This is a genomic window from Pseudomonas sp. LF020 (assembly GCF_053456425.1).
In genome coordinates this window covers 1-57,671 of record NZ_JBRFIX010000016.1, presented here as the reverse complement: position 1 = coordinate 57,671, position 57,671 = coordinate 1, and the positions used below count along the sequence as shown (strand labels likewise).

Here is a 57,671-nt window from a genome sequence, read left to right as displayed (position 1 = left end):
GCAGTGGCTGGCAGATTCTGCACGCGGTGCGCAGTGCCGACCTCGACACGCCGGTACTGTTTCTCACCGCCAAGGATGCCGTGGAAGACCGGGTGCACGGTCTCGAACTCGGCGCCGACGACTATCTGGTCAAACCGTTCGCCTTCTCCGAGTTGCTGGCCCGGGTGCGCAGCCTGTTGCGCCGTGGCAGCGCCCTGCCCCAGGAAACCAGCCTGCAACTGGCCGACCTGCGTCTGGACCTGATTCGCCGTCGGGTCGAACGCAGTGGCCAGCGCATCGACCTCACCGCCAAGGAATTCGCCCTGCTGGAAATGCTCCTGCGCCGCCAGGGTGAAGTGTTGCCCAAATCGTTGATTGCCTCGCAGGTCTGGGACATGAATTTCGACAGTGACACCAACGTGATCGAAGTGGCGATCCGGCGTCTGCGCCTGAAGATCGACGATGACTTCCCCGACAAACTGATTCACACCGTGCGCGGCATGGGTTACGTGCTTGAAGAGCGCCCTGCCTGATGCGTCGTCTGTCGCTGAGCTCTCGTCTGGCGCTGCTGTTCGCCGCCTGCACCGCTGTGGTCTCGCTGTTCGCCGGGGTGCTGTTCAGCCGCGCCAGCGAGGCGCACTTCATTGAGCTCGATCAGCAATTGCTCGACGGCAAGTTGATCGGTTTGCGCCGGGCCTTGCAGGATGTGCAACCCGCTCAGCGAGAGGCGCGGCTGGCGGATGAGCTGAGCCGTCAGGCCGACCTGGCACTGCGCATTACTGGCAGTGACGGCCAGCGCTGGTACGACAGCTCGATCAATTTGCCGCAGGACTTGCCGCAACAGCCGGGCCTGTCGACCATCAGCCATGACGGCGCCGACTACCGCGTGCTCAACGCCCCGCTCGATCCAGACCAATCCGATTCGCCGCAACTGACACTGCTGCTGGACATCACCCACCACCAGCACTTCCTGCAACGCATGCAGCATCTTATCTGGCTGACCGTCGGCCTGTCAGCGCTGGCCACCGCGCTGCTCGGCGCCTGGGCCGCACGCAGCGGTTTGCGGCCGCTACGGCGAATGAGTGCAGTCGCCCGTGGGATTTCCGCGCATTCGCTCAACGCCCGACTGCCGCAAGCGCAAATGCCGCCAGAACTTGCGGAAATGGCCCACAGCTTCAACGCCATGCTCGGACGCCTCGACGACTCGTTTCAACGGCTGTCGGCGTTCTCGGCCGACATCGCCCATGAACTGCGCACACCGCTGTCGAACCTGCTGACCCATACCCAAGTCACCCTCACCCGCCCACGCCCGATCGAGGATTACCGCGAAGCCCTGCACAGCAACCTCGAAGAACTGCAATGGATGGCACAACTGGTCAACGACATGCTTTATCTGGCCAAGGCTGACCATGGGTTGCTGATGCCCAAGCGTGAGACGCTGGAGCTGGCGGACGAGAGCGATGTGTTGCTGGAGTTTTTCGCGCCACTGGCCGAGGACGCCGGGGTGACGCTGAGCCGCGAAGGTCATGCGCGCATAGAGGGCGACCGCAGCATGCTGCGCCGGGCCTTGTCGAATCTGCTGGATAACGCGCTGCGCTTTACCCCGGCGTCAGGCAGCGTGCGCGTGTCAATCGTCGATCAGCCCCAAGCAGTGCAGGTGTCGGTGGAAAACAGTGGCGAAGGCATTTCGGCTGAACTGTTGCCACGGCTGTTTGACCGGTTCTATCGGGCGGATCCGGCGCGGCAGGAAGGCAGCAGTGAGCATGCGGGGTTGGGGCTGGCGATTACGCAATCGATCGTGCGGGCGCATGGCGGGCAGATTCATTGCGAATCGGCTGCGGGGTGGACGCGGTTTGTGATCGAGTTGCCCAAGGGGGGTTGAGGCCAGCAGGTCCGGCCCCTTCGCGAGCAAGCTCGCTCCCACAGTGTTTTGCGTCGTTCACATAATGGTGACTCAACTCAGTACCTGTGGGAGCGGGCTTGCCCGCGATGGCGATTTCAGAGCTTACGAATATCTCAACGCGTGAGCCGGCTCGATCTTCGCCGCCCGCAACGCCGGATACACCGTCGCCAGGAAGCTCAGAATAAAGCCCGCCGAGCAGATCAACAGCACATCCCCGCCCTGCAATTCCGAAGGCAGGTTGCTGACGAAATAAACGTCAGAGCTGAAGATATGCTGCCCGGTAACGCGCTCAACCCAGCCGACCATTTCACTGACGTTCAGCGCCGCGATCACGCCGAGCACGCCGCCAATCAAGGTGCCGACAATGCCGATCACCGTGCCCTGCACCATGAAGATCGCCATGATCTGCCGTGGCGTGGCGCCGATGGTGCGCAGGATCGCGATGTCCGCGCCTTTGTCGTTCACCACCATGATCAGCGTGGCGATGATGTTGAACGCCGCCACGGCAACGATCATCAGCAACAGCAGGCCGATCATGGTTTTTTCCATTTTCATCGCGCTGAACAGGCTGCCCTGGGTGTGGGTCCAGTCGTCAGCCTTGAAGTCGGCACCGAGGCCGGCAGCGATGTCCGCGGAGACTTTCGGCGCGGCGTACAGATCCTTCACCGCCAGGCGCACGCTCTGCACCTGATTCGGCTGCCAGTGCTGCATGGTCGCGGCATCGGCCACGTGGATCAGGCCCATCGAGCCATCCAATTCGGCGCCGACCTTGAACACACCGACCACGTTCAGGCGCTGCATGCGCGGAGTGATGCCACCCGGTGCGGTGCTGACTTCCGGGACGATCAGGGTGATCTTGTCGCCGACGTTGAGACGGAAGCGGCGCGCGGTGATTTCACCGATCACCACGCCGAACTCGCCCGGCTTCAGGTCATCGAGACGCCCCTGCACAATATGCTGGGCAACGATCGACACCTTGCCTTCCTGGGCCGGATCGACGCCGCTGATCTGAATCGGCTGCATCAAACCCTTGTAGGACAGCATGCCTTCCATCTCGGTGAACGGCACGGCGGCGGTCACTTCGGGATTTTTCAGCGCGGCGGCGGCCACCGGCTGCCAGTCATCGATCGGCTTGACGCCAACGATGGTCGCGTGCGGCACCATACCGAGGATGCGCGAGCTCATTTCGCGCTGGAAGCCGTTCATCACCGACAGCACCACGATCATCGCCAGCACGCCGAGGGCGAGCCCGATCATCGAAGTCATCGAGATGAACGAAACAAAGCGATTGCGGCGCTTGGCGCGGGTATAGCGCGTGCCGATAAAGATCGATAACGGTCTGAACATTCGCTGGGGCACCGTATAAAAAATCAAGCTTAAAAAAGCGGCCAATCGCTTGAGAGCGTAGCGAGCGAAGGAAAGACAAGGCAAAAACAGGCGAGGAAGCGGAGTCTACTGGCTGTAAATGAGCATTCCGAGCCTGTTTTTAACGCAGTATTTCCGAGCGCAGTAGCTCTCAAGCGATTGGAGTCAGGCAACCTTCTTGCAATTGCAGGACGCGGTCCATCTGGCGGGCCAGGTTCATGTCGTGAGTCACCACCAGGAACGCCGTGCGCATCGAAGTGCTGAGTTCCAGCATCAAGTCCTGAATGCCTTCGGCGGTGTGCGAATCAAGGTTACCGGTTGGCTCGTCGAGCATCACCAGGCCCGGATTGTTCACCAGCGCCCGGGCGATGGCCACACGTTGGCGTTCGCCGCCGGACAGCTCGGCCGGTTTGTGCTCCAGACGATGGCCCAGACCAACACGCTCCAGCAACGCGGTAGCGCGCTGCCGTGCTTCCGGAATCGCGGTCTTGCCGATCAGCAGCGGCATGCAGACGTTTTCCAGCGCGGTGAATTCCGGCAGCAAGTGATGGAACTGGTACACGAACCCGAGAGCGCGGTTACGCAGCAGGCCACGCTTCTTCTCGCTCAGCGCCGACAGTTCTTCGCCGTCGAGCCAGACGCTGCCCTGGGTTGGGGTGTCGAGGCCGCCCAGCAGGTTGAGCAAGGTACTCTTGCCCGAACCGGACTTGCCGACGATCGCCACTCGCTCGCCCGGGTGCAACTCCAGTTGCAGACCGGCCAGCACTTGCACCGACTCCGGGCCTTCCTCGTAGGATTTGCCCAGGTTACGGCAGCTCAAGATTGCTTTATCACTCATGCCCGACTCACTCATAACGTAGCGCCTCCGCCGGCTGGGTGCGCGCAGCACGCCAGGCGGGATACAGGGTGGCGAGGAAACTCAGGACCAACGCAGCGGCGCAGACCATGACCACGTCCTGGCTCTGCACCTGCGATGGCAGGTAATCGATGAAATACACGTCGGCGTTGAGGAACTTGTGGCCGATCAGCCCTTCGAGGGCGGAAATCGCCGCACTGACGTTGAGCGCAGCGAGAATACCGAGCACCGCACCAATCGCCGTACCGACCACGCCAATCACGGTGCCCTGCACCATGAACGTGCGCATGATCGTCCCCGGTGTGGCGCCGAGGGTGCGCAGAATGGCGATGTCGCTCTTCTTGTCATTCACCACCATCACCAGCGTGGAAATGATGTTGAACGCAGCCACCGCGACGATCAGCAGCAACAGCAGGCCGATCATGGCTTTTTCCATGCGGATCGCCTGATACAGGTTGCCGTGGGTGCGGGTCCAGTCGCGGGCGTAGTAATGGTCTTCGCCCAGCTGCTGGGCGATGGTCCAGGCCACGCGCGGTGCCTGGAACAGATCATCGAACTTCAACCGGATGCCCTGCACCTGATCAGGCTTCCAGCGGTGCATTTTCGCCAGATCCTGCAGGTTGGTGACACCCAGATAGCCGTCCAGCTCACCGGCGCCGACATGGAAGATGCCGACCACGGTAAAGCGCTTCATGCGCGGGAACATCCCGGCCGGGGTCACGCTGACCTCCGGCGCGACGAAGGTGACTTTGTCACCCAGGCCCACGCCGAGCTTGGTCGCGGCCTTGTCGCCGATGACGATGCCGAAGCTGCCCGGCGTCAAATCGTCGAGTTTGCCCTGCTTCATGAAGTTGTCGATGATCGACACATTGCGCTCGAGCGCGGGGTCGATGGCGTTGAGCAACACCTTGGACACCTGACCGTTGTTGGTCAGCAAACCCTGCATCTGGGTGAACGGCGCAACGGCCGTCACCTGCGGATTCTGCTTGACCTTGGTCGCCAGGCTCTGCCAATCGTTGATCGGTTCGCCGGTTTCAAGAGTCGCGTGGGGCACCATGCCCAGCACGCGGGTGCGCATCTCATGATCGAAGCCGTTCATCACCGAGAGCACCACGATCATCACGACCACGCCAAGGGCGAGCCCGATCATCGAAGTCAGGGAAATGAATGACACAAAATGATTGCGACGCTTTGCACGGGTATAACGCGTGCCGATAAATACGAAGAGAGGTCTGAACATGTCGGGGCTTGTTCGGAGGGAAAAGGAACGTCCTTGTGGCGGGGGTCGATAACCAGCTTTACACTCAGACCACCGCCGCTACCATGGGTTCGCCATGTCGACATTAGATGAAGAAGATCGCCGCGAATACTACCGTATCGAGGACATGATCGCACTGGAAATTCGGCCCCTGTCCGCTCCCGAAGCCGCAGGCCAGGAAGTGTTGCAGGATGCTTCTCCACTGTTCAACCTGCTCAGCGAACTGCACCTGAGCGAATTCGAGTCGCAGCACCTGTTGCGCCAGATCAGCGAACGCGACCGGGCCATTGCCGCGTTCCTCAAATCGCAGAACAAACGCATCGACCTGCTCAGCCAGGTGGTCGCCCTGACCGTGCTCGGCCATATCGGCGAGCCACAACCGGTGATCATCTCCGAAGGCGGGATCGACTTTCAGCACCCGACCCCGATTGCCACTGGCGCCCACCTGTCGGTGAAACTGGTGCTGATGCCCCAGGCGCTCGGCCTGCTGCTGCGCGCCCGCGTCACCCATTGCGACCGCAAGGGCGACGGCTACGACGTCGGCACCGAGTTCGAACACTTGACCGACGCCCAGCGCCAGTTGCTCGCCCGCTATATCTTGCAGAAACAGGCCCAGGAACGACGCCTGGCCCGTGAACAGAACGAATCCGGCATTTAAATTAAGGAAGCACCGTGACCCTCATCTACGGCCACCGCGGCGCCAAGGGCGAAGCACCGGAAAATACCCTGACCAGTTTTCAGGAATGTCTCAAGCACGGCGTACGCCGTTGCGAACTGGATCTGCACCTGTCCAAGGACGGCGAGCTGATGGTGATCCACGACCCGACCCTCAAGCGCACCACCGACCGGCGCGGCAAGGTGGTCGAGCACACCGCCGCCGAACTGGTGACCTACGACGCGCGCAAGGGCGGCCCGGGCTGGATCAAGCCGTGCCCGATTCCGACGCTGGAAGAACTGTTCGAGAAATGCGATTTCGAGCACTGGCAGCTCGAAGTCAAAAGTGCCTCGCGCACCCGTGCGGCGACCACCGTGCTGGCGATCCGCGAAATGGCCCAGCGTCATGGCCTGCTGGACAAGGTCACCATTACTTCGAGTTCGCGGGAAGTGCTGAAAGCGGCGCTGGATCTGGTGCCGGACGTGTCGCGTGGACTGGTCGCCGAATACGCCTGGCTCGACCCATTGAAGGTCGCCGCCAGCTATGGCTGCGAGATTCTGGCTTTGAACTGGACGCTTTGTACGCCGGAACGCCTGCAGAAGGCGCAGCGTCAGGGGCTGCATGTGTCGGTGTGGACCGTCAACGAGCCTGCGCTGATGCGCAGACTCGCCGACTTCGGCGTTGACAGCCTGATTACAGACTTTCCCGGTTTGGCCACTGCCACCCTCGAGAATTGCTGAAATCGGTCTCCCCGGCCGGCTCAGGCCACCGGCCGGAGCCCGTCAAAAAAGCCGGTTGAGGCCGTCGTACGCCGCTACCCGATAGGCTTCGGCCATGGTCGGGTAGTTGAACGTGGTGTTGACGAAGTACTTCAGCGTATTCAACTCGCCCGGCTGGCTCATGATCGCCTGACCGATGTGCACGATCTCCGACGCCTGATAACCGAAGCAGTGAACGCCCAGCACTTCCAGGGTTTCACGGTGGAACAGGATCTTCAGCATGCCTTGCGGCTCGCCGGCGATCTGCGCACGCGCCATGCTCTTGAAGAACGCCTTGCCGACTTCGTACGGCACCTTGGCCTGGGTCAGCTCCTGCTCGTTCTTGCCGATCGAGCTGATCTCCGGAATGGTGTAGATGCCGGTCGGCACGTCATTCACAAAGCGCCAGCTACCGTTATCGACAATGCTGCCAGCCGCCGAACGACCCTGGTCGTGGGCGGCACTGGCCAGGCTCGGCCAGCCGATCACGTCACCGGCGCCGTAGATGTTTGGCACACAGGTGCGGTAAGCCTCGTCGACTTCGATCTGGCCACGGCTGTTGACCTTGACCCCGATGTTTTCCAGACCGAGCTGGTCGGTGTTGCCGGTACGGCCGTTGCACCAGAGCAAGGCGTCGGCCTTGATCTTCTTGCCGGATTTGAGGTGCAGGATCACACCGTTATCGACGCCTTCAACGCGATCGTAATCTTCGTTGTGGCGCACGGTGATGTTGTTGTTGCTGAAGTGATAGCTCAACGCCTGGGAGATTTCCGAGTCGAGGAAACTCAGCAACTGACCGCGGTTGTCCACCAGTTCAACCAATACACCCAGACCGCTGAAGATCGAAGCGTATTCACAGCCGATTACACCGGCGCCGTAAACGATCAGTTTGCGCGGGGTGTGACCGAGGCTGAGGATGGTGTCGCTATCGTAGATGCGCGGGTGATTGAAATCGATGTCCGCCGGGCGATACGGGCGCGAACCGGTGGCGATAATGATGTGCTTGGCCACCAGTTTCTCGACCACGCCGTTGGCGCAGACCACTTCGATGGTTTGCTCGTCGGCGAAGCTGCCGGTGCCGAAGAACACGTCGACGCGATTACGGGCGTAGTAGCCGGTGCGCGAAGCGACTTGCTTGGAGATGACTTTCTCGGCGCTCTTCAACACGTCCGGGAAGGAGAACCAGCGCGGCTCGCCGATCGCCCGAAACATCGGGTTGGTGTTGAACTGCATGATCTGCCGCACCGAGTGACGCAGGGCCTTGGACGGGATGGTTCCAAGATGGGTGCAGTTGCCGCCGACCTGGCGACGGCTGTCGACCATCGCCACCTTGCGCCCTGCTTTGGCGGCGTTCATTGCCGCGCCTTCTCCCGCCGGGCCGGAACCCAACACCACCACGTCGTAGTTGTAGACAGCCATGCGTACTCCTCAGAACAGGCCGCGGTGCCAGCAGCACCAGCGGCTAAATCACGCCGAATCGCGGCGCGAAGGAACAATTGGGGGTCAGTAAAGAACCCGGACACAGTCTATAGAAGCGTCAACGCCGCGCACATTAACCCTTGGTCGCGTCGTAGGCTACTTTTGCCTGCACTACAACGCCAGCTTTCGTACTGTTTTCAGTCAATCTTTGCGCCACTGAGGCGCTCGAAAGCCGCACTGGTGCGGATTACAAAACCTGTATCGGCACGAATCACGAAGAATGCACCAATGTCATGTTTTTCGGCATAGTCCCAAGCCCGTTCAGGCCCGAGAATCAGCAACAGCGTCGATAGTCCATCGGCCATCAACGCTGAAGGATGAATCACCGTAACTGACGCCAGGCTGTGTAGGACCGGCGCCCCGCTACGCGCATCGAAGGTGTGGGAATAACGCCGGCCATCCTGCAGGAAATAGTTACGGTAATCACCGGAGGTGGACACGCCGTAGCCATCGACCTGAATGATCCGTTCGGCCACCTGTTGATCGTCACGCGGCTCCTCCAGCGCAATGCGCCATGCCGAGCCGTCGAGCTTCTTGCCTTTGGCCTTCAGTTCACCGGTGGCTTCGGCGAGATAGTCATGGATGCCCATGGTTTCGAGCCGGGCGGCGATGGTGTCGACCGCGTAACCGGCGGCGATGCTGTTGAAGTCAACTTCGACAGCGGAGTCCTTGCACAAGCGGTCGCCGTCGATATGCAAATGGCGGTAGCCGACTCGCTGCAGGGTTTCGGCCAGCGCGGCGGGGTCGGGGACTTTCTCTTCACGCCCTTGCGGGCCGAACCCCCACAGGTTCATCAGCGGTTCGACGGTCAGGTCGTAGGAACCGTCGCTTTGCTCCGACAGCTGTTCGCCGACACGGACCAATTCGAGCACGGCAGCAGGCATGGTCTGGCAGCTGTTCGCTGGCAGAGCATTGAAGCGCTCAATGTCGGAGTCATTGCGATAGGTCGACATCTGCTGATCGACGTCGCTGAGGATTCTTTCAACTTCAAGTTGGACCTGCGCAGCTTCGGGAAGACCGGCGTGGCGCACGTACTTGATCGAATAGGTGCTGCCCATGGTCGGGCCGCCGAAGCTTTCCATGGAGTCGCCGTTGCCGCAGCCGGACAAGCTGCCCGCCAGCAGCAAAAGGCCAATCAGCCTCCCTTTAGACAAATCCCCTACTCCCCACACAAAGCTGAAGATTATGCGCCAGAACCTGCAGGAGCTGCCGAGTGAAACGAGGCTGCGATCTTTGCCTTTGATCTTTGGAAGCAAGATCAAAAGATCGCAGCGTGCCGCAGCTCCTACAGGTTTTCATTCGGTTGATAGCCAGATGCTGGCCCTGGTAATGGCTATATCGTTTAAGCAGCGCCCTAACCAGTTGTTGCCTAACGATCTTTATACACATATGGTTACAAAACTGTTCACGGGTACTGCCTGAGTTTGCCGCGTGACGGCGAGGACGTGTCTAGATCAGGGATTTCCAATAAGACAGCCAACAGAGAGTACGAACCAATGTCCTCCACCACGGGCAAAGGCAAAGCGATTTTTCGCGTTGTCAGCGGCAATTTTCTCGAGATGTTCGACTTTATGGTCTATGGCTTCTACGCCACGGCCATCGCCAAAACCTTCTTCCCGGCCGACAGCGCCTTCGCGTCTCTGATGCTCTCGCTCGCGACCTTCGGCGCCGGCTTCCTGATGCGTCCGCTGGGGGCGATTTTCCTTGGCGCCTACATTGACCGTCACGGTCGTCGCCAGGGCCTGATCATTACCCTTGCGCTGATGGCCGCCGGTACGATCCTGATCGCCTGCGTGCCGGGCTACGCCACCCTGGGTGTCGCCGCGCCGTTGATCGTGCTGTTCGGTCGCTTGCTGCAAGGCTTCTCGGCCGGCGTCGAACTGGGCGGGGTTTCGGTGTATCTGGCGGAAATCGCCACGCCGGGCCGCAAGGGCTTTTTCGTCAGTTGGCAGTCCGCCAGCCAGCAGGCGGCGGTGGTGTTTGCCGGCCTGCTCGGAGTGGGTCTCAACCACTGGCTGAGCCCGGAACAGATGGGTGACTGGGGCTGGCGCGTGCCGTTCCTGATCGGCTGCATGATCGTTCCGGTGATCTTCATCATTCGTCGCTCGCTGGAGGAAACCCCGGAATTCCAGGCGCGCAAACATCGCCCTACCCTGCGCGAAATCGTCCGCTCGATCGGTCAGAACTTTGGCATCGTCATCGCCGGCATGGCGCTGGTGGTGATGACCACGGTGTCGTTCTACCTGATCACTGCCTACACCCCGACCTTCGGCAAGGCTGAACTGCATCTGTCGGATTTCGACGCGCTGCTGGTGACCGTGTGCATCGGTCTGTCGAACTTCTTCTGGCTGCCAGTGATGGGCGCGGTGTCCGACAAGATCGGGCGTAAACCCCTACTGCTGGCGGCGACCATTCTGGCGATCCTGACCGCCTACCCGGCGCTTTCGTGGCTGGTGGCGAACCCGAGTTTCAGCCATTTGCTGATCGTCGAACTGTGGCTGTCGTTCCTGTACGGTTCGTACAACGGCGCGATGGTCGTAGCGCTCACCGAAATCATGCCGGTGGAAGTGCGCACCACCGGGTTCTCGCTGGCCTATAGCCTGGCGACGGCGACCTTTGGCGGTTTTACGCCAGCGGCCTGTACTTACCTGATTCATGTGCTGGATAACAAGGCCGCGCCGGGGATCTGGCTCAGCGGTGCGGCGGTGCTGGGGCTGATTGCAACGTTGGTGCTGTTCCGGGGTAACAAGCATGAACTGCGGACTGCGCAAGCGGCTGTGGCAGGTGGCGCCCGATAGGACGCCATCGCTGGCAAGCCAGCTCCCACAGGGATTTCAGGATGTGACCGCAATCGTGCGACCTCCCCACAACCTGTGGGAGCTGGCTTGCCAGCGATAAGGCCGGTACAGGCAATTGAGATTCAGCAGGCATAAAAAAACGCCCCGACCAAAGTCGGGGCGTTTTCATTTGCAGCCAAGGCTTAGCGCGGGAACGCTGGCGGGTTTACACCGGCCATGTCTTCCATCACGCGAACCACCTGGCAGCTGTAGCCGAACTCGTTGTCGTACCAGACGTACAGAACAACGCGGTTGTCCTGAACGATGGTCGCTTCAGCGTCGACCACACCGGCGTGACGCGAACCCACGAAGTCGGTGGACACCACTTCCTGCGAGTTGACGAAGTCGATTTGCTTGTGCAGATCGGAGTGCAGCGCCATGTAGCGCAGGTACTCGTTCATCTCTTCACGGCTGGCGGCTTTCTCAAGGTTCAGGTTGAGAATGGCCATCGACACGTTTGGCGTCGGAACGCGGATCGCGTTACCGGTCAGCTTGCCGACCAGCTCAGGCAGGGCCTTGGCAGCAGCGGTGGCAGCACCGGTCTCGGTGATCACCATGTTCAGCGCGGCGCTACGGCCACGGCGATCGCCCTTGTGGAAGTTGTCGATCAGGTTCTGGTCGTTGGTGTACGAGTGAACGGTTTCGACGTGACCGTTGATGATCCCGAACTTGTCGTTCACAGCCTTCAGCACCGGCACGATGGCGTTGGTGGTGCAGGAAGCGGCGGACACGATCTTGTCGTCAGCGGTGATTTCGTTGTGGTTGATCCCGTGAACGATGTTCTTCAGCTTGCCTTTGCCAGGCGCGGTCAGAACAACGCGAGCGACACCCGGGCATTGCAGGTGCTGACCCAGGCCATCGGCGTCACGCCATACACCGGTGTTGTCCACCAGCAGCGCGTCTTTGATGCCGTACTGGGTGTAATCCACCTCGGTCGGGTTCTTCGCGTAGATCACCTGGATCAGGTTACCGTTGGCGGTGATGGTGTTGTTTTCTTCGTCGATGACGATGGTGCCGTTGAACGGACCGTGTACCGAATCGCGACGCAGCAGGCTGGCGCGTTTGGTCAGATCGTTTTCGGCGCCTTTGCGCACGACGATGGCACGCAGACGCAGACCGTCGCCACCACCGGTTTTCTCGATCAGGATGCGCGCCAGCAGACGGCCGATACGACCGAAGCCGTACAGCACAACGTCAGTGCCTTTACGGGCCGAAGCGTTTTGCTGACCAACCACGTCAGCCAGTTCTTCACGCACGAACTGCTCGGCGCTGCGGCCATTGCCTTCGCTGCGGAATTTGAACGCCAACTTGCCCAGGTCTACCGAAGCCGCGCCGAGCTTGAGCTCGCTCATGGCTTTCAGCAGAGGGAATGTTTCGTGGACGGAGAGTTCGCTATCGTCGGAGGAACGGTGGCGAGCAAAGCGGTGCGCTTTGAGAATCGCGATGACAGACTGGTTGATCAGGCTGCGGCCATAGATCGAGCTCACCACGTTGTTATTGCGGTAGAGCTGACCGATAAGCGGAATCATCGCTTCTGCGAGTGCTTCACGGTCGATCCATTCACCAAGACACTGGTCGGGCTTCTGAGTCACGGGAACCTTCCACATGTAGGGGCAGAAAAAAGGGGCTACATTATGCCGCCGAGAACCTCTTGTAGCAATGCGCGCTTGTCGCGCAATCGGTAACAAAATTCCGTTCAAAAAAATCACGCCCCGCGCCAGCCCAGTAAAACCGGGGCTTTCAGCGCAGTCAATTTTTCGACGACTGTTAGACGATGTCTGTAACCCTCCGTAACACCAACCAATTTCGGCACTACATAACCCTGAAAAAAGTGCTCGTTTTTATGGTTACCACTACATTTTGCGCAAACAGCGAAGATAGACGCAGTCTGCAACTGACAGCCGGCACCGGACGCCGCTACAATTACCGACTTTGTCGCAAAGCCTGGAGCTCAACCTTCCGTGCCCGTTCTGCGTCTACCGCTTCTCCCTGCCGCGGCAGGTAAACAGCATTGGGGCAACCTGCCCGGTGCTGCCCTCAGCCTCGCGATTGCCGAGGCTGCCAGCGCTGCCAAGCGCTTCACCCTGCTACTGACCGCCGACAGCCAGAGTGCCGAACGGCTGGAACAGGAGCTGAGTTTCTTCGCCCCGGATTTGCCCGTGCTGCATTTTCCCGACTGGGAAACCCTGCCGTACGATTTGTTCTCGCCGCACCAGGACATCATTTCCCAGCGCATCGCCAGTCTTTATAGGCTGCCGGAACTGGCGCACGGCGTGCTGGTGGTGCCAATCACCACCGCCCTGCACCGCCTGGCGCCGACCAAGTTCCTGCTCGGCAGCAGTCTGGTGCTGGATGTCGGACAGAAGCTCGATGTCGAACAGATGCGCTCGCGCTTGGAAGCCAGCGGTTATCGTTACGTCGACACCGTATACGAGCACGGCGAGTTCACCGTGCGCGGCGCACTGATCGACCTGTTCCCGATGGGCAGCAAATTGCCGTATCGCATCGACCTGTTCGACGACGAAATCGAGACCCTGCGCACCTTCGACCCGGAAAACCAGCGCTCCATCGACAAGGTCGAATCGGTCAAGCTGCTGCCGGCCCGCGAGTTCCCGCTGCAGAAAGATGCGGTCACCCGCTTCAAGGCGCGGTTTCGCGAACGCTTCGATGTCGACTTCCGACGCTGCCCGATCTTTCAGGACCTGAGCAGCGGCATCACGCCGGCCGGCATCGAGTACTACCTGCCGCTGTTCTTCGATGAAACCTCGACACTGTTCGATTACTTGCCGCAGGACACCCAGGTGTTCTCGTTGCCTGGTATCGAACAAGCGGCAGAAAATTTCTGGAACGACGTGCGCAATCGCTACGAAGAGCGCCGTGTCGATCCATCGCGTCCTTTATTGCCTCCCGCCGAATTGTTCCTGCCGGTGGAAGATTGCTTCGCCCGCCTCAAGAGCTGGCCTCGGGTAGTCGCCAGTCAGCAGGACGTCGAAGCCGGCGCCGGCCGCGAACGCTTCCCGGCGCAAGCGCTGCCGAATCTGGCAATCGAAGCCAAGGCCACGCAACCGCTGGCAGCGCTTTCGGCATTTCTCGACGAATTCCCCGGGCGCGTGCTGTTCACCGCCGAATCCGCGGGCCGGCGTGAAGTCCTGCTGGAGCTGCTGGAACGTCTGAAGCTGCGGCCGAGAACCGTCGACAGCTGGCCGGACTTTGTCAGCAGCAAGGATCGTCTGGCGATCACCATCGCCCCGCTCGACGAAGGCTTGATGCTCGATGACCCGGCGCTGGCGCTGGTGGCGGAGAGCCCGCTGTTCGGTCAGCGCGTCATGCAGCGCCGGCGCCGGGAAAAACGCGCCGACGCCAACAACGATGCAGTGATCAAAAACCTCACCGAGCTGCGCGAAGGCGCGCCGGTGGTGCACATCGATCACGGGGTCGGACGTTATCTGGGCCTGACGATTCTGGAAATCGATAATCAGGCGGCGGAATTCCTCACCCTGGAATATGCAGAGAACGCCAAGCTCTACGTGCCGGTGGCCAACCTGCACTTGATCGCCCGTTACACCGGCAGCGATGATTCGCTGGCGCCGCTGCACCGCCTCGGCTCCGAGACCTGGCAGAAAGCCAAGCGCAAGGCCGCCGAACAGGTGCGCGATGTCGCCGCTGAATTGCTCGACATCTATGCCCGTCGCGCCGCTCGCGAAGGCTATGCGTTTGCCGACCCGAAAGCCGATTACGCAACCTTCAGCGCCGGTTTCCCGTTCGAAGAAACCCCGGACCAGCAAGCGACCATCGAAGCCGTGCGCGAAGACATGCTCGCGCCGAAGCCGATGGATCGTCTGGTCTGCGGCGACGTCGGTTTCGGCAAGACCGAAGTGGCGATGCGTGCCGCATTCATCGCCGTGCACGGCGGGCGTCAGGTGGCGATTCTGGTGCCGACCACCCTGCTCGCCCAGCAACACTACAACAGCTTCCGCGACCGCTTCGCCGACTGGCCGGTGACCGTGGAAGTGATGAGCCGCTTCAAATCGGCCAAGGAAGTGAATGCGGCGATTGCCGATCTGGCGGAAGGCAAGATCGACATCGTCATCGGTACGCACAAACTGCTGTCCGACGACGTGAAAATCAAAAACCTTGGCCTTGTCATCATCGATGAAGAACACCGTTTTGGTGTGCGGCAAAAAGAACAGCTCAAGGCCCTGCGCAGCGAAGTCGACATTCTCACGCTGACCGCCACGCCGATTCCGCGCACGCTGAACATGGCGGTGTCGGGCATGCGCGATCTGTCGATCATCGCCACGCCTCCGGCTCGACGCCTGTCGGTGCGCACCTTCGTCATGGAGCAGAACAAGAGCACGGTCAAAGAGGCCCTGCTGCGTGAACTGCTGCGTGGCGGTCAGGTGTACTACCTGCACAACGACGTCAAAACCATCGAGAAATGCGCGGCGGATCTCGCCGAACTGGTGCCGGAAGCACGAATCGGCATCGGTCACGGGCAGATGCGCGAGCGCGAACTCGAACAGGTGATGAGCGACTTCTACCACAAGCGCTTCAACGTGCTGATCGCCTCGACCATCATCGAGACCGGCATCGACGTGCCGAGCGCCAACACCATCATCATCGAGCGCGCCGACAAGTTCGGTCTGGCGCAATTGCACCAGTTGCGCGGACGTGTCGGTCGCAGTCACCACCAGGCTTACGCCTACCTGTTGACGCCGCCGCGCCAGCAAATCACTTCCGATGCGGAAAAGCGTCTGGAAGCGATTGCCAACACTCAGGACCTCGGTGCCGGTTTCGTCCTGGCGACCAACGATCTGGAAATCCGTGGCGCCGGCGAACTGCTGGGCGACGGCCAGAGTGGGCAGATTCAGGCCGTAGGCTTCACGCTGTATATGGAAATGCTCGAGCGCGCAGTGAAGTCGATCCGCAAGGGCGAACAACCGAACCTTGACCAACCGCTCGGCGGTGGCCCGGAGGTCAATCTGCGCGTGCCGGCACTGATTCCGGAAGACTATCTGCCGGATGTTCACGCCCGCCTGATTCTGTACAAGCGCATCGCTTCGGCCACCGACGAGGAAGGCCTGAAGGATCTGCAAGTGGAGATGATCGATCGTTTCGGCCTGCTGCCGGAGCCGACCAAGAATCTGGTGCGCATCACTGCACTGAAGTTGCAGGCCGAGCAACTGGGCATCAAGAAAGTCGACGGAGGCCCGCAAGGTGGACGCATCGAGTTCGCCGCGCAGACGCCGGTCGACCCGATGACCCTGATCAAGCTGATCCAGACTCAGCCAAAACGCTACAAATTCGAAGGCGCCACGATGTTCAAGTTCCAGGTGCCGATGGAACGCCCGGAAGAGCGCTTTAATACTGTAGAGGCGCTGTTCGAGCGCCTCCTCCCGAAAACTGTTTGAAGGACGCCGCATGCGCCTGTTTCGCTCACTGACTTTGCTACTCACTTTCGTAGCACCGATGGCGTTTGCCGACGACCTGTATCAGGTCGAAATGATTCTGGTGCGCCAGAACGCCGTGCCGGCGATCGTCAGCCGTGCCGCCCCGGAAGACTGGGCCGCCGGAGCTCAACGCCTGAGTGATGACAGCTTGCGCACACCTGCGCTCGGCGACGTTGCCAGCAAACTCAGCGCCAGCGGTGATTACAGCGTGCTGATGCACAAGGCCTGGCAGCAAACCCTCGGCGAAGCGCCGACCAAGGTCGCCGTCAGTGACGGCAAGGAACAGTTCGGTCAGTTCCCGATCGAGGGCACCCTGGAAATGAAACTCGGGCGCTTCACCGACGTGAACGCCGACTTTTGGGTCAACCAGATCGACGCCAACGGCATGGTCACCGCCAGCGAACGCCTGAAGCAGGACAGCCACACCAAGAATGGCCAGCTCAACTATCTCGACAATGGCCACCTGGCCCTGCTGATCAAAATCACGTCCCTGACGGCGCCCGCCCCTCGGCAAGCCCCTGAAGCGATTCCGGACTGATCGAAGTCCTTATGTCCCCGCCCCTGAGTAAACCGTTGGCACCCTCCTGGGTCAGCCGATTCAAGGAACAGAGCCTGGAGCGTGGCCGCCGCTACGCCCTGGAGAACCGGGTACGCATCGCGCAGGTGGGCGATGCGACCATCACCGCCAGTTGCGAAGGCTCTGGCGGTAATGTCTACCGTCAGACCATTCACTTGCGCGAGTCAGCCAAAGGCACCCTGCTGCTGGTTGACGCTACCTGCACCTGCCCGGTGCGCAACAACTGCAAACACTGCGCTGCAGTACTCCTGCAAGTGCAGGAAACCCTCGAATACCCTGCCGCCGCAAAAGACGCCGAACTGCTGGAAAAACTCCAGGCCGTATTGGAGAACCGCAGCCCCAAGGCGCCGCCGCAAGTGCTGGTGGACAACGTGCAGCCACTACCGCGCTTGTGGCTGGCCAGCGTCGAGTTCAGCGCATTCGAACCACGCAACGGCAAGATGCAGCGCTACATCCAGCATCGCGCGGCGCTGTCGTTCAGCTATCTGGATGAATACGTCAGCGGGCAGAAAAACAGCGACATCCTGATCCGTCAGGAAACCCAGACCCTGCGGATAAAACGCCACCCTGAGGTGGAACAGTCCTACCGCGAACAGTTAAGAATCCTCGGCTTTCGTATCGCCACGCGCCAGAGCAAAGCGCTGCCAGAAAGCGCCGGCGAGCTGTACGAAATGGTCAACGACAGCGCGTGGCTGACGTTCACCCTCAATGAATTGCCGAAGCTGCGTACCCAAGGCTGGGAATTGCAGATCGACGAGGAATTCGGCTTCGACCTGACTGCCGTCGACGACTGGTACGCCACCGTCGAACAGGCGCCGGAGCGCGACTGGTTCGATCTGGAACTGGGGATCATCGTCAATGGCGAACGGCTGAGCCTGCTGCCGATCCTGCTCAACCTGATGCGCTCGCACGCGGAAATCCTCAACCCGGAACGCCTGGCACGGCGACGCGATGACGAGCTGATTCTGGTCAATATTCCACAGCGCAACAGTGAGCACGGGCCGCTGCAAGTGGCGTTGCCCCTTGGCCGGCTGAAACCGGTACTGACGACGCTGGGCGAGTTCTACTTGCAGGAGCCGGGCGAAACCACCCTGCGCCTGAGCAAGGCCGACGCTACGCGGCTCAACTCGCTGGAAGGCCTTCCCTTGTTGTGGGAAGGTGGCGAACAGATCCGCAGTTTCGCTCAACGCCTGCGCGACATCCGCGACTACAGTGCACAGGCGCCGAAGGGCTTGAACGCGACGCTGCGTCCCTATCAGCTCGAAGGCTTGAGCTGGATGCAGTCCCTGCGTCAGCTTGAGGTCGGCGGGATCCTGGCGGACGACATGGGCCTGGGTAAAACCCTACAGACCTTGGCGCATATTCTCAGCGAGAAAAACGCCGGGCGCCTGGATCGGCCATGCATGGTGGTGATGCCTACCAGCCTGATCCCGAACTGGCTCGACGAAGCTGCGCACTTCACGCCGCAACTGAAAGTGGTCGCGCTGTACGGTGCCGGCCGCAAAAAGCATTTCGAGCATCTGGCCGACTTCGACCTGATCCTGACCACGTATGCACTGCTGCCCAAGGACGTCGAACGGCTGGCACAACAGCCCTTGCACGTTCTGGTGCTCGACGAAGCCCAGTACATCAAGAACCCCAACAGCAAGGCCGCACAGGCCGCTCGCGAACTCAACGCGCGCCAGCGTCTGTGTCTGAGCGGTACACCGCTGGAAAACCACCTTGGCGAATTGTGGTCGTTGTTCCACTTTCTGCTGCCGGGCTGGCTGGGCGATGTCAAAAGCTTCAATGCCGACTACCGCGTGCCGATCGAAAAACGCGCCAGCGAGGTCAGGCTGCAGCACCTCAATGGACGGATAAAGCCGTTTCTGCTGCGCCGCACCAAAGAACAAGTGGCCACCGAACTGCCGCCCAAGACCGAGATCATCCACTGGGTCGATCTCAACGAAGCCCAGCGCGACGTGTACGAGACCATGCGCCTGGCGATGGACAAGAAAGTCCGCGACGAAATTACTCGCAAAGGCGTGGCGCGTAGCCAGATCATCATTCTTGAAGCCTTGCTCAAGTTGCGTCAGGTCTGCTGCGACCTGCGCCTGGTCAACGACGCTACCCTGCCCGCCCGCGGCAGCACCTCGGGCAAGCTGGACAGCCTGATGGAAATGCTCGAAGAGTTGTTCGAAGAAGGTCGGCGAATTCTGCTGTTCTCGCAGTTCACCTCGATGCTGTCACTGATCGAGGACGAACTGAAGAAACGCAACGTGGCCTACGCCTTGTTGACTGGCCAGACCCGCGATCGGCGCACGCCAGTGAAGGAATTCCAGAGCGGCAAACGTCAGATTTTTCTGATCAGCCTGAAGGCCGGCGGCGTCGGCTTGAACCTGACCGAAGCGGATACGGTGATCCATTACGATCCGTGGTGGAACCCGGCGACCGAGAACCAGGCAACCGACCGCGCCTATCGAATCGGCCAGGAAAAACCGGTGTTCGTCTACAAGATGATTGCCCGGGGCACGGTGGAAGAGAAGATTCAGCACCTGCAGAAGGAAAAATCCGACCTGGCGGCAGGCGTGCTGGATGGGCGCAAGGCCGGTGACTGGAAACTGCAGAGCGATGATATTGAAGCGCTGTTTGCGCCGTTGCCGGACAAGTTCGACAAGCGTTGAGATGTGTTTTTCAGATAATTGCCATCGCTGGCAAGCCAGCTCCCACGGTGCTTTGCGTCGAGCACTATTTTGTGAACATTACAAAACCTGTGGGAGCTGGCTTGCCAGCGATGGGGCCATCAGATGTCGAACTCTGACCTGGACAGTCAACCCCTGGAAACCGGCAGCGGCGCAAACAGCGCCTCGATGTCACTCTGCTCCAGCTTGAACCCACCTGTCGTACCCCCTTCCAGCACTGCCCCGGCCAGCGCAGCCTTCTCCTGCTGCAGCGCCTGGATTTTTTCCTCCACGGTACCTTTGGCAATCAACTTGTAAACAAACACCGGATTGTTCTGCCCGATACGATAAGCGCGATCAGTTGCCTGATTCTCCACTGCCGGGTTCCACCACGGGTCGAAGTGGATCACCGTGTCCGCAGCCGTCAGGTTCAGACCGGTACCGCCAGCCTTGAGGCTGATGAGGAACAACGGCACCTTGCCGCCCTGGAAATTCTTGACTGGCGTGCGCCGGTCGGTGGTGTCGCCAGTCAGCAACGAATAACCGATAGCGCGCTGCTGCAACTCCTGCTCGATCAGCGCCAGCATCGAGGTGAACTGGGAGAACAGCAGGATGCGCCGACCTTCGCCGAGCAACTCTTCGAGCATCTCCATCAGGCTGATCAGCTTGCCGCTGCCCGAGCGCAATGCCTTCGCCGTGAGAGGCATGTTGATCAAGCGCAGATCGCAGCAGACCTGCCGCAGCTTGAGCAAGGCATCAAGAATGATGATCTGACTGCGCGCCACACCACTGCGGGCAATTTCATCGCGCACTTTTTTGTCCATCGCCACGCGCACCGTTTCATAGACGTCGCGCTGGCCGTCGCTGAGTTCAACCCAATGGATGATTTCGGTTTTCGGCGGCAGCTCAGTGGCGACCTGATCTTTCTTGCGACGCAGCAGAAACGGCTTGATGCGCGCCGTCAGGTGCTGCATGCGCTGGACATTGCCATGCTTCTCGATCGGTGTGCGGTAATCGCGGTTGAAGGATTTGCTGTCGCCCAGCCAGCCAGGCATGAGGAAATGAAACTGCGACCACAGCTCGCCGAGATGGTTTTCCAGTGGCGTGCCGCTCAGACACAAGCGCTGACGGGCCTGCAAGTCACGTGCGGCCTGCGCCGCTTTGCTCAGCGGGTTCTTGATGTTCTGCGCTTCGTCGAGAATCAGTACGCTCCACGACTGCGGCCGCAACGTTTCAAGATCCCTGGGCAGCAAGGCGTAAGTGGTCAGCACCAAGTCGTATTCGGCGAGATTGGCGAAGTCTTTTTGCCGCCCGGTCCCATGCAGCGCCAGGACCTTCAACTGAGGCGTGAAGCGCTGGGCCTCGTCGAGCCAGTTGGGAATCAGACTGGTCGGCATCACCGCCAGTGCCGGGCAATCGAGGCGCCCGCCGTGCTTTTCCGTGAGCAGATGCGCCAGGGTCTGCAGGGTTTTGCCCAAGCCCATGTCATCGCCAAGAATGCCGCCGACCTCCAGCTCCCGCAGAGTCTGCATCCAGCCAAGGCCTTCGAGCTGATATGGGCGCAGTTGCGCATTAAGGCCGGCCGGCGCAGCAATGTGGGTGTGACTGGAATTGTGCAGCCGCTTGGCAAAAGTGCGCAGGCGTTCGCCGCCCTGCCATTCCAGTGGCACGCCATCGAGCATACTCAGGCGCGCGGCGTCTGGAGCAGTCAAGCGCAGCGCATCGCCCTGATGTCCGCCCAGGTACAGCTCGCCCAGCGTCGCCATCAGCGGTTTGACCCGACTCAGCGGCAACGCCACCTTGGCGCCTGCCGGGTCACCAAAACCGCTGGGCTTGAGTTCAATAAGGAGTTTTTCGTCGTCGCTGCGTTGCGCCAGATTCACCGGGTCGAGCAAACGTGGCTGGGTGCGCAACAGATGCAGAAGGATCGGCAACAAGCTGTAGCGCTCGCCATTGACAACGATGCCCAGTTGCAGATCAAACCATTGATGCCCGACCTCCTCTTCAACCTCCGCGTACCAGTGTTCAACCGGCTGCACATCGAAATGGAAGCCGGGACTGATTTCGATTTCCCAGTCCGCGGCGCGCAGTGTGGCAAGCCCTTCGTGCATGAATCCGAGCCAGGCGGAATCATCCGGCAAGGTGAACATCTCGCCGGGACGATCCATAGCGCTCTTGCGCGTGGCTTTTTTGAAGCCGTGCTTTTGCAGGCTCTGGCGCAGCTTCTTTTCCATCGCAGGCTGGCGTCGAATGCGCTGGGTTTCAGTGCCATTGAGGATCATCACTTCCGGATGACGATCCACCGCCGGATGACCGTTGTAGGTAAACACCAGAGCGGCGCGGTGTTCCAGAACGTATTCCCAGCGCGAACGCTCCCGGCCGCTGACCAAGGTCAGTTGCGGCTGCGGAAACACGTCATCAATGATTCGTTCGGTGAGTTTGTGCGGCGGCGGGATTTTGGTCATCGCGCTCATGCGATGGCTGAACTGCATCGCCTGACGCGCGGGGATGTCTGGGGCGAGGGTCAAATGGCAGGCCAGTTTTTCTTCCAGCTCACTGAACAGAGGGCCAACCTGTCGCTGCTCACGATCAAGGTAATAAAGCGGCTCCAGCGCCAGCACGGTTTCCTGCGCTGCCTCGGCACTGCTCCACTGGGCGTGGAACCCACCGTCGGCCTGCTCGGCCCAAGAGAACCACCCCATGCGTTTCTCGCCCGGCGACAGTGGCTGCAAGTTTTCGAAGTCGAGGAACAGGCGCGAGGTGCGCAGGAGCATTTCCAGCAATTCCGCGCCACTGCTGCCTTCCAGCGGATAGCCGCTGTAATAGGCATGATGGGAATGCAAGGCGACCAACAGCCTGGCGACGCGCAGATCCAGTTCGGACAAATAACCGGGCTGGCGCATGAGCATGTCCGAGAGCGAATACATCGGTTTTACTTCGCGTAACTCGCCGCTCTTGAGCTGATGGACCTTGAAAATATCGAGCAGCCACTTGCCGTTCGCAGACGTGGGTTTGAGCTTGTAAAACAAGCGCGTACCCGCGATTTGCGCCCTTTCGTCGACGGGTTTGACCGGAACGGGGATAGTCGAAAGCCAATGCTCCAGCGCCCGCCCCATGGGGATCTGTGCGTCACTTTCGGACGTATCATCGTCAATGCCCTGCAGGTGATAGAGCACCGCCGCGCAGTGCTTGCAATCAATCACGACGGGGCAGGTGCATATGCAACGCAAATTAATAGATCCCAGGCGATCTTCGGACAGGTAGATGCTTTGTTCATACGCCTGAGTTTCCGAACCGACGCAGAACGCCTCGATTTTCCTGTCATCGATCTCGATGATCTCTACCCGATCATCGGCAGCATAAGCGCGGGCCTTGGCCAACGCCTTGCTACTGAATGCGTGAGTCCATGCCAGCCCTTTAAGCCGCTCGATGAAAATGCTCATGGACAGCCCTTAGCTGGCCAACACCCGCGCGAGCGTCGATTTCACCTTGCCCATCCCGTCATGCAGCGCCTGCTCGATCTCGGCCATGGTGATAACCGCCGTGGTCTTGCCCGCTGCCGGGTTCACCACCAGCGACAGACAGGCGTAATCCAGATCCAGCTCACGGGCCAGTGCCGCTTCCGGCATGCCGGTCATGCCGACGATGTCGCAGCCATCGCGCTCCAGACGCACGATTTCGGCCACGGTTTCCAGGCGCGGGCCCTGAGTGCAGGCATACACGCCCTGATCGCTGTATTCGCAACCTTCGTCAGCCAGCGCGGCGATCAGTTGCTGACGCAGTGGCTCGCTGTAGGGGAAGCTGAAATCGATGTGGGTGACGTGCTCCAGATCATCGGCGAAAAACGTGTGCTCGCGACCGCTGGTGTAATCGACGATCTGGTGTGGCACGCAGAAATGCCCGGTGCCCATGGCCGGATGGATCCCGCCCACCGCGTTGACCGCGATGATCGCCTCGGCGCCGGCCTGCTTCAGCGCCCACAGGTTGGCGCGGTAGTTGACCTTGTGCGGCGGGAAACGGTGCGGATGGCCATGACGGGCGAGGAACAGCACTTCTTTGCCGGCGTATTCGCCGATCTGCACGTCGGCCGATGGCGCACCGTAGGGCGTGTCCACCGCCAGCGACTGGCGAATGGTCAACCCTTCGAGTTGAGTCAGACCGGTGCCACCGATGATTGCGTAAACCGTCATAGCAAAATCCTTAATCGATCAGTTGAGCGTCTTTGAGCGCGCCGATGGCGGTAAGCCAGCGCGGGTCCTGGCGGTAGTCGGTGCTGGCGAACGCCTGCCCGCGCATGCGGGCGATGCGCGCGGACGGCTTGACCTTCATCCGTTGCGCAGCACTCAGAGCCAGTTCGGCCGCTGCCCGGTCGTTGCACACCAGGCCCATGTCACAACCGGCGCTGAGCGCGGCTTCAATCCGGCTGGCGGCATCGCCGACCACGTGGGCGCCGGCCATCGACAGGTCGTCGCTGAAGATCACGCCGTCGAACTGCAATTCGCCGCGCAGGATGTCCTGCAACCAGCGGCGGGAGAACCCGGCAGGCTGCGAATCGACTTGCGGGTAGATGACGTGGGCGGGCATCACTGCGGCCAGTTGTTTGCTGAGTCTGGCGAAGGGTACGAGGTCGTTGGCGCGGATCTCGTCGAGGCTGCGCTCGTCGTTCGGGATCGCCACATGGGAGTCCGCCTCGGCCCAGCCGTGACCGGGGAAATGCTTGCCGGTAGCGGCCATGCCCGCGCTGTTCATGCCACGGATGAAGGCGCCGGCGAGTAATGCGGCGCGCTCGGGATCGCCCTCGAACGAACGAGTGCCAACCACGGCGCTGCGCTGGTAATCAAGATCCAGTACCGGGGCGAAACTCAGGTCGAGGCCGACCGCCAGCACTTCGGTGGCCATGATCCAGCCGCATTGTTCGGCGAGGAATTCGGCGTTCGGGTTGTCGGCAATGGCGCGCATCGCCGGCAAGCGCACGAAGCCCTGACGCAGGCGTTGCACGCGACCGCCCTCCTGGTCCACCGCCAGCAGCAGATCCGGGCGAATGGCGCGGATCGCCGCACTGAGCTCACGCACCTGGCGTGGATGCTCGATGTTGCGCGCGAAAATGATCAGGCCGCCCACTTCGGGCTGACGCAACAATTGGCGATCTTCGGCCGTCAGCCAGGTACCGGCGACGTCCACCATCAACGAGCCTTGCAGGCCAGCAGTCATAGAGATTCCTTGAAAACGAAAAACCCGATCCGCCAGAAATCGCTACCGTGAGCAGTGCTCGGCAGGCCAATAATTTCTATGGAGATCGGGTTCAGAACGAAAGTCGGCATGGGCGGCTAGCTTAGCGGATACAAGCAGCCGCGCCCACCCGTGTGCGGTTAAACCTTGGCGGCCACCGGAGTCGATTTGCTGCGCGGGCGAAGCTGCGCAGTCGCCATCGCCGGGTCGGTGACACCGGTTTCGGCACGCATGCCAGCGGCGAGGAATGGCACCATCAGACGCATCACCTGTTCAATCGAGGTGTTGACACCGAAATCGGTCTCGGCAATCGCGCGCAAGGCCTTGATCCCGGACATGCTGAACGCCGCAGCACCAAGCATGAAGTGCACGCGCCAGAACAGCTCGATGGGAGGAATGCGTGGAGCCGCTTCGTTGACCAACAGCATATAGCGGCGGAACACCTTGCCGTACATGTCTTCCAGATAACGACGCAGGTGGCCCTGGCTCTGACTGAACGCGAGGCCGAGCAAGCGCATGAAGATCGACAGGTCGTTGCCGCTGCGTGGCTGCACCACCAGCGCCTGCTCAACGAGGATTTCCAGCAGTTCCTCAAGCGTCGGCTTGTTTTCAGGCTTGGCCTGCCGCCGCTCCAGCTCCTTGTCGAGGCTGATACAGAACGGCCCGAGGAAGCGCGAGAAAACCGCCTGGATCAGCGCCTTCTTGGAGCCGAAATGATAGTTCACCGCCGCCAGGTTTACCCCGGCCTTGCTGGTGATCAAACGCAATGAGGTTTCGGCGAAACCTTTCTCCGCGAACAACTGCTCGGCAGCATCAAGAATGCGTTCAACGGTTTCCGACTGGGCCATGGCTACTCCGCCTGACAAACACTTGTTTGAAACATACGTTTCAGCCTGTGCCTTGTCAAGCCTGCCGGTTCGCTTTGGGAATGGTCGGTCAGCTATTTAACCACACTCGCCCGCTTCATTAATCAGCAAGGCCGCCGACCGTCCGGCGGCCTGTAAAAAAACGGGCATTGCCAAGACCGCTTCACTGTATATAATCCCAGTCACTGTATAAAAAGACAGAGCGATCAATATGCTAAAGCTGACGCCACGCCAAGCCGAGATTCTGGCCTTTATCAAACGCTGCCTCGAAGACAACGGCTACCCGCCAACCCGCGCGGAAATCGCTCAGGAGCTGGGCTTCAAGTCGCCGAACGCGGCCGAGGAACACCTCAAGGCCCTCGCCCGCAAAGGCGCTATCGAGATGACCCCGGGCGCCTCCCGCGGCATTCGCATCCCCGGCTTCGAAGCCAAGGCTGACGACTCCACCCTGCCGATCATTGGCCGGGTCGCCGCCGGCGCGCCAATCCTCGCCCAGCAACACATCGAAGAGTCCTGCAACATCAACCCGGCCTTCTTTCATCCCCGCGCCGACTACCTGTTGCGCGTGCATGGCATGAGCATGAAGGACATCGGCATTTTCGACGGTGATCTGCTGGCGGTGCATACCACCCGCGAAGCACGCAATGGCCAGGTGGTCGTCGCACGTATCGGCGATGAGGTGACCGTCAAGCGCTTCAAGCGCGAAGGCAGCAAGGTCTGGCTGATCGCCGAAAACCCCGAGTTCGCCCCTATCGAAGTCGACCTGAAAGATCAGGAACTGGTGATTGAAGGCTTGAGTGTCGGCGTCATCCGCCGCTAAAGGAGGCTTTATGCAGTTCCCACACACACCTCAGCAGACACAACTGTCTTTATTCGAAGCGTTTCTGGCACAACCGATGGCCCCGATCCTGAAAGACGTGGTCGAGCGCCCATGGATTGCCGAACCGGAAGTATTCAGTGAGCTGTCACTGCGCGGCGCAGCCGGGAACTGCCTGAACCTGCTAGCCCCGATCCTTCGCGAACTGAGCGAGGATCAGGACGCACGCTGGCTGACGCTGATCGCCCCTCCAGCCAGCCTGACACAAATCTGGCTGCGCGAGGCCGGCCTGAACCGTGAACGCATTCTGCTGCTGCAACCACGCGGCGCGCAAAGCGCTCAGCAACTGGCCTGTGAAGCATTGCGTCTGGGTCGCAGCCACACGGTCGTGACTTGGCTCAACCCGCTGACGCTCGGTTCACGGCAACAGCTGATCAGCGCTGCCCGCACGGGCGACGCTCAGAGCCTGAACATTCGATTGGGTTGATTCGCGTGTAACACGCGCTGTGTGAAGCGCAGGGCTTCTCCAGGGACAGAGAAGCCAACTTGGTGCAGTAACGGCAGACACCAAAAAGCAGCGGGGATCAGTGAAGAACCCGCGGCCCTTCTTCCTTATCAAATTCGCCTTCGACCATACGACCGGCCATCTGTACGCCGACGCTCAACATCGCCTTGGCGATTTCCACGTGCTGGCCTTGCAGGAACGCCTTGGCATCCTCGGAGAAATCCAGCGTCACCAGAGAACCCTCGTCCTCAGCCCTGCGCAGTTCGATTCGGCCGTCTGGTAACTCGACAATTTCTAGAAAGGACGTTGGCATATAGGTCTGTTCTCCACGAAAGGCAGGGATTATATAGACATCATTCAGGCTTCGCTCGGGATCTTGACCAGCAGCATGTTTCAGATTGCCACTGTGTCAATTGTCCTCAGCACTCGTTCAAGCCTTCGCGAAAGCGGATGGCCAAGCCTTTGAGATGCTGCCGCCAGCTCTCCAGCTCTTCGCGACTCAACTCCTGCGGCGACTCTTCTTCATCCAGATTAACCGCCTGAATCAATGGCTGCGTCACATCGCCCTTGGGCTTGTGTGGCACCCGTGGCGGCTGGAACAACGCCGAGTGCGCCGCCAGCAGTTTCGCCAGCCAGGTTTCAGGGTTACCGGCCAGCTCCACCATCTCGGCCAGCTCAGGGATCGCAATCGACTCCAGAACATCACGAGTCAACAGCGCTTCGGCCCGCGACGCATTGGCCTGAGGCAGACGATAGAAACCGGCGATCTCATGACACAGCCCCAACAGCGCACCGTAGAGGTGAAACAGCGCCGATTCACGCCCGGCCTGAATCAACGCCAACGAATTCATCGCCCGCCCCTCTTCGGCGCGAGCCAGAGCTTCCAGCGACAGGCCGGCGAAATAGATCTTCTGATTGGTGCGGGTATAGAGTTCGTGCGCCATGCCGATAGTCTCCACAGCGAAATAATTGCGTCACACAGACCCGACAGTGTCGTGGATCAACGGATCCGACCGCAAGCACAAAACAAAAAGGCCGCATGAAACCCGAGGGTCATCATGCGGCCTTTTGTGTATCAGGCTAACGCTTACTCAGCCTTGGCTTTCGTGCGCTTGTCTTCAACAGTCCACTTGCCACCGTCGTAGTAAGCCTTCCAGCCGGTAGGCTTGCCGTCGACCTCGGTCTGCACGTATTGCTCCTTGGTCTTGCGGCTGTAACGGATTACTGCCGGCAGACCATCAGGGTCCTTCTGCGGTGCTTCGCAGAGGAAGTGGTACTTCGGATCAATCTCGTCCTTGTGCGGCAGAATCTCGATCACCAGCGGAGCACGGGTCTCGCGGTTTTTCGGGAACTGGCTGGCCGCCAGGAACAGACCGGAAGCACCGTCGCGCAGGATGTAGGTGTCGTTGACCTTTTCGCATTTCAGCTCAGGCATCTTCACCGGGTCCATCTTCGGCGGCGCCGCGTCACCGCTCTTCAGCAGTTTGCGGGTGTTCTTGCAGGTCGGGTTGGTGCAACCGAAGAACTTGCCGAAACGGCCAGTCTTGAGCTGCATCTCGCTGCCGCACTTGTCGCACTCCAGGCTCGGACCTTCATAGCCCTTGATGCGATAGTTGCCTTCCTCGATTTCGTAACCGGCGCAATCCGGGTTGTTACCGCAGATGTGCAGTTTGCGCTTCTCGTCGAGCAGGTAGGCATCCATCGCGGTGCTGCAGATCGGGCAGCGATGCTTGCCGCGCAGCACCAGCGACTCCGACTCGCCCTCGTCGTCCGCAGCAATCTCGTCGCCCGGCACCAGGTTGACGGTGGCCTTGCAGCGCTCTTTCGGTGGCAGGCTGTAACCCGAGCAACCGAGGAACACGCCGGTCGATGCAGTACGGATCTGCATCGGACGACCGCACGTGGTGCACGGGATATCAGTCATGACCGGCTGGTTGGCACGCATGCCGCTTTCCGGGTTCTCGGCTACTTCGAGCTTCTTCTTGAAGTCACCGTAGAACTCGTCCAGCACGTTTTTCCAGTCGCGTTCGCCCTGAGCTACATCATCGAGGTTCTCTTCCATGCCGGCGGTGAAGCCGTAGTCCATGAGGTTCGAGAAGCTCTCCGACAGACGCTCGGTGACGATATCGCCCATCTTTTCCGAATAGAAACGACGGTTGTGCAGGGTCACGTAGCCGCGATCCTGAATGGTCGAAATGATCGCTGCATAGGTCGAAGGACGACCGATGCCGCGTTTTTCCATTTCCTTGACCAGGCTCGCTTCGGAGTAACGGGCCGGCGGCTTGGTGAAGTGCTGCGACGGATCGAGCTTGATCAGCTTCATCGCGTCGCCCTGCGCCATGTCCGGCAGAACATCGTCATCGCCAGGCTTGGCGATCTGCGGCATGACGCGGGTGTAACCGTCGAACTTGAGGATACGGCCCTTGGCGCGCAGCTCGAAGTCGCCAGCTCCTACGCTGACGGTAGTCGACAGGTATTGCGCCGGGAGCATCTGGCAAGCGAGGAACTGGCGCCAGATCAGCTCGTAGAGGCGCTCCGCATCGCGCTCCATGCCCACCAGCTTGCTTGGAGTGGTGTTGGCATCGGAAGGACGAATCGCTTCGTGAGCCTCTTGTGCGCCTTCTTTGCTGCTGTAGACGTTCGGCGTTTCCGGCAGGTACTTCTTGCCGAACTCGTCTTCGATGTAGGTGCGCGCCATCGCCACGGCATCAACCGAGAGGTTGGTCGAGTCGGTACGCATATAAGTGATGTAGCCGGCTTCGTACAGACGCTGGGCCATCATCATGGTTTTCTTCACGCCGAAGCCCAGGCGGTTGCTCGCGGCCTGCTGCAGGGTGGACGTGATGAACGGCGCCGACGGCTTGCTGCTGGTCGGTTTGTCTTCGCGCTTGACGATGCTGTAGCTGGAAGACTTGAGCTTCTCCAGCGCGGCCATGGCCTGGGCTTCGTTGAGCGGTTTGAAGGCTTCACCCTTCTCGCGCGCCACTTCGAAACGTACGGTCGAACCCTTGGCGGTGCCAAGATCAGCGTGCACTTCCCAGTACTCTTCCGGGTTGAACGCACGAATCTCGCGCTCACGCTCGACCACCAGCTTCACGGCAACCGATTGCACGCGACCGGCCGACAGGCCACGGGCGATTTTCGCCCACAGCAACGGCGAGACCATGTAACCCACGACGCGGTCGAGGAAACGACGCGCCTGCTGGGCGTTCACACGATCGATGTCCAGCTCGCCCGGCTCGGAGAAGGCTTCCTGAATCGCCTTCTTGGTGATTTCGTTGAACACCACGCGCTTGTAGCGGCTGTCGTCACCACCGATGGCTTCGCGCAGGTGCCAGGCAATGGCTTCCCCCTCGCGATCCAAGTCGGTTGCGAGATAGATGGTGTCAGCATCCTTGGCGAGCCGGCGCAGCTCTTCGATGACCTTCTCTTTGCCCGGTAGGATCTCGTACTGGGCTTTCCAGCCATGCTCGGGATCGACACCCATGCGCGAGACCAGTTGCTTGCGCGCTTTCTCTTTCGGCGTGAGCACCGGCCCCTCGCCCGCGGCAGCCTTGCCGCGCTTGGCGGCTGGCTCTTTGCTGGCGCTAGCCGAACCGCTGGTGGGCAGGTCTCGGATATGGCCGATACTCGACTTCACCACGTATTGGTTGCCCAGATACTTGTTGATGGTCTTGGCCTTAGCCGGGGATTCCACAATGACCAGCGATTTGCCCATGGATCAGAAAATTCCTGAATTCTAGAAGTGAAAGGCGGTTGGCGCCTGACGCGGCACCGCTATATATAGTTGATACAAGGTGAGGTCAAGCACAGGGTTCTGTACGCACTCGCCTCATGCCTTGGAAAAAAGGCTCGGTTCGGCTTGCACCAAAGCAAAGCGTGGCACCTGCTCGCCGTCAACCTCGACAGACTCGACGAACATGCTCAAAGGGCGTACCCAAAAGCCGTAATCCCCATACAGTGCTTGGTAAAACACCACTTCCTCTTCGGTCTCGGAATGTCGCGCAACACTGAATACGCGGTACTGCGGACCTTTGTAATGTTGGTAGAGCCCAGGTTGTATCGGCATGTTTTGGCCCTCACTCAAATTTTTTCAAAATAAATACAAAAATAAATCCACAAAAACAAAAACCGGGGCACTTGGCCCCGGCTTCCATCGACGAGACGCTTAAACGCGTTCGAAGACGGTGGAGATGCCTTGGCCGAGACCAATGCACATGGTGGCCACCCCGAAGGTGCCGCCATTCTGCTTCATCACGTTCAGCAAGGTGCCGGAAATACGTGCACCGGAGCAACCGAACGGGTGACCCAGGGCGATCGCGCCGCCGTGCAGGTTAACCTTCTCGTTCATCTTGTCGAGCACTTTTAGATCTTTCAGCACTGGCAGCGCCTGTGCAGCGAAAGCTTCGTTGAGTTCGAAGAAGTCGATATCGTTGATGCCAAGGCCCGCACGCTTCAGGGCTTTTTGTGTCGCCGGCACTGGACCATAGCCCATGATCGCCGGATCCACACCCGCCACTGCCATCGAACGGATCACCGCCATCGGCTGGATCCCCAGGTCCTGCGCACGCTGCGCCGACATCACGATCATGCACGAAGCACCATCGGTGATCTGCGACGAAGTACCGGCAGTCACGGTGCCGCCCTTTGGATTGAAGGCAGGCTTGAGGGCCGCCAGACTTTCCAGGGTGGTTTCCGGACGAATGGTTTCGTCGTAGTCGTACAGCTTCAGGAAGCCGTTTTCGTCGTAGCCCTGCATCGGGATGATTTCGTCTTTGAACTTGCCTTCCACAGTTGCCTTGTGGGCCAACTGGTGGGAGCGCACGCCAAAGGCGTCCTGCTGCTCACGGGTGATGCCGTGCATCTTGCCGAGCATTTCTGCGGTCAGACCCATCATGCCCGAGGCTTTCGCCGCGTACAGCGACATGTGCGGGTTCGGATCAACACCGTGCATCATGCTCACGTGACCCATATGCTCGACGCCGCCAACCACGAACACGTCACCGTTGCCGGTCATGATCGCTTGCGCTGCTGTGTGCAGGGCACTCATCGACGAGCCGCAAAGACGGCTGACGGTCTGGCCGGCCGAGGTGTGCGGGATCTGGGTCATCAGCGACGCCATGCGCGCGATGTTCCAGCCTTGTTCCAGGGTCTGGTTCACACAGCCCCAGATCACGTCCTCGACTTCAGCAGGATCGACCTTGGCGTTGCGTTCCAGCAGTTTGCTGATCAGGTGCGCCGACATGTCTTCGGCGCGGGTGTTGCGGTGCATGCCGCCCTTGGAGCGGCCCATCGGAGTACGACCGAAGTCGACAATCACGACGTCTCTAGGATTCAAGCTCATAAGTTCACTCTCACTCTAGTTGGGGGCGCTTAACCGAAGAAGCTCTGGCCGTTTTTGGCCATTTCGCGCAGCTTCGCGGTCGGGTGGTACAGCGCGCCCAAATCAGCGTACTGGTCAGCCAGGGCAACGAACTCGGCAACACCGATCGAATCGATGTAGCGCAGCGCACCGCCACGGAATGGAGGGAAACCGATACCGTAGACCAGACCCATGTCGGCTTCGGCGGCGGTTTCAACGATGCCGTCTTCTAGGCAACGCACGGTTTCCAGGCACAGCGGGATCATCATCCAGTTGATGATGTCTTCGTCAGTGACTTCGCGCTGCTCGTAAACGATCGGCTTGAGCACTTCCAGCACCGACGGGTCGGCAACCTTCTTCTGCTTGCCTTTCTTGTCAGCCTCGTAGGCGTAGAAGCCCTTGCCGTTCTTCTGACCCAGACGCTTGGCTTCGTACAGCACGTCGATGGCCGAACGACGGTCATCCTTCATGCGATCAGGGAAACCTTCAGCCATCACGTCACGACCGTGGTGGCCGGTGTCGATACCGACCACGTCCATCAGGTACGCCGGGCCCATTGGCCAGCCGAATTTTTCCATGACCTTGTCGATGCGGACGAAGTCCACGCCGGCGCTGACCAGCTTGGCGAAACCGCCGAAGTACGGGAACAGGACGCGGTTGACCAGGAAGCCCGGGCAGTCGTTGACGACGATCGGGTTCTTGCCCATTTTCTTGGCGTAGGCAACGGTAGTGGCAATTGCCAGCTCGCTGGACTTCTCGCCACGGATCACTTCCACCAGCGGCATCATGTGCACCGGGTTGAAGAAGTGCATGCCGACGAAGTTTTCCGGACGCTTGAGGGCTTTGGCCAGCAGGCTGATGGAAATGGTCGAGGTGTTGGACGCCAGTATGGTGTCCTCTTTGACCTTGTCTTCGACTTCAGCCAGCACGGCTTGCTTGACCTTCGGGTTCTCGACCACGGCTTCTACGACCAGATCGACGTGACCGAAGTCGCCGTAGGACAGGGTCGGACGAATGCCGTTGAGCACTTCAGCCATTTTCGCGGCGGTCATGCGGCCCTTGTCAACGCGGCCAACCAGCAGTTTGGCGGCTTCGGCCAGCCCCTGCTCGATACCGTGCTCGTTGATGTCTTTCATCAGGATCGGCGTACCTTTGGAGGCCGACTGATAGGCGATACCGCCACCCATGATGCCGGCGCCCAGTACAGCAGCCTGCTTCACGTCCTTGGCGATTTCGTCGTAGGCCTTGGCCTTTTTCTTCAGCTCCTGATCGTTCAGGAACAGACCGATCAAGCTCTGCGCGGCAGAGGTCTTGGCCAGCTTGACGAAACCCGCAGCTTCGACTTCCAGCGCCTTGTCACGACCGAAGTTCGCGGCTTTCTGGATGGTCTTGATCGCTTCGACCGGCGCCGGGTAATTCGGGCCGGCTTGACCTGCCACGAAACCTTTGGCGGTTTCGAAGGCCATCATTTGTTCAATGGCGTTCAACTTGAGTTTTTCAAGTTTTGGCTGACGCTTGGCCTTGAAGTCGAACTCGCCGGAAATGGCACGCTTGATCAGCTCAAGGGCCGCTTCCTGCAGCTTCTCTGGAGCAACCACGGCGTCGACGGCGCTGACTTTCAGGGCGTCTTCAGGGCGGTTTTCCTTGCCGGCGGCAATCCACTCGATGGCGTTATCGACGCCAATCAGGCGCGGCAGACGCACGGTGCCGCCGAAGCCTGGGTAGATGCCCAGCTTGACTTCCGGCAGACCGATCTTGGCCTTGGTCGACATGACGCGGTAGTCCGCCGCCAGGCACATTTCAAGACCGCCACCCAGGGCGATGCCGTTGATCGCGGCCACGGTCGGAACGTTGAGGTCTTCGAAATCGCTGAAGATCTTGTTGGCTTCGAGATTGCCAGCAACCAGCTCGGCATCCGGCAGCTTGAAGTTGTCGACAAATTCGGTGATGTCGGCGCCGACGATGAACACGTCCTTGCCACTGCTGACGATCACGCCCTTGATCGAAGCATCTGCCTTGATGGTGTCTACGGCCTGACGCAGTTCGTTCAGGGTAAGACGGTTGAACTTGTTGACGGACTCACCCTTGAGGTCGAATTTCAATTCGACGATGCCACTTTCAAGAGCTTTAACCGTGATGGCTTTACCTTCGTAAATCATCAACTGATCTCCACGATATGGAAGCTGAACAGTACACGTCGGACGCAGGTAAACGGCTCGGCAGGACGCTTTTTCGTCGATGCTGACGCCAATCCACCCGGCACACCCGCCAACGCGATAGTCGGGATTCTGTAGGAGCAGTCTGTAAGACAAACGCTCAATTCATACGCCCGTTTGATTTGGGTACGTCACCTTCACGGAATTTCCAACAATTGTCAATCGCCCAAAATACGGGTTGAAATGCGACTTTGCGGTCATTTCCGTTGCACACAGATCCGCAACACGCAGCTGCATGCAAAGCCATTCATAGAATCAATAGTTAGAAAAGTCGCCCTAATTCCCGGCGAGCCTTGTTTAACAGGCTACGCAGGCGGAATCCCGGCGAAAAATATGAACGCTTTTGGCGAATGCCCAGCGCAAGATCAGCCCACAGCGAATTACCGGCCTGCCTGGCCAACCCGCCCGATGATGTTGTCGGGCTTTTAATTGCTTGCGAAATGCCCGCTGCAGGAGCTGCCGCAGGCTGCGATCTTTTAATCTTAAAAAACAAGATCAAAAGATCGCAGCCTGCGGCAGCTCCTACAGTGGAATTTGTAATTCAGGCGAGGGCTTTGAGAGTGGCGTCGATGTGCTGCAAGACTTCAGTTTCGCCCTTCTCGCCCCAGTACAAGGCGATCATCTGCTTGTCGGCCTCGACCTTGAACACGTTGCCCGGCAACTTTTCGAAATAATCGAGCAGCAAGCGGTCCTCGCAGACTTCCTGCCATTGATTGACCCACAGGCCCGGCGATTTTTGCCAGTAGGCCCAGCAAGCCGGCTGACTGCCACGCCGTGGCCGATGATATTGCGCGCACGGGCTGGGCGGTTCCTGAGACAGCCAGTGCGGCCACTCCTGAGGTGCCAGCTGCATGGCCAGCCCGATGCGTCGCGCCTCCATGCGCAAGGCCATACGGCCGCTCTGCACGCGCGACGGGCGCAACCATGCCAGTGGACTCAAAACCACCAGCAGGATTGACACCACCAACCAGACCGTCATATCTCTACTCCCGACTTAAGGTGAACGCATTGTGTCACTTTGGAACCAATGCGCTTGAAACCAGCCATACTTAACAATATTGAACCGTCACGAGGAGCACCTCATGCCCTACAACCATATCCTGGTCGCCGTAGACCTGACCGAAGAGTGCGACCCTGTGATCCACCGCGCCCGAGAGCTGTCGGTGAGCAATGGCGCCAAGCTGTCGCTGGTGCATATCGTCGAACCGATGGCCATGGCATTCGGCGGCGATGTGCCGATGGATCTGTCACAACTGCAACAGCAGCAGTTCGATCAGGCCAAGGAGCGCCTTGAGCGCTTGAAAGCCAAATACGCCGAACTCGAGGGCGCCAATTGCCACCTGACCTATGGTCAGCCACGTCAGGAAATCCATCATTTCGCCAAGGAAAACCAGTGCGACCTGATCGTGGTCGGCAGCCACGGCCGCCACGGTCTGGCGCTGCTGCTCGGGTCCACGGCCAACGACGTACTGCACGGCGCACCTTGCGACGTGCTGGCGGTGCACCTGATCAAACGCTGAAACACAAAACCCTGTGGGAGCGAGCTTGCTCGCGAAGGCGTCGGCACATTCAACATTGATGCTATCTGACATACCGCTTTCGCGAGCAAGCTCGCTCCCACATTGGAATCTTCACCTATATCCGCATATGAAAAGCCCGGCGCTCATCACTGAGCGCCGGGCTTTTTTGTTACCGGATCAATCAGGCATCCAGCTCGGCCCAACGCTCCACCAGTGCATCCAGCTCAGCCTGCAACTGCTCCAGCGAAGCAATCACCTTGGCAGTTTCTGCCGGCGGACGCTGATAGAAACCGGCTTCAGCCATCTCCGCCTCGACCGCAGCAATCTGCTGTTCCTTGGCATCGATGTCGCCCGGCAACGCTTCCAGTTCGCGCTGCAGTTTGTAGCTCAGCTTCTTCTTGGCTGCCGGCGCGGCAGCGGCAGGTGCGGCAGCCACGGCAGGTTCAGCGGTGACCACCGCCGAATTCAGGTCAGCCTTGCCCGACTTGCTCTCGGTCACGCCCAGCAGGCGCGGCGAGCCGCCCTGACGGATCCAGTCCTGATAGCCGCCGACGTATTCACGGACCTTGCCTTCACCTTCGAAGACCAGGGTGCTGGTGACCACGTTGTCGAGGAACGCCCGGTCGTGACTGACCATCAGCACAGTGCCGTTGAAGGTCAGCAGCACTTCTTCGAGCAGCTCGAGGGTTTCCACGTCGAGGTCGTTGGTCGGTTCGTCGAGTACCAGCAGGTTCGCCGGTTTGCTGAACAGTTTGGCCAGCAGCAAGCGCGCGCGCTCGCCACCGGACAGCGCCTTGACCGGCGTGCGCGCACGCTGCGGGCTGAACAGGAAGTCGCCGAGGTAGCTCAGGACGTGGCGGCTCTGGCCGTCGATATCGATGAAGTCGCGACCTTCGGCGACGTTGTCGATCACGGTCTTCTCCAGATCCAGCTGATGGCGCAACTGGTCGAAGTAGGCCACGTCGATCCGGGTGCCCTCTTCCACCTTGCCGCTGGTCGGCTGCAGACCGTTGAGCATCAGTTTCAGCAGGGTGGTCTTGCCGGTACCGTTGGCGCCGAGCAGGCCGATACGGTCACCGCGCTGCAGGACCATCGAGAAGTCCTTGATCAGGAACGGACCGTCCGGGTGATGGAAGCTGACATTTTCCAACACCATCACTTGCTTGCCGGACTTGTCGGCGGTTTCCAGCTGGATATTTGCCTTGCCGGTACGCTCGCGACGCTCGCTGCGCTCGACACGCAGGGCTTTCAAGGCACGCACGCGACCTTCGTTACGGGTCCGGCGGGCCTTGATGCCCTGACGGATCCACACTTCTTCCTGGGCCAGACGCTTGTCGAACAGCGCGTTGGCGGTTTCTTCAGCGGCCAGCGCGGCTTCTTTGTGCACCAGGAAGCTGGCGTAGTCGCCGTTCCAGTCGATCAGGCCGCCGCGATCCAGTTCGAGGATGCGCGTGGCGAGGTTCTGCAGGAAAGAACGGTCGTGCGTGATGAACAGCACGGCGCCCTGGAAATCCTTCAGGGCTTCTTCGAGCCAGGCAATCGCACCGATGTCCAGGTGGTTGGTCGGTTCGTCGAGCAGCAGCAGATCCGGTTCGGATACCAGCGCCTGCGCCAGCAGCACGCGACGACGCCAGCCGCCGGACAACTCGGCGAGGGTCTTGTCGGCCGGCAGTTGCAGACGGCTCAGAGTGCTGTCGACCAGGGTCTGCAAGCGCCAGCCGTCACGGGCTTCAAGGTCGTGCTGAACGTGCATCAGCTTGTCCAGATCGGCGTCGGTGACGATGTTCTGGCTCAGGTGATGGTATTCGGCGAGCAAGGCGCCAACGCCATCGAGGCCTTCGGCAACCACGTCGAATACGGTCCGCCCGTCGGCCACCGGCAATTCTTGCGGCAATTCGCCGATTTTCAGACCGGGGGCACGCCACACCGAGCCGTCATCGGGCTTCTGGTCGCCCTTGACCAGCTTCATCATGCTGGATTTGCCAGTGCCGTTGCGGCCGATGATGCACACCCGCTCACCACGGGCGATCTGCCAGGACACCTTGTCCAACAACGGCATCGCGCCGAATGCAAGGGACACATCGCTGAATTTGAGCAGGGTCATGAGCTTCTCCAAAAACCGGGCGCGCATTCTACCTGATTCAGGCCCTCAGCAGGCCGGCAATTTGTCTGCCGAAGCACTCTGCACAACATTTGTTGCGAACTTGTGCTGCGAGACCGGCAAAGCTTTCGCCCGTTGCTGGCAAAAGGCTAAGCTACAGACAATTCAGTGCTGGCCACGGCCGGTGCTTGTCATGATTTCTCTGCCCGGATGTCTCATGCGCAGTCGCCTTTTCAGTGTCTTGTCCTGTTTGCTACTTACCGCCGCTGCCGCTCAATCCGCCCAGGCGGTGGACCTTTCCACCCAACGCCAGTATTACGATGAAGCCAAGCGCGCGCTGGCCAAGGGCGATACCGGCCCGTACTTTCGTTACAGCCAGGCGCTTGCCGATTATCCGCTGGAACCGTACCTGGCTTACGACGAACTGACCGCGCGCCTGAAGACCGCGAGCAACGAGGAAATCGAGAAATTCCTCGCCGAGCACGGCGACCTGCCCCAGGCCAACTGGATGAAACTGCGCTGGTTGCGCTGGCTCGCCGACCGTGGCGACTGGGCGACCTTCACCAAATATTACGACCCGAAACTCAACTTCACCGAACTGGACTGCCTCAATGCGCAGTTCCAGATCAGTAGCGGCCACAAGGCCGAGGGCTATGCCAACGCCGACAAACTGTGGCTGACCGGCAAATCGCAGCCGGCCGCCTGTGACGGGCTGTTCGGGATCTGGGCCGCCGACGGCCAGTTGACCGAACAGAAACGCTGGGAACGCACCAAACTCGCCGCCCAGGCGCGCAACTATCCATTGGCCAACAGCCTGGTCAACGGTCTGACCACCCTCGCCCCGCGCGGTCGTCTGCTGGTGGATGTGGCGCAGAAACCCGAGCTGCTCAATCAGCCATCGCGCTTCACCCCGGCCGACGAGCCGATGTCCGACGTGGTCAGCCTCGGCCTGCGCCGCCTCGCCCGACAGGACCCGGACAAGGCCATGGCCCTGCTCGACGGGTACGCCAGCAGCATGCATTTCTCCCGTGACGAGAAAGTCGCGATTGCCCGGGAAATCGGCCTCACCCTGGCCCGGCGTTTCGACAGCCGCGCGCTGGACGTGATGACCAAATACGATCCGGAACTGCGTGACAACACCGTGTCCGAATGGCGCCTGCGTCTGCTGCTGCGCCTGGCACGCTGGGACGATGCCTATCAGCTGACTCGTCGCCTGCCACAGGATCTGGCGACCACCAACCGCTGGCGCTACTGGCAGGCCCGCAGCCTGGAACTGGCGCAACCGCAGAACCCGGAAGCGCAAAGCCTGTACAAGAACCTGGCGAAGGAACGCGATTTCTACGGTTTCCTCGCCGCCGACCGCTCGCAACTACCCTACTCGCTGATGAACAAGCCGCTGGTGCTTAGCCAGGCGACCATCAACAAGGTGCGTAACACTCCCGGCGTGCGGCGTGCGCTGGAATTTCATGCGCGCGGGCAGATCGTCGACGGTCGCCGCGAGTGGTATCACGTCAGCCGTCATTTCAATCGGGACGAAATGGTCGCCCAGGCCAAACTGGCCTACGACCTGAAATGGTATTTCCCGGCGATCCGCACCATCAGTCAGGCGCAATACTGGGACGATCTGGATATCCGCTTCCCGATGGCCCACCGCGACACTCTGGTGCGTGAGGCCAAGGTTCGTGGCCTGCATTCGAGCTGGGTGTTTGCCATCACCCGTCAGGAAAGTGCGTTCATGGACGACGCCCGCTCCGGGGTCGGTGCCAGCGGCCTGATGCAATTGATGCCCGGCACCGCCAAGGAAACCGCACGCAAGTTCAGCATTCCGCTGGCCTCGCCGCAGCAAGTGCTCGATCCGGACAAGAACATCCAGCTCGGCGCCGCCTACCTGAGCCAGGTGCACAGCCAGTTCAACGGCAACCGCGTGCTCGCGTCCGCCGCCTACAACGCCGGCCCCGGCCGTGTGCGCCAGTGGCTGCGCGGTGCCGATCACCTGAGCTTCGATGTCTGGGTGGAAAGCATCCCGTTCGACGAAACCCGCCAGTACGTGCAGAACGTGCTGTCGTACTCGGTGATCTACGGCCAGAAGCTCAACTCGCCGCAGCCGCTGGTGGATTGGCATGAGCGGTATTTCGACGACCAATGACAGGTGCTGAATACCTGAAATGAAAAATGCCCGCTTCAATCGATGCGGGCATTTTTTTGTCTTCAGCAAAGGCCTGAGGCAGTTCTACACCGCCACCGCATGCCCATCATTGAACTGCAGCGCCGCCAGTCGCGCATACAGCGGATTGCTTACGATCAGCTCCTGATGGGTACCGATTGCCACCAGACTGCCCTGATCCATCACCGCGATCCGGTCGGCGTTTTTCACCGTGGCCAAGCGATGCGCGATCACCAGTGTGGTGCGGTTTTGCATCAGGCTTGGCAGCGCTTCCTGAATCAAGTGCTCGCTCTGGGCATCGAGGGCACTGGTGGCTTCGTCCAGCAGCAGAATCGGCGCATCCACCAGCAAAGCGCGAGCGATCGCCAGGCGTTGACGCTGGCCGCCGGAAAGTCCAAGGCCGGCGTCACCCAAGTGGGTCTGATAGCCGTTGGGCATCTTCTCGATGAAGTCATGGGCGTGAGCAATTCTTGCCGCTTCCTTAACCTGTTCCAGCGTCGCGCCCGCGTTGCCGTAACGAATATTCTCTTCGACGCTGCCGAAAAACAGTGCAGGCGATTGCGAGACCAGGGCGAAATTGCGCCGCAGGTCCAGCGGGTCGAGGCTGGTCAGCGGCACACCGTCGATCAGGATCCGCCCTTCAATCGGGTCGTAGAAGCGCAACAGCAAGTCATACACCGTGGATTTACCGGCCCCGGATGGCCCGACAAGGGCCAGGGTCTCGCCAGCCCTGATGGTCAGGCTCAGGCCGTTGACGGCGTAGCTGTCCAGACGCGACGGATAGGAAAAACGTACATTCTGCAACTGCAGTTCGCCCTTGATCCGCTCAGGCAACGTCACCAGCCCGAGGGTCGGCGGCTGGATGATGTTCTGCGAACTGAGGAGTTCGGCGATGCGTTCAGCGGCACCCGCAGCACGCTGCAACTCGCCGATGACTTCGCTCAACGTGCCGATCGCACTGCCGACAATCAGGCTGTAGAAGACGAAAGCCGCCAGTTCACCACCGGTGATGCGTCCGGCAATCACGTCCATGCCGCCGACCCACAACATCACCGCAACCGCACCGAGCACCAGCACGATCACCACGGTGATCATCCACGAGCGCTGAAAGATGCGCTTGCGTGCAGTGTCGAACGCGTCCTCGACGGTCGTGGCGAAACGTCGCTCGTCCTGCACCTGATGGTTGTACGCCTGCACGGTCTTGATCTGGCCAAGCGTTTCGGAAACATAGCTGCCGATATCGGCGACCCGATCCTGACTCAACCGCGACAGATTGCGCACGCGCCGACCGAAAATCAGAATCGGCGCGACCACGAACGGCAAGGCAATCACCACGATGCTGGTGAGTTTCGGGTTGGTGATAAACAGCAGAACCACCCCGCCGATCACCATCAACAGGTTGCGCAAAAACATCGACAGTGAAGAGCCGATCACCGATTGCAGCAACGTGGTGTCGGCGGTCAACCGTGACTGGATCTCCGAACTGCGGTTGTTCTCGTAAAACCCGGGGTGCAGATAGACCAGATGGTTGAACACTTCGCGCCGGATATCCGCCACACAACGCTCGCCGATCCACGACACCCAGTAAAAACGCGCGAACGTGCCGACTGCCAGGCCCAGCACCATCAGCATGAAGATACCGATGCTCTGGTTCAGTTGGTGCGGCGATTGAGTCATGAAGCCCCGATCGACCAGCAATTTGATCCCCTGCCCCATCGACAAAGTGACGGCCGCGGTGACGATCAACGCCAGCAGCGCAGCAGCAACTTGCCAGCGATAAGGCGCCAGAAATCGGCTGGTCAGACTCAGCGCTCGACGGTGCCGGGAAGAAAGCTTCGAGATCATTCAGGTACACATCCGTGTTGATGAAAGGGCTAGCCTAAACCTTCTATGGGGCGGAACTCTGTAAATCACAATGAGTCAGGTTAAATATGCCCCCAAAGACTAGGCCATAGTTGCTATTGGTCTAATGTCCCGGTTGAGACGAGCGGTCATTTCTGTTGGACTGGAGGTGCCGCTTTTGACAGACCCAAGGGTGTTGTCACAGCCTGGTCACGTGGCGGTTTTAATCTACGTGCACAACCTGATGAGGAGACAGGCCATGTCCTTGCAACACAGCAGCGAAGACAAGATTCAAGTGATCCGCACCAAGCCCGGCCAACCTCTGGGTTGCTCGATTATTGATAAGGATGGGCGTGAAGTACCGATCACTGAAGACATGATCCAGGACGCATGCCGCGAACTGGACAAGCGATTGGTCAAGCCTGCCGAACAAAAGTGATATAGCCACCGTCTTCCTGACCCGGCCCCTTTTTGGCCGGGTTTTTTCTGCCCACAAATTGACGATTGTGGTGCAACCATCGCGGGCAAGCCCGCTCCCACAGGTCCAGTGGTCAGCTCGGATCTTGCGTAACACGGAGAACCTGTGGGAGCTGGCTTGCCAGCGATAAAGCCAATTTTATTTCTAGACAGCCACCGCCCCCAGCGCCGCCACGATCTGCTGCAACTGCGGCGAGTCGCCTTCAACCCGCACCTTCAGCCCCTCGATCTCGCGCCGCACCGGATACTGCTTGCGCAGTACATCAAACGCCGCGCGCTGTTCGGCGACATTGCCAACGAGACTGCGGCGAAAATCCGCATCATCGCGGCGCGGGTCGTACACCCCACGGCACAACATCGCCAGCGCCCAGGCCGGATCGCTGTCGGCGTGCAGGGTCACTTCTGACAGCCAGGGTGCCGGCAGCAGGTCACTGAGCTGGATGCTCGCAGGCTGACCGATAAATTCGCAATAGGCCTGATAAATCTGCGCCGTCCCGCGTTGCTTGCCATCGAGGCTGTAGCCGGCAATGTGCGGTGTGGCCAGCACGCAGAGTTCGGCAAGGGCAACATCGACCTCAGGCTCGGCTTCCCAAACATCGAGCACCGCTTGCAGGTCTTCGCGCTCCAGCAGCACTTCGCGCAACGCGGCGTTATCCACCACCGGACCACGGGCAGCGTTGATCAGCCAGGTGCCGGGTTTGAGCTGGAGCAAACGCTGCTCATCGAACAGGTGCCAGGTCGCGCCTTCCCCGGTACGGGTCAGCGGTGTGTGCAGGCTGATCACGTCGCACTGCTCGATGATTTGCTCGAGGCTGACGTAATCGCCGCCCTCGGCTGCCTGACGCGGCGGATCGCAGACTTTGACATTCCAGCCCAGGCCCTTGAGGACCTTGATCAACCGCCCGCCGACTTCACCCGCGCCGATCACGCCGTACGTACGTTGCGGCAAATCAACGCCTTCTATTTCCGCCAGGGTCATCAGGCTGCCGAGCGCGTAATCGACCACGCCCCGCGCATTGCACCCGGGGGCGCTGGACCAGGTGATGCCGGCCTCGTTGAAATAATCGAGATCGAGATGATCGGTTCCGATGGTGCAAGTGCCGACGAAACGCACCGTGCTGCCTTCGAGCAACGCGCGATTGACGTTGGTCACCGAGCGCACCAGCAACACATCGGCCTGCTCGACCGTCGCACGGTCGATGGAACGCCCCGGCACCCGGCGAATCTCGCCGAAACCGGCAAAAAAGGCATCGAGCAGCGGGATATTTTCGTCGGCAACAATCAGCATGGCGGGCTCCTTGAGGGGATCGGCAGTTTAGGTGCAGATCCACCGTTGAGCCAGCGCAGACTGCACTGTGGCGAGGGAGCTTGCTCCCGCTCGACTGCGCAGCAGGCGGAAAGTCTGCAATCGGGATTTTCCTGGTCCACCACGCCGGATGGTTTTGCGGCCGCTTCGCACCCCAGCGGGAGCAAGCTCCCTCGCCACAGTGGATGGCATTGATGATTACAAATCCGCAACAGAGGATTTTTCCTGACTGTCACGTCAGCGGCGTAGAATGCGGCGCCTTGCGCATCAACACCTGTGGACGCTTTGCCTGTGAATTCTGTTACTGATCAACCTCTCGCTGCCTCACTCACCCGCCCCGCGCGAATTCGCCTGGAGTTCAGGAACCTGCTCGCCCTGGCGTTGCCGATCATCATCGCGCAACTGGCGACCACCGCCATGGGCTTCGTCGATGCCGTGATGGCCGGCCGCGTCGGGCCGCGCGATCTGGCGGCGGTAGCGCTGGGCAACTCGATCTGGGTTCCGGTGTTTCTGCTGATGACCGGCACCCTGCTGGCCACCACGCCGAAAGTCGCCCAGCGTTTCGGCGCCGGCACCCACAGCGAGATCGGCCCGATCGTGCGTCAGGCGCTGTGGCTGGCGCTGGTGGTCGGCCTGATCGCGACATGCATGCTGGTCGCCGCCGAACCGGTACTGCACCTGATGAAGGTCGATCCCGAGCTGATCGGCCCGTGCATGCAATACCTGCACGGCATTGCCAGCGGCCTGCCGGCGGTGGCGTTCTATCACGTGCTGCGCTGCACCAGTGACGGCATCGGCCGCACCCGCCCGGCGATGGTGCTGGGTCTATGCGGTCTGGCGCTTAACATTCCGCTGAACTACATCTTCATCTATGGCCACTTCGGCGTGCCGGCCATGGGCGGCGTGGGTTGCGGTTGGGCCACGGCCATCGTGATGTGGGTCATGGCGCTGGGGCTGGCCGGTTACGAGCGCTGGGCGCCGGCCTATCGTTCGAGCGAGATCTTCAGCCGTTTCGACTGGCCACAGTGGGCGGTGATCAAGCGTCTGCTGGCAATCGGTCTGCCGATTGGCATCGCCGTTTTTGCCGAGTCGAGCATCTTCGCGGTGATCGCCTTGCTGATCGGCAGCCTCGGCGCCACCGTGGTCGCCGGGCATCAGATCGCGCTGAACGTCAGCTCGCTGGTGTTCATGATTCCGTATTCGCTGGGCATGGCGGTGACCGTACGCGTCGGCCAGGCACTGGGCCGTGAGGAGCCGCGTGAAGCACGCTTTGCTGCCGGCGTCGGCATGGGCACTGCACTGGCTTACGCCTGTATTTCGGCGAGCATGATGCTGTTGCTGCGCGAGCCGATTGCGTCGATCTATACGGCTGATCCGACGGTGATCCACATCGCGGCGATGCTGATTGTGTACTCGGCACTGTTTCAGTTCTCCGACGCGATCCAGGTCACCGCCGCCGGCGCGCTGCGCGGTTATCAGGACACCCGGGTGACGATGATCCTGACCCTGTTCGCCTACTGGGGCATCGGTCTGCCGGTGGGTTACGCCCTCGGCCTGACCGACTGGCTCGGCGAACCGCGTGGCCCGAGCGGCTTGTGGCAAGGCTTGATCGTCGGTTTGAGCTGTGCCGCGTTCATGCTGTCGATCCGCCTGACCCGCAGTGCGCGCAAGCGTATCCGGATCAGTCGTTCGGTGGGCTGATCAGCCATAAAAAAAGACCTGCACATGCAGGTCTTTTTTTTGCCCGAATTCAATTGGACTTCTTGCGGATCCAGTACAGATAAGTACCGGCCTCTTCGTGCTGGCCCACCAGTTCGTGGTCGAGAAACACGCAGAACTTGGGAATGTCGCGACGGGTCGAGGGATCGGTGGCGATCACCTTGAGCAGGCCGCCAGGCATCAGGTCGCGGATGTGCTGGTGCAGCATCATCACCGGCTCCGGGCAATTGAGGCCGGTGGCGTCGAGGGTGCCGTCGACCGGGGTATCGATCATTTCACTCATGATTCACTCCTGAAACTGGCCGGCATTGTCGCGCATTGCCGGGGGCTCAGTCATCTGTAGCGAGGGGATTTATCCCCGATGGGTCGCGAAGCGGCCCCAAAGACTGGGGATGCGCTAAATCCCATCGGGGATAAATCCCCTCACCACAGAGATCATTCCCACAGGGTTTAGTGGTGACTTAGCGGGATTTGGCTTTCTTGATGTCATGCCGACGCAGATGGCAGGTCACTTCCTCGCGGTCGTGATACAGCTGCTTGCAACCAATATCGACCTTGATCCCGCGCGCCTTGAAGCCATCGGCGATGCGTTCGAGCAAGCGCTTCACTTCGGCGTAACGCTGCTTCATCGGCAGCTTGAGGTTGACCACCGCTTCGCGGCAATGGCCCTCGCCGATCCACTCTTCCAGCATCGCCGCGTTGCGCGCGGGTTTCTCGACGATGTCGCAGACCATCCAGTCCACCGGCTGCTTGGGCTTGAAGGTGAAGCCGTCGGCCATCAAGTGTTGCACCAGCCCGGTGTCCATCAGGCTTTCAGCCATCGGGCCGTTGTCGATGGCGGTCACCAGCATGCCGCGGTTGACCAGTTGCCAGGTCCAGCCGCCCGGTGCCGCGCCGAGATCGACGCCGGTCATATCGCTGTGCAGGCGTTCGTCCCACTGGTCACGCGGGATGAAATGGTGCCAGGCCTCTTCCAGTTTCAACGTTGAACGGCTTGGCGCCTCGCGCGGAAACTTCAGACGCGGAATGCCCATCGGCCACATCGCCGAGTTGCCGGCATCGGCCATACCGAGGAACACTTCACGACCACTTTTGAAGGTCAGCAGCAGGCGCGGTTTGTTCGCGTCGTCCACCAGTTTGCCGGCGCCGGTCAGCGCCTTGCGCAGCGGGCCTTCGAATTTTTTGCAGAAGTTCGACAGCTCTTTACCGTCGTTGGTGTCGACCACTTCCAGCCACAGGCTGCCGCAGACCGGGAAGTCCGCCATGTGCTCGAGGATCACGCTGATGCGGTCGGTTTCCGGCAGATTGATGAAAACGCCCCGCGCCCATTGCCGCGGGAAAATCAGCTCGGCAAAGCGCTGACCGCGCATCAGGCGCTCGGCACCGTCTGCTTCGGTGCAGACAAACTCGGCGTACGCGGTGGCCGGTTTGGCCTTGGCGTAACCGGCCACGTTGAGTTGGGCGGCGAGGTCGGAAATCTCCGAACAGACTTCGCCTTCGAAGCCTGGCCGGCAATGCATGAATAGGGTGTTCATTCTTACTCCTGGGCAGAGGGCGGACATTCGGCCCCTGCTGCTCAAGCCTTGCGATGAAGCAAAGCCTGTCACGAAAACCGGCGCATGATAGCCGATGTCGGAACCTTGGACTTGCCCATAGAGTCCAGTTATTAGCCAGCTACTGAAAACAGGGCTACGTTGATAGCTCTGCCCGTCCCCTCAGTCCGTAGCCGTGCGGACTCAAAGGAGTGATCGTAATGCCGTCCCTCGATAGTCTGAAGACCCTTAAAACTCTACAAATCGACGATAAGACCTACCACTATTTCAGCCTGCCCGATGCCGCCAAGAGCCTTGGCAATATCGACCAGCTACCGATGTCGCTGAAAGTGCTGCTGGAAAACCTGTTGCGCTGGGAAGATGAAAAAACTGTCACCGGCGCCGACCTCAAGGCCATTGCCGCCTGGCTCAAGGAGCGCCGCTCCGACCGGGAAATCCAGTACCGCCCGGCTCGGGTATTGATGCAAGATTTTACCGGTGTCCCTGCCGTGGTCGATCTCGCTGCGATGCGCGCCGCCATGGCCAAGGCCGGCGGTGACCCGCAGCGAATCAACCCGCTGTCGCCAGTGGATCTGGTGATCGACCACTCGGTGATGGTCGACAAATTCGCCACCCCAAGCGCCTTTGAACAAAACGTCGACATCGAAATGCAGCGCAACGGCGAGCGCTACGCGTTCCTGCGCTGGGGCCAGAGTGCCTTCGACAACTTCAGCGTAGTGCCGCCGGGCACCGGGATCTGCCACCAGGTCAATCTCGAATATCTCGGGCGCACGGTATGGACCAAGGATGAGGACGGCCGCACCTACGCCTTCCCCGACACCCTGGTCGGCACCGACTCCCACACCACCATGATCAACGGCCTCGGCGTACTCGGCTGGGGCGTCGGCGGGATCGAGGCGGAAGCGGCGATGCTCGGCCAACCGGTGTCGATGCTGATTCCGGAAGTGATCGGTTTCAAACTCACCGGCAAGCTCAAGGAAGGCATCACCGCCACCGACCTGGTGCTGACAGTCACGCAGATGCTGCGCAAGAAAGGTGTGGTCGGCAAATTCGTCGAATTCTACGGCGACGGGCTAGCCGATCTGCCGCTGGCCGACCGCGCGACCATCGCCAACATGGCCCCGGAATATGGCGCGACCTGCGGCTTCTTTCCGGTCGATGACGTAACCCTCGAATACCTGCGCCTGTCCGGTCGCCCGGCCGAAGTGGTGAAACTGGTCGAGGCCTACACCAAGGCCCAGGGCCTGTGGCGCCTGCCCGGTCAGGAACCGGTGTTTACCGACAGCCTGGCGCTGGACATGGGCAGCGTCGAAGCCAGCCTGGCCGGGCCAAAGCGCCCGCAGGATCGGGTTTCGCTGCCGAACGTGGCACAGGCTTTCAGTGATTTCATGGACCTGCAATTCAAGCCCACCAGCAAGGAAGAAGGCCGTCTGGAAAGCGAGGGCGGCGGTGGCGTGGCTGTGGGTAACGCCGACCTGGTCGGCGAAACCGAGTACGAATACGAAGGCCACACCTATCGCCTGAAAAACGGTGCGGTGGTGATCGCCGCGATCACCTCCTGCACCAATACCTCAAACCCGAGCGTGATGATGGCGGCCGGTCTGCTGGCGAAGAAAGCCGTGGAGAAAGGCCTGACCCGCAAGCCATGGGTCAAGAGTTCGCTGGCGCCCGGCTCGAAAGTGGTCACCGACTACTACAAGGCGGCGGGGCTTACGCAATACCTCGATCAACTGGGCTTTTCGTTGGTCGGCTATGGCTGCACCACGTGCATCGGCAACTCCGGGCCATTGCCGGAGCCGATCGAAAAAGCCATTCAGAAAGCTGACCTCACGGTCGCCTCGGTGCTGTCCGGCAACCGCAACTTCGAAGGCCGCGTGCATCCGCTGGTCAAGACCAACTGGCTGGCCTCGCCACCGCTGGTGGTCGCCTACGCCTTGGCCGGCAGCGTGCGCACCGACATCAGCACTGAGCCACTGGGCAATGACCAACAAGGCCATCCGGTGTACCTGCGCGATATCTGGCCGAGCAGCAGGGAAATCGCCGACGCGGTGAATCAGGTCAACACTGCGATGTTCCACAAGGAATACGCCGAGGTGTTTGCCGGTGACGAACAATGGCAAGCGATCCAGGTGCCGCAGGCCGCCACCTATGTGTGGCAGGACAATTCGACCTACATCCAGCATCCACCGTTCTTCGACGACATTTCCGGCCCGTTGCCAGTGATCACCGACGTCAAGGGTGCGCGGGTTCTGGCGCTGTTGGGCGATTCGGTAACCACTGACCACATCTCCCCCGCCGGCAACATCAAGGCTGACAGCCCGGCCGGGCGCTATCTGCGCGAAAAAGGCGTGGAGCCGCGGGACTTCAACTCCTATGGCTCACGGCGTGGCAACCACGAAGTGATGATGCGCGGCACATTCGCCAACATCCGCATTCGTAACGAGATGCTCGGCGGCGAAGAAGGTGGCAACACAATCTACATCCCGAGCGGCGAGAAAATGCCGATTTACGATGCCGCCATGCTGTACCAGGCCTCGGGCACGCCGCTGGTGGTGATCGCCGGTCAGGAATACGGCACCGGCTCCAGCCGTGACTGGGCGGCCAAAGGCACCAACCTGCTGGGCGTCAAAGCGGTGATCGCCGAAAGCTTCGAGCGTATTCACCGTTCCAACCTGGTAGGCATGGGCGTGTTGCCGCTGCAGTTCAAGCTCGATCAGAACCGCAAGAGCCTGAACCTCACCGGCAAGGAAACCCTGGATATTCAGGGCCTGACCGGTGTCGAGCTGACGCCGCGCATGAACCTGACGCTGGTGATCACCCGTGAAGACGGGCGCCAGGAAAAAATCGAGGTGCTGTGCCGCATCGATACGTTGAATGAGGTGGAGTACTTCAAGTCCGGCGGGATTCTGCATTACGTCCTGCGCCAACTGATTGCTTCCTGAAAACACGTTTCCCTGTAGGAGCTGCCGCAGGCTGCGATCTTTTGATTTTGGCTTTCATGAAGCAAGATCAAAAGATCGCAGCCTGCGGCAGCTCCTACAGGGTGGTGCACTTTTCTACAGGCGAAAAAAAACCCGCCGAAGCGGGTTTTTCCCAAGACCATTATCGACTCCCTGTCGGCAGCGATCCTTGCTATGGTCGATCATCCGTGATCCTGAAACACTCCCTGTGTCTCAGTTGATGGGTGTAGATTACGCCGTGGATCCAATCGGCAATAGTCGAAAAAGCTAGCACCGCGTGTAAGACATTCGCTATACCAGCCCTTCCGAAAACCCTTAGCCCTCTCAGTTATCCAGCAGGCAAGCGGCGATTTGCGCGACCTGCAGCTGTTCGGCAGCCTGTTGCTGCGCATCGTCCTCCAGGAACCAGGCGGCCGACAATCCGGCAAACGCCAACACCCATTGCAGCAAGCGTCGGCGATCAAGCCCGGACGCCTCGACGATCACCTCGACCTGCCGGCGCAATCGCTGTGAATCGCCAGCCGTCGGCAAGTCCGGGTTGCAGATCAGGTTGGCGTAGTCATAACCGCGCTCGCCGCGTACTCGTTTGGGATCAATAGCGAGCCAGCCGTGCGCAGCGAAATCGAGAACATTGTCGTGGTGCATGTCACCGTGCAGCACCACCACGTCCTGCGGATCTGCGAGCAAGGCTTCAGCCGTTTGCAGGCTCAAGGCATAGGTCCCACCATGTTCGGCCGCGGCCACGCGCAGCGAGACGAACCACGGTGCCAGCTCCACCAGCGGCGGTGGCGGCGTCGGGCGCGGCGCATGCAAGCGCGCTAGTGTCGTGCACATGATCTGCGTGGCTTCGTCGTCTTCACCGTTGAGCGCCATGTGCATCAAAGAACGCCGGCCCATGGCCCGTTCCAGCAACAAACCTTCCTCGTGATGGGCAAGCACCCGCGCTGCGCCCTCACCGTCCCACCAAGTCATCAGTCGATTGCCGAATTGCTCGTCGGTATCCAGCGCAACCTTGAGCATGGCCGGCGTGTCGCCAAAACGCACCGGCAACAGGCGGCTGCCGGGGGTGATGATCGGCTCACCGTCCGGCACCAGCGCCCAGCGTTGCAACCAGGATTCGAAGATTGCGCAGTCAGTCACCGTCACGCTCGCGGGTCTTGGCGCTTTCGGCGAGAAACTGTTCAAGTCGACTCAGCTGTTCCTCCCAGCCACGGCTGTCCATGTAATACGCCTCCTTCTGCCGCACGTCGGGAATGTGCGCGAAGCCGGACTCGGACACTTTGAGCAAAGTGCCGCCCTCGTAATCCTGCAGTTCGAACTTGACCAGCGTCGTTGGCTCCTGGGAATAATCGATCGTCGGATTGACCGCGTACGGGTGCCAGCGAAACGAAAACAATTGCTGCGGTTCGACCCGCTCGACCAGCACGTTCCACAACACGTGTTCATAACCGGGATAGGTGACCTGCCCCTGCGTCCATTTTCCGGCGATGAATCGCCTGCCCTCCAGCGCCACACCAAACCACTGGCCAAACGCCTCGGCATCGACCAATGCGCGCCAGACATAAGAACGCGGCGCCTTCAGCGTGATTTTGCGTTCGAAACTATTGGGTACCGGTTTCATAAGTCACCTCCTGTTCTGAACAGTAGGCTTGTATGACCACATGTCCAACCTGAAGTTGTATCAAAGCCGTTCGCCTGCGCAGCACCAGGGAAACATTCGGCGGCATTTCCGATCGTTGAATCGAGCGCCCTCATCCGATGAACCTGTTACCTTTTCCTGCGAAATGGACACGGACAAGGACGAAGCATGCAGCCATCTCTCTCCGAACGTTATCGCGGCGCCCTGCTCGGCCTCGCCTGTGGTGATGCTGTGGGCACCACGGTGGAGTTCAAGCCACGGGGCTCATTCCAGCCACTGACCGACATGGTCGGTGGCGGTCCCTTCCGCTTGAAGCCAGGGCAATGGACGGATGACACCTCGATGGCGCTGTGCCTGGCGGAAAGTCTGCTGAGCAAAAACAGATTTGATGCGGCAGACCAGATGGGGCGCTATCTCAACTGGTGGAAATGGGGCTATCTCAGTTCCACAGGTGAGTGTTTCGATATCGGCATGACGGTCAGCCAGGCGCTGTCGCAGTATCAGCAAACCGGCCAGCCCTTCGCGGGGTCCACCGACGCGTTCACCGCCGGCAACGGCTCGCTGATGCGTCTGGCACCCGTGGTGCTGTTTTACTTCCCTGATGCCCGTCAGATCCACCAGTTCGCCAGCGACAGTTCGCGGACAACCCACGCAGCGCCCGAGGCCATCGAATGCTGTCAGTTGCTTGCCGAGGTGATCAACAAAGCCTTGCTTGGCGCGTCCAAGTCAGAATTGCGCAAACTGTCAGACTCAACCTTCGTTCAAGCAAAAGTCGCAGCCATCGCCCGGGGTGATTACCTCACAAAGTCGGCGGACGAAATCCGTGGTAGCGGCTACTGCGTCGAGACTCTGGAAGCGGCGCTGTGGTGCTTTCATCACACCGACAGTCTCGCCGCAGCGATTCTGCAAGCCGCCAATCTGGGCGATGACGCCGACACCACGGCCGCTATCGTTGGACAAGTAGCCGGCGCCTATTACGGCGTTCGAGCGATTCCTGCCCATTGGCTGGAAATGCTCCATGACGGCGAGGAGATTGCAGCCACTGCAGATCGCCTGCTCGAAGCCTCCCGCCTACGGGTGCCTGATTAGAAGCCCCGGAGCCGCTAAACTGCGCTGTACTTTTCATCCGACACTGTGAGATTACCCTATGTCCCCACGCCTGCTTCTGGCCCTGACACCTTTTCTGTTCACTCCCGTCGTCGACGCGGCCGTCGACTGCGCCAATGCCAGCGATCAGGCCACCATGAACCAGTGTGCCGGGGAGGAATTCAAGGCAGCGGACAAGGAATTGAACGCGGTGTATCAACAGATCACCGGTCGTTTGAAGGACAACCCTGACAGCAAGAAGCTGCTAATGGGTGCGCAGCGAGCATGGATCGGGTTTCGCGATGCCGAGTGCAAGTTTTCGGCATCCGGGGTCGAAGGCGGAAGTGTTTATCCGTTGATCTACAGCAATTGCCTGACCGGTGTGACCAAGGTGCGGGTCGAGGCGCTGAAGCAATATTTGAAGTGCCAGGAGGGTGACATGAGTTGCCCGGTACCCGGGGCCTGATTTTGTAGTGGTTTCGGTCTTGCCGATAGTTTGTTGATTTCACACTTGGAGCACCTTCGGCGCGCTCGCCAGCAAGCCGACTCCCCGCACCATTACGAGTAATTGCTCGGAACCGCAGCATAGGAAGATGCCGCAGCAAGCGAATCAAAATTAATTATTGTAATCAGATAATTTTTAATCGAGAATTCGCTACCAAATTGCAACAACCAGGAATTTTCATGAGTACTCACATCAACGGATTGGCGCCGCAGCGCATGCATTGGATCGGGCTGCTGGCAGCAATTCTCGTCTGGGTTCTGGGTGTGACGGAGGTCGGCGGCAACGCGACGGTCTGGTTCTTCAAAAAGGATGAAATGCTGGCGGGCCTGCTCTATGCCTTTGCAGAAGGCTCGCCGCAACTGCTCGACCCGTTTGTCGAAGGCGCGCTGCTTGATCCCGACACCTGGCTGTCGTCAATGGTCACTGCGCTGATCGTTTTTCTGGATTTTCTGCCCGTTGTCCTGTCGGCTTACGCGTTATGGCTGACCGGGTTGTTTTTCTTGCGCTTGTCACGCGGCGAAACCTGGACCGATCGCAATATCGGCGTCCTGTGGCGAGTGGGGATGCTGTGCATCGTTTCTCCGGCGGCTTACCCGCTGGTAGAGACTTTGCAAGGTCTGGCTTTATCGATCGATCTGCCGCCGGGGGATCGCATTTTTCAGTTCTCGATCGGCCTGTCTTCCTCTTCTGCCTACGAGATAATCAAAGGCGTATTGCTCTGTTCGTTTTCAATTATCATGCGCGATGCAAAAGTACTCAGCGATGAGCAAAGTCAATACATATAGAACAACATAATGACCATTATCGTCCGCCTTGACGTTGTCATGGCCACGCAAAAAATTCGCTCGAAAGAGTTGGCCGCCCTGCTCGGGATCACCGAAGCCAATCTGTCATTGCTGAAAAACGGCAAAGTCAAAGGTGTAAAGATGGCGACTCTGGATAAGCTCTGCGCTGCGCTCGATTGCCAACCGGGCGATCTGCTGGAATACCAGAAAGACTGAGACTTCCCCCCTGACGGCGAGTTGTTTATCGCAAGTCCCAATCGTTTAACTCTTATTCAATCCTTAGTTTCAAGGCGGCTTTGTCATGTCCCGTTATTTGTTATGCGCGCTGTTATTGCTGACAGCATCACTCAGCGGCTGCGCCACACAATTTGACGTAGCGCTCAATGCAATACCTGATCCGGACTATCAGTTCGACCGAAAGGCAACCGTGCTGGTGACCTCGACCAACGGCGCCGATGAGAACGCACTGAATGCCCGCTATTATCTTCGCGACATGGTCAACGCACTGAAAGACAGAGGCTTTCAGGAGGTTTATACCGACGCCAGCCTGCCCAGGAATCACGCGCCGATCAAAATGACCATCAGTCTCGATATCGGCAGCCGGCAAGTGTCTTATCGCTATACCGCCACCGACTATGGGCAAGTTCCAACCAGCACTACCACCGTGTGCAAAAACGCCAAGAAGAAAGATGACCGACTGACCTGCACCAGTAAGCCCAATACAACCTATGGCCCGGTGGGGACTTCAGAGCGGATCGGCTACACCACCCTGAGTACTTTCATTGCCACCGCCCGGGATGAGGCGAGTAAACGCACGGTGTATCTGTTGCGGGCATCGTCTTATAACGAGGACTGTCAGGCCGCCAAAGTCGAAGCGTTTCTGGTCGAGCAAGGCCTGCAGAACCTGAACTTCCAGGACCGCCTGCAACGCAACTACAGCGTCACGATGCCCGAGGGTTACAGCTGCAAATAGTCGGTTGCCCAAACATCTGTCTCGACAGCTTCACAGCGCAGCCAGCGTGAGCCGGTGCTGTGAAGCTGACTCGGGTTAGACGTGGGGATCACCCGGCGGCTTGGCCGGCGCCGCGTATTGCGGCTTGAGGTGGCCGTCCTGGTCCAGCAACCAGGCGTCCATGATCTGCCGCACCACAGGGCCGGCCACTCGACCACCGGCCTCACCGTTTTCGATCATCACCGAGATGGCGATCTTCGGATGCTCTGCCGGAGCGAAGCCGACAAACAAGGCATTGTCGCGATGCCGTTCCAGGGTTTTCTCGCGGTTGTAGCGCTCACCCTGCTTGATCGCGACCACTTGCGCAGTACCGCTCTTGCCGGCAATGCGGTACTGCGCACCGGCCGCTGCGGCGCGCGCGATACCCCGGGCGTCGTGCATCACCATCTGCATGCCGTGGTTGACCTGATCCCAGTCACGCGGGTTCTTCAGCAGGATGTTCGGCATCGGATGCTCGTCGACCGGCGCCACGCCATCGACCGTCTTCGCCAGGTGCGGACGATTCCATACGCCCTTGTTGGCGATCAGTGCGGTGGCCTGAGCCAGTTGTAGCGGCGTAACCTGCATGTAGCCCTGCCCAATGCCGAGGATCACCGTTTCCCCTGGGAACCAGGCCTGACGGCGCGTGGCGCGTTTCCAGGCTTGAGATGGCATCAAACCGGGCGACTCTTCGAACATATCCAGCGAGACCTTTTCGCCGAGGCCGAACATCGCCATGTAATCGTGCAGGCGATCGATGCCGAGCTTGTGTGCCAGGTCGTAGAAGTAGGTGTCGTTGGAGCGCATGATTGCCGCGTCCATGTCCACCCAGCCATCGCCACTGTGGTTCCAGTTGCGGTACTTGTGATCGAAATCCGGGAGTTGGTAGTAGCCTGGGTCAAAGACGCGGGTCTGCGGCGTCACGACACCGGTATCGAGGCCGGCAATCGCCACTTCTGGCTTGATGGTCGAGCCCGGCGCATACAGGCCGCGCAGCACACGGTTGAACAGCGGCCGGTCGATGGAATCGCGTAGCGCCGAGTATTCCTTGGAGCTGATGCCAGTGACGAACAGGTTCGGGTCGAAACTCGGATTGCTGACCATGGCCAACACTTCGCCGGTGGACGGGTCGAGAGCCACCACCGAGCCACGACGGTCGCCCAGTGCGGCTTCCGCAGCCTCCTGCAGTTTGACGTCGAGACTTAGAACGATGTTTTTGCCAGGCACCGGATCGGTGTGCTTGAGCACCCGTAATACTCGGCCCTGAGCGTTGGTCTCAACTTCTTCATAGCCAACATGACCGTGCAGTTGCGCTTCGTAGAAGCGTTCGATACCGGTTTTACCGATGGACTGCGTGCCACGGTACTCCACTGAATCAAGGGTCTTGGACTCTTTTTCGTTGATCCGGCCAACATAGCCGATCGAATGCGCGAAGTGCGTACCCAGCGGGTAGTGACGAACGAATTGTGGCTCCACATCCAGGCCCGGCAAACGGAATTCGTTGACCGCTAAAACGGCGATCTGTTCTTCGGTCAGTTCATAGAACAGCGTCACTGGAGTAAATGGATGACGAGACTGCTTCATGGCCTTGTCGAAAACCGTGCGATCTTCGACGGGCAAATGCAGCAGATTGATCACCTCGTCCAGCTCCTGATTGACATCAGTGGCGCGTTCACGAGTGATGATCAGATTGTAACTGGGACGGTTATCGGCGAGCAGCACGCCATTGCGGTCATAAATCAGGCCTCTTGTCGGCGGGATCGGCAAGACGTGGACGCGGTTATTTTCAGAAATGGTCGAGTGGTAGTCGTATTCAACTACTTGCAGGATGTACAGACGTACCACCAGCGCGCAGCTGATAGCAAAGACGAACAGAGCACAGGCGATCAACCGCTTGTTGACCAGGCGCGTCTCTTTTTCGTGATCCTTGATCGGGATGGGTTCAGGCATTTCTACAGCAACTCTTTGGCATAATTTGAGTGCCGATCCGTGGGCATGACATCAGTCCGTTAAAAACGAGCTGCACCATACCAAAAACCGAGTGGTCACTTCAGAAGGATTTTCCCCAATGGCAGTCCCTGCGACGGTTGGAACTCTCGTGTCGTCTGATTCTGACGAGAGAAGCACTTTCCTGCGGGCAAAACAAAACCCCAACTGCTTTCGCAATTGGGGTTTCGGAATTTAATCTTGACGATGACCTACTCTCACATGGGGAAACCCCACACTACCATCGGCGATGCATCGTTTCACT

General features: G+C 60.0%; 46 protein-coding genes (1 of these 46 running past the window's edge). 21 read left to right on the top strand and 25 right to left on the bottom strand.

Features of this window, described 5'->3' with window-relative positions:
- On the top strand, positions 1 to 512 hold the 3' portion of the coding sequence (locus ACU680_RS26055) for a heavy metal response regulator transcription factor (RefSeq protein ID WP_448180925.1). It extends 169 nt beyond the left edge of the window; the window shows 512 of its 681 coding nt (coding positions 170-681); the start codon falls outside the window, past its left edge; its stop codon occupies positions 510 to 512.
- The gene (locus ACU680_RS26050; RefSeq protein WP_448180924.1) at positions 512 to 1,861 is read left to right on the top strand and encodes a heavy metal sensor histidine kinase; all 1,350 of its coding nucleotides are present in this window, start codon (positions 512 to 514) and stop codon (positions 1,859 to 1,861) included. Before ACU680_RS26055 ends, ACU680_RS26050 begins: the two co-directional genes overlap by 1 nt.
- Positions 1,862 to 1,984: 123 nt before the next feature.
- On the opposite strand, the gene ACU680_RS26045 is transcribed toward ACU680_RS26050, so the two are convergent.
- The 3 genes from ACU680_RS26045 to ACU680_RS26035 form a co-directional block, all read right to left on the bottom strand.
- Complete coding sequence (locus tag ACU680_RS26045) at positions 1,985 to 3,229, bottom strand: lipoprotein-releasing ABC transporter permease subunit (protein ID WP_448180923.1); 1,245 nt, start codon at positions 3,227 to 3,229, stop codon at positions 1,985 to 1,987.
- Between the two features lie 169 nt (positions 3,230 to 3,398).
- Positions 3,399 to 4,085 (bottom strand): lipoprotein-releasing ABC transporter ATP-binding protein LolD, encoded by a 687-nt coding sequence (gene lolD, locus ACU680_RS26040; RefSeq protein WP_448180922.1) that lies wholly within the window; start codon positions 4,083 to 4,085, stop codon positions 3,399 to 3,401.
- Between the two features lie 7 nt (positions 4,086 to 4,092).
- A complete protein-coding gene (locus ACU680_RS26035) occupies positions 4,093 to 5,343 on the bottom strand; it encodes a lipoprotein-releasing ABC transporter permease subunit (protein WP_095140043.1) in 1,251 nt (416 codons plus the stop codon).
- A 94-nt stretch (positions 5,344 to 5,437) separates the two neighbouring features.
- On the opposite strand from ACU680_RS26035, the gene ACU680_RS26030 reads away from it, so the two are divergent.
- Together ACU680_RS26030 and ACU680_RS26025 are read left to right on the top strand one after the other, a co-directional pair.
- Positions 5,438 to 6,019, top strand: coding sequence for a PilZ domain-containing protein (locus ACU680_RS26030; RefSeq protein ID WP_007968195.1), 582 nt, complete (start codon positions 5,438 to 5,440; stop codon positions 6,017 to 6,019).
- A gap of 14 nt (positions 6,020 to 6,033) precedes the next feature.
- A complete protein-coding gene (locus tag ACU680_RS26025) occupies positions 6,034 to 6,756 on the top strand; it encodes a glycerophosphodiester phosphodiesterase (protein ID WP_003226579.1) in 723 nt (240 codons plus the stop codon).
- 42 nt (positions 6,757 to 6,798) lie between these two features.
- Here the strand turns inward: ACU680_RS26025 and sthA are convergent, their stop codons facing one another.
- Together sthA and ACU680_RS26015 are read right to left on the bottom strand one after the other, a co-directional pair.
- Complete coding sequence (gene sthA / locus ACU680_RS26020; RefSeq protein WP_003226580.1) at positions 6,799 to 8,193, bottom strand: Si-specific NAD(P)(+) transhydrogenase; 1,395 nt, start codon at positions 8,191 to 8,193, stop codon at positions 6,799 to 6,801.
- A gap of 197 nt (positions 8,194 to 8,390) precedes the next feature.
- Entirely contained in the window at positions 8,391 to 9,407 is a 1,017-nt protein-coding gene (locus ACU680_RS26015) for an FAD:protein FMN transferase (RefSeq protein WP_448180921.1), read from the bottom strand.
- Between ACU680_RS26015 and ACU680_RS26010 the strand changes: the two genes are divergently transcribed.
- Entirely contained in the window at positions 9,334 to 9,675 is a 342-nt protein-coding gene (locus ACU680_RS26010; protein ID WP_448180940.1) for a hypothetical protein, read from the top strand. The two genes, ACU680_RS26015 and ACU680_RS26010, sit on opposite strands and share 74 nt — an antisense overlap.
- 74 nt (positions 9,676 to 9,749) lie before the next feature.
- Positions 9,750 to 11,051: an MFS transporter gene (locus ACU680_RS26005; protein WP_108590741.1), complete on the top strand. Its 1,302-nt coding sequence runs from the start codon at positions 9,750 to 9,752 to the stop codon at positions 11,049 to 11,051.
- A 182-nt stretch (positions 11,052 to 11,233) separates the two neighbouring features.
- Here ACU680_RS26005 and ACU680_RS26000 read toward each other — a convergent pair whose 3' ends face one another.
- The gene (locus ACU680_RS26000; protein ID WP_448180920.1) at positions 11,234 to 12,697 is read right to left on the bottom strand and encodes a glyceraldehyde-3-phosphate dehydrogenase; all 1,464 of its coding nucleotides are present in this window, start codon (positions 12,695 to 12,697) and stop codon (positions 11,234 to 11,236) included.
- Positions 12,698 to 13,051: 354 nt separating this feature from the next.
- On the opposite strand from ACU680_RS26000, the gene mfd reads away from it, so the two are divergent.
- The 3 genes from mfd to ACU680_RS25985 are packed head-to-tail and all read left to right on the top strand — an operon-like array spanning position 13,052 to position 19,780.
- Entirely contained in the window at positions 13,052 to 16,501 is a 3,450-nt protein-coding gene (gene mfd, locus ACU680_RS25995; protein ID WP_448180919.1) for a transcription-repair coupling factor, read from the top strand.
- Between the two features lie 10 nt (positions 16,502 to 16,511).
- On the top strand, positions 16,512 to 17,078 hold the full coding sequence (locus tag ACU680_RS25990) for a CsiV family protein (RefSeq protein WP_448180918.1): 567 nt from the start codon (positions 16,512 to 16,514) through the stop codon (positions 17,076 to 17,078).
- A gap of 11 nt (positions 17,079 to 17,089) precedes the next feature.
- Positions 17,090 to 19,780, top strand: coding sequence for a DEAD/DEAH box helicase (locus tag ACU680_RS25985; RefSeq protein WP_448180917.1), 2,691 nt, complete (start codon positions 17,090 to 17,092; stop codon positions 19,778 to 19,780).
- Positions 19,781 to 19,926: 146 nt separating this feature from the next.
- Here the strand turns inward: ACU680_RS25985 and ACU680_RS25980 are convergent, their stop codons facing one another.
- The 4 genes from ACU680_RS25980 to ACU680_RS25965 all read right to left on the bottom strand — a co-directional run bounded on the left by ACU680_RS25980 (position 19,927) and on the right by ACU680_RS25965 (position 25,854).
- The gene (locus ACU680_RS25980) at positions 19,927 to 23,220 is read right to left on the bottom strand and encodes a DEAD/DEAH box helicase (protein WP_448180916.1); all 3,294 of its coding nucleotides are present in this window, start codon (positions 23,218 to 23,220) and stop codon (positions 19,927 to 19,929) included.
- Between the two features lie 9 nt (positions 23,221 to 23,229).
- On the bottom strand, positions 23,230 to 23,967 hold the full coding sequence (locus ACU680_RS25975) for an S-methyl-5'-thioinosine phosphorylase (protein ID WP_448180915.1): 738 nt from the start codon (positions 23,965 to 23,967) through the stop codon (positions 23,230 to 23,232).
- A 10-nt stretch (positions 23,968 to 23,977) separates the two neighbouring features.
- Positions 23,978 to 24,988 (bottom strand): beta-N-acetylhexosaminidase, encoded by a 1,011-nt coding sequence (gene nagZ, locus ACU680_RS25970; RefSeq protein WP_367085199.1) that lies wholly within the window; start codon positions 24,986 to 24,988, stop codon positions 23,978 to 23,980.
- A gap of 158 nt (positions 24,989 to 25,146) precedes the next feature.
- Entirely contained in the window at positions 25,147 to 25,854 is a 708-nt protein-coding gene (locus ACU680_RS25965; RefSeq protein ID WP_007961819.1) for a TetR/AcrR family transcriptional regulator, read from the bottom strand.
- A 229-nt stretch (positions 25,855 to 26,083) separates the two neighbouring features.
- Between ACU680_RS25965 and lexA the strand changes: the two genes are divergently transcribed.
- Positions 26,084 to 26,692 carry a transcriptional repressor LexA gene (gene lexA, locus ACU680_RS25960; protein WP_003226590.1) on the top strand — a complete coding sequence of 203 codons (609 nt, stop codon included), beginning with the start codon at positions 26,084 to 26,086 and terminating at the stop codon, positions 26,690 to 26,692.
- Between the two features lie 10 nt (positions 26,693 to 26,702).
- Positions 26,703 to 27,176 (top strand): SOS-induced cell division inhibitor SulA, encoded by a 474-nt coding sequence (gene sulA / locus ACU680_RS25955; RefSeq protein ID WP_448180914.1) that lies wholly within the window; start codon positions 26,703 to 26,705, stop codon positions 27,174 to 27,176.
- A gap of 97 nt (positions 27,177 to 27,273) precedes the next feature.
- On the opposite strand, the gene ACU680_RS25950 is transcribed toward sulA, so the two are convergent.
- The 7 genes from ACU680_RS25950 to ACU680_RS25920 form a co-directional block, all read right to left on the bottom strand.
- Positions 27,274 to 27,507 (bottom strand): hypothetical protein, encoded by a 234-nt coding sequence (locus ACU680_RS25950; protein WP_003226592.1) that lies wholly within the window; start codon positions 27,505 to 27,507, stop codon positions 27,274 to 27,276.
- 106 nt (positions 27,508 to 27,613) lie between these two features.
- Complete coding sequence (locus tag ACU680_RS25945; protein ID WP_367085200.1) at positions 27,614 to 28,138, bottom strand: DUF6586 family protein; 525 nt, start codon at positions 28,136 to 28,138, stop codon at positions 27,614 to 27,616.
- Between the two features lie 143 nt (positions 28,139 to 28,281).
- The gene (gene topA, locus ACU680_RS25940; protein ID WP_448180913.1) at positions 28,282 to 30,912 is read right to left on the bottom strand and encodes a type I DNA topoisomerase; all 2,631 of its coding nucleotides are present in this window, start codon (positions 30,910 to 30,912) and stop codon (positions 28,282 to 28,284) included.
- Positions 30,913 to 31,026: 114 nt separating this feature from the next.
- Entirely contained in the window at positions 31,027 to 31,263 is a 237-nt protein-coding gene (locus ACU680_RS25935; protein ID WP_007961814.1) for a DUF1653 domain-containing protein, read from the bottom strand.
- A 99-nt stretch (positions 31,264 to 31,362) separates the two neighbouring features.
- Positions 31,363 to 32,538, bottom strand: coding sequence for an acetyl-CoA C-acyltransferase FadA (gene fadA / locus ACU680_RS25930; RefSeq protein ID WP_003226599.1), 1,176 nt, complete (start codon positions 32,536 to 32,538; stop codon positions 31,363 to 31,365).
- Between the two features lie 29 nt (positions 32,539 to 32,567).
- Complete coding sequence (gene fadB / locus ACU680_RS25925; protein WP_007961812.1) at positions 32,568 to 34,715, bottom strand: fatty acid oxidation complex subunit alpha FadB; 2,148 nt, start codon at positions 34,713 to 34,715, stop codon at positions 32,568 to 32,570.
- Positions 34,716 to 35,313: 598 nt separating this feature from the next.
- Complete coding sequence (locus tag ACU680_RS25920; RefSeq protein WP_448180912.1) at positions 35,314 to 35,751, bottom strand: hypothetical protein; 438 nt, start codon at positions 35,749 to 35,751, stop codon at positions 35,314 to 35,316.
- A 103-nt stretch (positions 35,752 to 35,854) separates the two neighbouring features.
- Between ACU680_RS25920 and ACU680_RS25915 the strand changes: the two genes are divergently transcribed.
- Positions 35,855 to 36,292 carry a universal stress protein gene (locus ACU680_RS25915; RefSeq protein ID WP_400764767.1) on the top strand — a complete coding sequence of 146 codons (438 nt, stop codon included), beginning with the start codon at positions 35,855 to 35,857 and terminating at the stop codon, positions 36,290 to 36,292.
- A 181-nt stretch (positions 36,293 to 36,473) separates the two neighbouring features.
- Here ACU680_RS25915 and ACU680_RS25910 read toward each other — a convergent pair whose 3' ends face one another.
- The gene (locus ACU680_RS25910; protein ID WP_400764769.1) at positions 36,474 to 38,396 is read right to left on the bottom strand and encodes an ATP-binding cassette domain-containing protein; all 1,923 of its coding nucleotides are present in this window, start codon (positions 38,394 to 38,396) and stop codon (positions 36,474 to 36,476) included.
- A 214-nt stretch (positions 38,397 to 38,610) separates the two neighbouring features.
- Between ACU680_RS25910 and ACU680_RS25905 the strand changes: the two genes are divergently transcribed.
- Positions 38,611 to 40,539 carry a transglycosylase SLT domain-containing protein gene (locus tag ACU680_RS25905; protein WP_367085203.1) on the top strand — a complete coding sequence of 643 codons (1,929 nt, stop codon included), beginning with the start codon at positions 38,611 to 38,613 and terminating at the stop codon, positions 40,537 to 40,539.
- An 84-nt stretch (positions 40,540 to 40,623) separates the two neighbouring features.
- Here the strand turns inward: ACU680_RS25905 and ACU680_RS25900 are convergent, their stop codons facing one another.
- Complete coding sequence (locus ACU680_RS25900) at positions 40,624 to 42,402, bottom strand: ABC transporter transmembrane domain-containing protein (protein ID WP_448180911.1); 1,779 nt, start codon at positions 42,400 to 42,402, stop codon at positions 40,624 to 40,626.
- Between the two features lie 256 nt (positions 42,403 to 42,658).
- Here ACU680_RS25900 and ACU680_RS25895 point away from each other — a divergent pair, with 256 nt between their 5' ends.
- Complete coding sequence (locus tag ACU680_RS25895) at positions 42,659 to 42,838, top strand: PA1571 family protein (protein ID WP_007961805.1); 180 nt, start codon at positions 42,659 to 42,661, stop codon at positions 42,836 to 42,838.
- Between the two features lie 183 nt (positions 42,839 to 43,021).
- On the opposite strand, the gene pdxB is transcribed toward ACU680_RS25895, so the two are convergent.
- Positions 43,022 to 44,164, bottom strand: coding sequence for a 4-phosphoerythronate dehydrogenase PdxB (gene pdxB / locus ACU680_RS25890; RefSeq protein ID WP_448180910.1), 1,143 nt, complete (start codon positions 44,162 to 44,164; stop codon positions 43,022 to 43,024).
- Between the two features lie 309 nt (positions 44,165 to 44,473).
- Here pdxB and ACU680_RS25885 point away from each other — a divergent pair, with 309 nt between their 5' ends.
- The gene (locus tag ACU680_RS25885; protein WP_007961803.1) at positions 44,474 to 45,883 is read left to right on the top strand and encodes an MATE family efflux transporter; all 1,410 of its coding nucleotides are present in this window, start codon (positions 44,474 to 44,476) and stop codon (positions 45,881 to 45,883) included.
- A gap of 49 nt (positions 45,884 to 45,932) precedes the next feature.
- On the opposite strand, the gene tusA is transcribed toward ACU680_RS25885, so the two are convergent.
- Positions 45,933 to 46,184: a sulfurtransferase TusA gene (gene tusA, locus ACU680_RS25880; RefSeq protein ID WP_448180909.1), complete on the bottom strand. Its 252-nt coding sequence runs from the start codon at positions 46,182 to 46,184 to the stop codon at positions 45,933 to 45,935.
- A 178-nt stretch (positions 46,185 to 46,362) separates the two neighbouring features.
- Entirely contained in the window at positions 46,363 to 47,436 is a 1,074-nt protein-coding gene (gene rlmM, locus ACU680_RS25875; RefSeq protein WP_135296253.1) for a 23S rRNA (cytidine(2498)-2'-O)-methyltransferase RlmM, read from the bottom strand.
- 218 nt (positions 47,437 to 47,654) lie between these two features.
- Here rlmM and acnA point away from each other — a divergent pair, with 218 nt between their 5' ends.
- Positions 47,655 to 50,396, top strand: coding sequence for an aconitate hydratase AcnA (acnA, locus tag ACU680_RS25870; protein ID WP_448180908.1), 2,742 nt, complete (start codon positions 47,655 to 47,657; stop codon positions 50,394 to 50,396).
- 342 nt (positions 50,397 to 50,738) lie between these two features.
- On the opposite strand, the gene ACU680_RS25865 is transcribed toward acnA, so the two are convergent.
- Both ACU680_RS25865 and ACU680_RS25860 read right to left on the bottom strand, forming a co-directional pair.
- The gene (locus ACU680_RS25865) at positions 50,739 to 51,560 is read right to left on the bottom strand and encodes an aminoglycoside phosphotransferase family protein (protein WP_448180907.1); all 822 of its coding nucleotides are present in this window, start codon (positions 51,558 to 51,560) and stop codon (positions 50,739 to 50,741) included.
- Complete coding sequence (locus tag ACU680_RS25860) at positions 51,547 to 52,035, bottom strand: SRPBCC family protein (RefSeq protein WP_448180906.1); 489 nt, start codon at positions 52,033 to 52,035, stop codon at positions 51,547 to 51,549. The genes ACU680_RS25865 and ACU680_RS25860 overlap by 14 nt, the downstream gene beginning before the upstream one ends.
- 186 nt (positions 52,036 to 52,221) lie before the next feature.
- On the opposite strand from ACU680_RS25860, the gene ACU680_RS25855 reads away from it, so the two are divergent.
- From ACU680_RS25855 to ACU680_RS25835, 5 genes are all read left to right on the top strand, one after another.
- Positions 52,222 to 53,142, top strand: coding sequence for an ADP-ribosylglycohydrolase family protein (locus ACU680_RS25855; RefSeq protein WP_448180905.1), 921 nt, complete (start codon positions 52,222 to 52,224; stop codon positions 53,140 to 53,142).
- A gap of 58 nt (positions 53,143 to 53,200) precedes the next feature.
- On the top strand, positions 53,201 to 53,605 hold the full coding sequence (locus ACU680_RS25850; protein ID WP_448180904.1) for a lysozyme inhibitor LprI family protein: 405 nt from the start codon (positions 53,201 to 53,203) through the stop codon (positions 53,603 to 53,605).
- 218 nt (positions 53,606 to 53,823) lie between these two features.
- Entirely contained in the window at positions 53,824 to 54,429 is a 606-nt protein-coding gene (locus ACU680_RS25845) for a hypothetical protein (protein ID WP_448180903.1), read from the top strand.
- 9 nt (positions 54,430 to 54,438) lie between these two features.
- On the top strand, positions 54,439 to 54,645 hold the full coding sequence (locus ACU680_RS25840) for a helix-turn-helix domain-containing protein (RefSeq protein ID WP_003226632.1): 207 nt from the start codon (positions 54,439 to 54,441) through the stop codon (positions 54,643 to 54,645).
- 85 nt (positions 54,646 to 54,730) lie between these two features.
- Positions 54,731 to 55,402 (top strand): hypothetical protein, encoded by a 672-nt coding sequence (locus tag ACU680_RS25835; RefSeq protein ID WP_448180902.1) that lies wholly within the window; start codon positions 54,731 to 54,733, stop codon positions 55,400 to 55,402.
- A 75-nt stretch (positions 55,403 to 55,477) separates the two neighbouring features.
- Here the strand turns inward: ACU680_RS25835 and mrdA are convergent, their stop codons facing one another.
- Positions 55,478 to 57,370, bottom strand: coding sequence for a penicillin-binding protein 2 (mrdA, locus tag ACU680_RS25830; RefSeq protein ID WP_448180901.1), 1,893 nt, complete (start codon positions 57,368 to 57,370; stop codon positions 55,478 to 55,480).
- Positions 57,371 to 57,671 lie beyond the last annotated feature (301 nt).

What these genes read in the sequence shown, in the direction of transcription:
- ACU680_RS25965 (WP_007961819.1), bottom strand. Translation starts at nt 25,854, where the DNA reads ATGGCCCAGTCGGAAACCGTTGAACGCATTCTTGATGCTGCCGAGCAG.
- ACU680_RS25935 (WP_007961814.1), bottom strand. Translation starts at nt 31,263, where the DNA reads ATGCCGATACAACCTGGGCTCTACCAACATTACAAAGGTCCGCAGTAC.
- ACU680_RS26030 (WP_007968195.1), top strand. Translation starts at nt 5,438, where the DNA reads ATGTCGACATTAGATGAAGAAGATCGCCGCGAATACTACCGTATCGAG.
- ACU680_RS25910 (WP_400764769.1), bottom strand. Translation starts at nt 38,396, where the DNA reads ATGACCCTGCTCAAATTCAGCGATGTGTCCCTTGCATTCGGCGCGATG.
- mrdA (WP_448180901.1), bottom strand. Translation starts at nt 57,370, where the DNA reads ATGCCTGAACCCATCCCGATCAAGGATCACGAAAAAGAGACGCGCCTG.
- lolD (WP_448180922.1), bottom strand. Translation starts at nt 4,085, where the DNA reads ATGAGTGATAAAGCAATCTTGAGCTGCCGTAACCTGGGCAAATCCTAC.
- rlmM (WP_135296253.1), bottom strand. Translation starts at nt 47,436, where the DNA reads ATGAACACCCTATTCATGCATTGCCGGCCAGGCTTCGAAGGCGAAGTC.
- topA (WP_448180913.1), bottom strand. Translation starts at nt 30,912, where the DNA reads ATGGGCAAATCGCTGGTCATTGTGGAATCCCCGGCTAAGGCCAAGACC.
- ACU680_RS26005 (WP_108590741.1), top strand. Translation starts at nt 9,750, where the DNA reads ATGTCCTCCACCACGGGCAAAGGCAAAGCGATTTTTCGCGTTGTCAGC.
- nagZ (WP_367085199.1), bottom strand. Translation starts at nt 24,988, where the DNA reads ATGACTGCTGGCCTGCAAGGCTCGTTGATGGTGGACGTCGCCGGTACC.
- ACU680_RS25860 (WP_448180906.1), bottom strand. Translation starts at nt 52,035, where the DNA reads ATGAAACCGGTACCCAATAGTTTCGAACGCAAAATCACGCTGAAGGCG.
- ACU680_RS25905 (WP_367085203.1), top strand. Translation starts at nt 38,611, where the DNA reads ATGCGCAGTCGCCTTTTCAGTGTCTTGTCCTGTTTGCTACTTACCGCC.
- ACU680_RS25985 (WP_448180917.1), top strand. Translation starts at nt 17,090, where the DNA reads ATGTCCCCGCCCCTGAGTAAACCGTTGGCACCCTCCTGGGTCAGCCGA.
- ACU680_RS25900 (WP_448180911.1), bottom strand. Translation starts at nt 42,402, where the DNA reads ATGATCTCGAAGCTTTCTTCCCGGCACCGTCGAGCGCTGAGTCTGACC.
- ACU680_RS25980 (WP_448180916.1), bottom strand. Translation starts at nt 23,220, where the DNA reads ATGAGCATTTTCATCGAGCGGCTTAAAGGGCTGGCATGGACTCACGCA.
- ACU680_RS25945 (WP_367085200.1), bottom strand. Translation starts at nt 28,138, where the DNA reads ATGGCGCACGAACTCTATACCCGCACCAATCAGAAGATCTATTTCGCC.
- ACU680_RS26010 (WP_448180940.1), top strand. Translation starts at nt 9,334, where the DNA reads ATGGAGTCGCCGTTGCCGCAGCCGGACAAGCTGCCCGCCAGCAGCAAA.
- ACU680_RS26050 (WP_448180924.1), top strand. Translation starts at nt 512, where the DNA reads ATGCGTCGTCTGTCGCTGAGCTCTCGTCTGGCGCTGCTGTTCGCCGCC.
- acnA (WP_448180908.1), top strand. Translation starts at nt 47,655, where the DNA reads ATGCCGTCCCTCGATAGTCTGAAGACCCTTAAAACTCTACAAATCGAC.
- ACU680_RS25920 (WP_448180912.1), bottom strand. Translation starts at nt 35,751, where the DNA reads ATGACGGTCTGGTTGGTGGTGTCAATCCTGCTGGTGGTTTTGAGTCCA.
- ACU680_RS25850 (WP_448180904.1), top strand. Translation starts at nt 53,201, where the DNA reads ATGTCCCCACGCCTGCTTCTGGCCCTGACACCTTTTCTGTTCACTCCC.
- fadA (WP_003226599.1), bottom strand. Translation starts at nt 32,538, where the DNA reads ATGAGCTTGAATCCTAGAGACGTCGTGATTGTCGACTTCGGTCGTACT.
- fadB (WP_007961812.1), bottom strand. Translation starts at nt 34,715, where the DNA reads ATGATTTACGAAGGTAAAGCCATCACGGTTAAAGCTCTTGAAAGTGGC.
- ACU680_RS25915 (WP_400764767.1), top strand. Translation starts at nt 35,855, where the DNA reads ATGCCCTACAACCATATCCTGGTCGCCGTAGACCTGACCGAAGAGTGC.
- ACU680_RS25840 (WP_003226632.1), top strand. Translation starts at nt 54,439, where the DNA reads ATGACCATTATCGTCCGCCTTGACGTTGTCATGGCCACGCAAAAAATT.
- ACU680_RS26035 (WP_095140043.1), bottom strand. Translation starts at nt 5,343, where the DNA reads ATGTTCAGACCTCTCTTCGTATTTATCGGCACGCGTTATACCCGTGCA.
- ACU680_RS25835 (WP_448180902.1), top strand. Translation starts at nt 54,731, where the DNA reads ATGTCCCGTTATTTGTTATGCGCGCTGTTATTGCTGACAGCATCACTC.
- pdxB (WP_448180910.1), bottom strand. Translation starts at nt 44,164, where the DNA reads ATGCTGATTGTTGCCGACGAAAATATCCCGCTGCTCGATGCCTTTTTT.
- sthA (WP_003226580.1), bottom strand. Translation starts at nt 8,193, where the DNA reads ATGGCTGTCTACAACTACGACGTGGTGGTGTTGGGTTCCGGCCCGGCG.
- ACU680_RS26045 (WP_448180923.1), bottom strand. Translation starts at nt 3,229, where the DNA reads ATGTTCAGACCGTTATCGATCTTTATCGGCACGCGCTATACCCGCGCC.
- ACU680_RS25845 (WP_448180903.1), top strand. Translation starts at nt 53,824, where the DNA reads ATGAGTACTCACATCAACGGATTGGCGCCGCAGCGCATGCATTGGATC.
- ACU680_RS25895 (WP_007961805.1), top strand. Translation starts at nt 42,659, where the DNA reads ATGTCCTTGCAACACAGCAGCGAAGACAAGATTCAAGTGATCCGCACC.
- lexA (WP_003226590.1), top strand. Translation starts at nt 26,084, where the DNA reads ATGCTAAAGCTGACGCCACGCCAAGCCGAGATTCTGGCCTTTATCAAA.
- sulA (WP_448180914.1), top strand. Translation starts at nt 26,703, where the DNA reads ATGCAGTTCCCACACACACCTCAGCAGACACAACTGTCTTTATTCGAA.
- ACU680_RS26000 (WP_448180920.1), bottom strand. Translation starts at nt 12,697, where the DNA reads ATGTGGAAGGTTCCCGTGACTCAGAAGCCCGACCAGTGTCTTGGTGAA.
- ACU680_RS25975 (WP_448180915.1), bottom strand. Translation starts at nt 23,967, where the DNA reads ATGACGGTTTACGCAATCATCGGTGGCACCGGTCTGACTCAACTCGAA.
- tusA (WP_448180909.1), bottom strand. Translation starts at nt 46,184, where the DNA reads ATGAGTGAAATGATCGATACCCCGGTCGACGGCACCCTCGACGCCACC.
- ACU680_RS25950 (WP_003226592.1), bottom strand. Translation starts at nt 27,507, where the DNA reads ATGCCAACGTCCTTTCTAGAAATTGTCGAGTTACCAGACGGCCGAATC.
- ACU680_RS25855 (WP_448180905.1), top strand. Translation starts at nt 52,222, where the DNA reads ATGCAGCCATCTCTCTCCGAACGTTATCGCGGCGCCCTGCTCGGCCTC.
- ACU680_RS25990 (WP_448180918.1), top strand. Translation starts at nt 16,512, where the DNA reads ATGCGCCTGTTTCGCTCACTGACTTTGCTACTCACTTTCGTAGCACCG.